47 protein-coding genes, 1 pseudogene and 1 riboswitch (2 of these 49 cut by a window edge) are annotated in these 56893 nt (G+C 73.5%); of the genes and pseudogenes, 30 read left to right on the top strand and 18 right to left on the bottom strand.

The genetic code is table 11. The features are described 5' to 3' along the window. From ACFVVX_RS04260 to ACFVVX_RS04225, 8 genes are all read right to left on the bottom strand, one after another. A protein-coding gene (locus tag ACFVVX_RS04260; RefSeq protein ID WP_387941198.1) for an NAD-dependent epimerase/dehydratase family protein crosses the window boundary here: on the bottom strand, positions 1–432 show its 5' end (the start). The gene continues 582 nt to the left of window position 1, outside the view; 432 of the gene's 1014 nt are visible here — the first part of the coding sequence; its start codon is at positions 430–432; its stop codon lies off the left edge, out of view. Beyond that, the gene (locus ACFVVX_RS04255; RefSeq protein WP_387941196.1) at positions 429–1478 is read right to left on the bottom strand and encodes a cytochrome P450; all 1050 of its coding nucleotides are present in this window, start codon (positions 1476–1478) and stop codon (positions 429–431) included. The genes ACFVVX_RS04260 and ACFVVX_RS04255 overlap by 4 nt, the downstream gene beginning before the upstream one ends. After that, the gene (locus tag ACFVVX_RS04250; protein ID WP_387941194.1) at positions 1475–2959 is read right to left on the bottom strand and encodes an AMP-binding protein; all 1485 of its coding nucleotides are present in this window, start codon (positions 2957–2959) and stop codon (positions 1475–1477) included. Before ACFVVX_RS04250 ends, ACFVVX_RS04255 begins: the two co-directional genes overlap by 4 nt. Before the next feature lie 74 nt (positions 2960–3033). Further along, positions 3034–3774 (bottom strand): glycosyltransferase family A protein, encoded by a 741-nt coding sequence (locus ACFVVX_RS04245; protein WP_387941192.1) that lies wholly within the window; start codon positions 3772–3774, stop codon positions 3034–3036. Continuing rightward, complete coding sequence (locus ACFVVX_RS04240; protein WP_387941190.1) at positions 3771–4784, bottom strand: 3-oxoacyl-ACP synthase III family protein; 1014 nt, start codon at positions 4782–4784, stop codon at positions 3771–3773. The genes ACFVVX_RS04245 and ACFVVX_RS04240 overlap by 4 nt, the downstream gene beginning before the upstream one ends. 99 nt (positions 4785–4883) lie before the next feature. Further along, positions 4884–7655 (bottom strand): PKD domain-containing protein, encoded by a 2772-nt coding sequence (locus tag ACFVVX_RS04235; protein ID WP_387941188.1) that lies wholly within the window; start codon positions 7653–7655, stop codon positions 4884–4886. A gap of 222 nt (positions 7656–7877) precedes the next feature. Continuing rightward, entirely contained in the window at positions 7878–9359 is a 1482-nt protein-coding gene (locus ACFVVX_RS04230; protein ID WP_387941186.1) for an SPFH domain-containing protein, read from the bottom strand. 212 nt (positions 9360–9571) lie between these two features. Then, positions 9572–9778 (bottom strand): hypothetical protein, encoded by a 207-nt coding sequence (locus ACFVVX_RS04225; RefSeq protein WP_387941184.1) that lies wholly within the window; start codon positions 9776–9778, stop codon positions 9572–9574. Between the two features lie 96 nt (positions 9779–9874). Continuing rightward, positions 9875–10009: riboswitch (TPP riboswitch) on the top strand. Here ACFVVX_RS04225 and thiC point away from each other — a divergent pair. Continuing rightward, the gene (thiC, locus tag ACFVVX_RS04220) at positions 10005–11858 is read left to right on the top strand and encodes a phosphomethylpyrimidine synthase ThiC (RefSeq protein WP_387941182.1); all 1854 of its coding nucleotides are present in this window, start codon (positions 10005–10007) and stop codon (positions 11856–11858) included. (Overlaps the previous riboswitch by 5 nt.) Positions 11859–12002: 144 nt before the next feature. Continuing rightward, positions 12003–12548 carry a Uma2 family endonuclease gene (locus tag ACFVVX_RS04215; protein WP_387941180.1) on the top strand — a complete coding sequence of 182 codons (546 nt, stop codon included), beginning with the start codon at positions 12003–12005 and terminating at the stop codon, positions 12546–12548. A 46-nt stretch (positions 12549–12594) separates the two neighbouring features. Here ACFVVX_RS04215 and ACFVVX_RS04210 read toward each other — a convergent pair whose 3' ends face one another. Beyond that, positions 12595–12990, bottom strand: a complete 396-nt coding sequence (locus ACFVVX_RS04210; protein ID WP_387941178.1) for a VOC family protein — start codon at positions 12988–12990, stop codon at positions 12595–12597. Between the two features lie 123 nt (positions 12991–13113). Between ACFVVX_RS04210 and ACFVVX_RS04205 the strand changes: the two genes are divergently transcribed. Next, a complete protein-coding gene (locus ACFVVX_RS04205) occupies positions 13114–14022 on the top strand; it encodes a LysR family transcriptional regulator (RefSeq protein ID WP_387941176.1) in 909 nt (302 codons plus the stop codon). A gap of 86 nt (positions 14023–14108) precedes the next feature. Next, positions 14109–14405, top strand: a complete 297-nt coding sequence (locus tag ACFVVX_RS04200; protein WP_387941174.1) for a putative quinol monooxygenase — start codon at positions 14109–14111, stop codon at positions 14403–14405. A gap of 106 nt (positions 14406–14511) precedes the next feature. Here the strand turns inward: ACFVVX_RS04200 and ACFVVX_RS04195 are convergent, their stop codons facing one another. The 3 genes from ACFVVX_RS04195 to ACFVVX_RS04185 all read right to left on the bottom strand — a co-directional run bounded on the left by ACFVVX_RS04195 (position 14512) and on the right by ACFVVX_RS04185 (position 18172). After that, positions 14512–15393, bottom strand: a complete 882-nt coding sequence (locus ACFVVX_RS04195; RefSeq protein WP_387941172.1) for a hypothetical protein — start codon at positions 15391–15393, stop codon at positions 14512–14514. Between the two features lie 319 nt (positions 15394–15712). Beyond that, positions 15713–16888 (bottom strand): metallophosphoesterase, encoded by a 1176-nt coding sequence (locus tag ACFVVX_RS04190; RefSeq protein WP_387941170.1) that lies wholly within the window; start codon positions 16886–16888, stop codon positions 15713–15715. 126 nt (positions 16889–17014) lie between these two features. Further along, entirely contained in the window at positions 17015–18172 is a 1158-nt protein-coding gene (locus tag ACFVVX_RS04185) for a LacI family DNA-binding transcriptional regulator (RefSeq protein ID WP_387941168.1), read from the bottom strand. 353 nt (positions 18173–18525) lie between these two features. Here ACFVVX_RS04185 and hisC point away from each other — a divergent pair, with 353 nt between their 5' ends. Continuing rightward, a complete protein-coding gene (hisC, locus tag ACFVVX_RS04180; protein ID WP_387941166.1) occupies positions 18526–19602 on the top strand; it encodes a histidinol-phosphate transaminase in 1077 nt (358 codons plus the stop codon). Between the two features lie 179 nt (positions 19603–19781). On the opposite strand, the gene ACFVVX_RS04175 is transcribed toward hisC, so the two are convergent. Further along, positions 19782–21185, bottom strand: a complete 1404-nt coding sequence (locus ACFVVX_RS04175) for an MFS transporter (protein ID WP_387941164.1) — start codon at positions 21183–21185, stop codon at positions 19782–19784. A gap of 139 nt (positions 21186–21324) precedes the next feature. Between ACFVVX_RS04175 and ACFVVX_RS04170 the strand changes: the two genes are divergently transcribed. After that, the gene (locus ACFVVX_RS04170; protein WP_387941162.1) at positions 21325–22233 is read left to right on the top strand and encodes a helix-turn-helix domain-containing protein; all 909 of its coding nucleotides are present in this window, start codon (positions 21325–21327) and stop codon (positions 22231–22233) included. Between the two features lie 76 nt (positions 22234–22309). On the opposite strand, the gene ACFVVX_RS04165 is transcribed toward ACFVVX_RS04170, so the two are convergent. Further along, a complete protein-coding gene (locus ACFVVX_RS04165) occupies positions 22310–23260 on the bottom strand; it encodes a hypothetical protein (RefSeq protein WP_387941160.1) in 951 nt (316 codons plus the stop codon). Positions 23261–23713: 453 nt separating this feature from the next. On the opposite strand from ACFVVX_RS04165, the gene ACFVVX_RS04160 reads away from it, so the two are divergent. The 7 genes from ACFVVX_RS04160 (at position 23714) to ACFVVX_RS04130 (ending at position 31172) form a co-directional block, all read left to right on the top strand. After that, positions 23714–25144 carry an efflux RND transporter periplasmic adaptor subunit gene (locus tag ACFVVX_RS04160; RefSeq protein ID WP_387941158.1) on the top strand — a complete coding sequence of 477 codons (1431 nt, stop codon included), beginning with the start codon at positions 23714–23716 and terminating at the stop codon, positions 25142–25144. Beyond that, positions 25144–25959, top strand: coding sequence for an ABC transporter ATP-binding protein (locus ACFVVX_RS04155; protein ID WP_387941156.1), 816 nt, complete (start codon positions 25144–25146; stop codon positions 25957–25959). Before ACFVVX_RS04160 ends, ACFVVX_RS04155 begins: the two co-directional genes overlap by 1 nt. After that, the gene (locus ACFVVX_RS04150) at positions 25956–27167 is read left to right on the top strand and encodes an ABC transporter permease (protein ID WP_387941155.1); all 1212 of its coding nucleotides are present in this window, start codon (positions 25956–25958) and stop codon (positions 27165–27167) included. The genes ACFVVX_RS04155 and ACFVVX_RS04150 overlap by 4 nt, the downstream gene beginning before the upstream one ends. A 17-nt stretch (positions 27168–27184) precedes the next feature. Beyond that, on the top strand, positions 27185–27841 hold the full coding sequence (locus ACFVVX_RS04145; protein ID WP_387941154.1) for a hypothetical protein: 657 nt from the start codon (positions 27185–27187) through the stop codon (positions 27839–27841). Between the two features lie 290 nt (positions 27842–28131). Next, a complete protein-coding gene (locus tag ACFVVX_RS04140; protein ID WP_387941153.1) occupies positions 28132–28884 on the top strand; it encodes a response regulator transcription factor in 753 nt (250 codons plus the stop codon). Positions 28885–28895: 11 nt separating this feature from the next. After that, on the top strand, positions 28896–30428 hold the full coding sequence (locus ACFVVX_RS04135; protein ID WP_387941151.1) for a sensor histidine kinase: 1533 nt from the start codon (positions 28896–28898) through the stop codon (positions 30426–30428). Positions 30429–30554: 126 nt separating this feature from the next. After that, positions 30555–31172, top strand: a complete 618-nt coding sequence (locus tag ACFVVX_RS04130; protein WP_387941149.1) for a Uma2 family endonuclease — start codon at positions 30555–30557, stop codon at positions 31170–31172. Positions 31173–31188: 16 nt separating this feature from the next. Here ACFVVX_RS04130 and ACFVVX_RS04125 read toward each other — a convergent pair whose 3' ends face one another. Further along, on the bottom strand, positions 31189–31866 hold the full coding sequence (locus ACFVVX_RS04125) for a DNA-binding response regulator (RefSeq protein WP_387941147.1): 678 nt from the start codon (positions 31864–31866) through the stop codon (positions 31189–31191). Positions 31867–31994: 128 nt separating this feature from the next. After that, positions 31995–32144: pseudogene (locus tag ACFVVX_RS04120) on the bottom strand (nucleotidyltransferase domain-containing protein); the annotation flags it as partial. 91 nt (positions 32145–32235) lie between these two features. On the opposite strand from ACFVVX_RS04120, the gene ACFVVX_RS04115 reads away from it, so the two are divergent. The 17 genes from ACFVVX_RS04115 (at position 32236) to ACFVVX_RS04035 (ending at position 55627) form a co-directional block, all read left to right on the top strand. Next, a complete protein-coding gene (locus ACFVVX_RS04115; RefSeq protein WP_387941145.1) occupies positions 32236–32889 on the top strand; it encodes an MOSC domain-containing protein in 654 nt (217 codons plus the stop codon). Positions 32890–32976: 87 nt separating this feature from the next. Then, the gene (locus ACFVVX_RS04110) at positions 32977–33360 is read left to right on the top strand and encodes a VOC family protein (protein WP_387941143.1); all 384 of its coding nucleotides are present in this window, start codon (positions 32977–32979) and stop codon (positions 33358–33360) included. A gap of 387 nt (positions 33361–33747) precedes the next feature. Further along, positions 33748–35292 (top strand): cytochrome ubiquinol oxidase subunit I, encoded by a 1545-nt coding sequence (locus tag ACFVVX_RS04105; RefSeq protein ID WP_387941141.1) that lies wholly within the window; start codon positions 33748–33750, stop codon positions 35290–35292. Between the two features lie 22 nt (positions 35293–35314). Further along, positions 35315–36340 carry a cytochrome d ubiquinol oxidase subunit II gene (gene cydB / locus ACFVVX_RS04100; RefSeq protein ID WP_387941139.1) on the top strand — a complete coding sequence of 342 codons (1026 nt, stop codon included), beginning with the start codon at positions 35315–35317 and terminating at the stop codon, positions 36338–36340. Positions 36341–36347: 7 nt separating this feature from the next. Further along, positions 36348–39860, top strand: coding sequence for a thiol reductant ABC exporter subunit CydD (cydD, locus tag ACFVVX_RS04095; RefSeq protein ID WP_387941137.1), 3513 nt, complete (start codon positions 36348–36350; stop codon positions 39858–39860). A 118-nt stretch (positions 39861–39978) separates the two neighbouring features. Further along, on the top strand, positions 39979–41787 hold the full coding sequence (locus tag ACFVVX_RS04090) for a GAF domain-containing protein (RefSeq protein WP_387941135.1): 1809 nt from the start codon (positions 39979–39981) through the stop codon (positions 41785–41787). A gap of 411 nt (positions 41788–42198) precedes the next feature. After that, positions 42199–42495 (top strand): hypothetical protein, encoded by a 297-nt coding sequence (locus ACFVVX_RS04085; protein ID WP_387941133.1) that lies wholly within the window; start codon positions 42199–42201, stop codon positions 42493–42495. After that, a complete protein-coding gene (locus tag ACFVVX_RS04080; RefSeq protein ID WP_387941131.1) occupies positions 42485–42889 on the top strand; it encodes a hypothetical protein in 405 nt (134 codons plus the stop codon). The genes ACFVVX_RS04085 and ACFVVX_RS04080 overlap by 11 nt, the downstream gene beginning before the upstream one ends. Before the next feature lie 499 nt (positions 42890–43388). Beyond that, entirely contained in the window at positions 43389–44426 is a 1038-nt protein-coding gene (locus tag ACFVVX_RS04075) for a PstS family phosphate ABC transporter substrate-binding protein (RefSeq protein WP_387941129.1), read from the top strand. Between the two features lie 166 nt (positions 44427–44592). Next, complete coding sequence (locus ACFVVX_RS04070; protein ID WP_387941127.1) at positions 44593–45612, top strand: substrate-binding domain-containing protein; 1020 nt, start codon at positions 44593–44595, stop codon at positions 45610–45612. Positions 45613–45750: 138 nt separating this feature from the next. Further along, the gene (locus ACFVVX_RS04065; protein ID WP_387941125.1) at positions 45751–46344 is read left to right on the top strand and encodes a hypothetical protein; all 594 of its coding nucleotides are present in this window, start codon (positions 45751–45753) and stop codon (positions 46342–46344) included. A gap of 290 nt (positions 46345–46634) precedes the next feature. Beyond that, positions 46635–49313, top strand: a complete 2679-nt coding sequence (locus ACFVVX_RS04060; RefSeq protein ID WP_387941123.1) for a hypothetical protein — start codon at positions 46635–46637, stop codon at positions 49311–49313. A 229-nt stretch (positions 49314–49542) separates the two neighbouring features. After that, positions 49543–50457, top strand: a complete 915-nt coding sequence (pstC, locus tag ACFVVX_RS04055) for a phosphate ABC transporter permease subunit PstC (protein WP_387941121.1) — start codon at positions 49543–49545, stop codon at positions 50455–50457. Positions 50458–50515: 58 nt separating this feature from the next. Continuing rightward, on the top strand, positions 50516–51832 hold the full coding sequence (pstA, locus tag ACFVVX_RS04050; protein WP_387941119.1) for a phosphate ABC transporter permease PstA: 1317 nt from the start codon (positions 50516–50518) through the stop codon (positions 51830–51832). 38 nt (positions 51833–51870) lie between these two features. Continuing rightward, positions 51871–53772 (top strand): substrate-binding domain-containing protein, encoded by a 1902-nt coding sequence (locus tag ACFVVX_RS04045; RefSeq protein ID WP_387941117.1) that lies wholly within the window; start codon positions 51871–51873, stop codon positions 53770–53772. Next, positions 53769–54701: a class E sortase gene (locus ACFVVX_RS04040; protein WP_387941115.1), complete on the top strand. Its 933-nt coding sequence runs from the start codon at positions 53769–53771 to the stop codon at positions 54699–54701. Before ACFVVX_RS04045 ends, ACFVVX_RS04040 begins: the two co-directional genes overlap by 4 nt. A 38-nt stretch (positions 54702–54739) precedes the next feature. Beyond that, positions 54740–55627, top strand: coding sequence for a phosphate ABC transporter ATP-binding protein (locus ACFVVX_RS04035; protein WP_387941113.1), 888 nt, complete (start codon positions 54740–54742; stop codon positions 55625–55627). 63 nt (positions 55628–55690) lie between these two features. Here ACFVVX_RS04035 and ACFVVX_RS04030 read toward each other — a convergent pair whose 3' ends face one another. Together ACFVVX_RS04030 and ACFVVX_RS04025 are read right to left on the bottom strand one after the other, a co-directional pair. After that, positions 55691–56524: an HAD family hydrolase gene (locus ACFVVX_RS04030; RefSeq protein WP_387941111.1), complete on the bottom strand. Its 834-nt coding sequence runs from the start codon at positions 56522–56524 to the stop codon at positions 55691–55693. Positions 56525–56588: 64 nt separating this feature from the next. Continuing rightward, on the bottom strand, positions 56589–56893 hold the 3' portion of the coding sequence (locus ACFVVX_RS04025; RefSeq protein ID WP_387941109.1) for a hypothetical protein. Its footprint extends 634 nt past the window's final position; 305 of the gene's 939 nt are visible here — the last part of the coding sequence; its start codon lies off the right edge, out of view; the stop codon is at positions 56589–56591.

Below are 56893 nucleotides of genomic sequence, written 5' to 3'. Positions count from 1 at the left end.
GATCCGTTCGCCGGCCGCCTTGGTGCGCCCGTACGCGTTGAGGTGGCCGCCGCGGGTGGGGTGGTCCTCGGTGACGGAGACCCGGGTGGTCCGGGGGTCGTAGACGCTGGCGCTGCTCACCCAGACGACCGGGCGGCCGAGGGCGGCGCGCATCAGGCGTTCGGTGCCGGTGACGTTGACGGCGTACTGCCGGGCCTCGCCGGGCGAGCCCGGGGGCAGGTCGGCGACGGCGGCCGCGCAGTGCACCACCACGTCGGCGGCGCCGAGGTCCGGATCCCCGGTGGTGGCGTCCCAGTGGACGTGCCGGCCGACCGGGCCGGGGGTGCGGCCGTGGCAGTCCACGTCGAGGCCGAGCGCGGCGGCGGCGCGGGCGACGTGCGAGCCGCAGAAGCCGCCGGCGCCGGTGACGGCGATCCGCAGGGGCGCGCTCACCGGGCCCGCCCGGCGCGGAGGGTGAGTTCGGCGTAGCCGGGCAGGGCCGCGCGGCGGTCCACCCGGGCCCGCCGGACCACCGGGCGGTGCGGGGCCAACGCGAGCAGCAGGTCGGCGAGTTGGACGCGGGCCAGGCCAGCGCCCGGGCAGGCGTGCGGGCCGGCGCCGAACACGGCCTGGGTGGCGGCCGGGCCGGTGGCGGGCCCGGGGCGGTGGGCCCCGGCGGCGTGGCGGGCGACCAGGACCAGCCGGTCGCCGGGCGCGATCGGGCAGCCGGCGACGGTGGCGCCGGCCGCGGCGACCCGCGGCAGGATCGGCGACGGCGCGGTCAACCTCAGCAGTTCGGCGGCGAGTTCGGGCGCCGTCGCGGCGGTGGGCCAGAGTCCGGCGGCGGCGCACCAGGCGGCGGCCCGGGGGAGGGCGGCGACGGTGGTGTTCACCGCGGCGACGGCGAGCATCGCGTCGAGCGGATCGGGCAGCAGGGCGGTGAGCGCCGCGGCGGCGTCGGCCCGGGGGCGTCGGCGCGGGCCGGGCAGGTGGTCGCGGACGGCGGCCGAGGCGGCGTCGGCGGCGGCCCGGACGAGGAGCTCCGGCCGGTGCCCGGAGCCGGTCAGGGAGGCGACCGTGACTCCGGCCAACTCCCTGGCGAGGCCGACGAGTTCCAGCTCCCCTTCGGTCAGGGCGGGGACCCGGGCGGCCAGGACGGCCTGCCAGTGCGGGCGGATCCGGTCCAGCGCGCCGGTGGTGAGCTCGGCGGCCAGCGCCCGGCGGGCGGCCCGGTGTTCGCTCCCGTCCTGGTCGAACAGCAGCCCGCCGTCGGTGAGCCGGGCGGCCGCGCCGCCGGTGGTGCCGGGCGCGGTGCGGTCCAGCGGGACCTTGGTGAGCACCTCGCGGTAGGCGTCGGTGCCGTGCACCAGCACGGTGCGGCCGAGCCGGACCACCGGGCGGCGGCGGGTGGCGCAGAGCAGCGCGAACAGCACGGGGTGGCTGCGCAGGTAGACCCGCCGGTCGAGGCGGCGGGCGGTCCGGGAGGCGGCGGGCGTCATCCGGCCAGCTCCCGGGCGCAGTACGCGGCGGCGGCCCGCCGGTCGGGCTTGCGGGACCGGCCGGCCAGCGGGATCTCACCGAACAGGACGGCGTCCGGGCGGGCGGAGCCCATCCGGTCCAACGGGCCCTGCAGGGCGGTCCGCAGGCGGTGCGGGTCGGTGCCGGGCCGGGGCTGGACGAGGGCGACCAGGAGTTCGTCCCCCGGTTCGCCGCTGCGCGGGACGCCCACCAGGACGGCGAGTTCGACGTCGGGCAGGTGCAGCGCGGGCTCGTACAGGCCGGGGTAGATGTTCTCGGCCCGCCGCAGCACCATGTCCTTGAGCCGGCCGGCCAGTACGATCCGGCCGTCCGGGGTCAGGTCGGCGCGGTCGCCGGTGCGGATCCAGGGCTCGGGCTCCTCGCCGAGGTGGCGGTGGCGGGCGCCGGGGCCGGTGAGCAGCAGCTCGCCCTCCCCGGTGAGATCGGTGCGCACGCCCGGCAGGGGTGCGCCGACCAGGTCGCCGGGGGCGGTGTGGGCGCTCTTCTCGACCTCCTCGACGGCGGCCGCCGGGAACAGTTCGGTGAGCGCGTACACGCCCCAGGCCTGGTCGGCGCCGGCCTGTTTGACCCGGCGCAGCAGGGCGGCGTCAGCGGGGGCGGAGCCGGTCCAGACCCGGCCGGTGAAGCGGGCGCCGGCGGCGAGCGCGGTGCGCAGTTGCGGGGGCGTGAGGTAGGTCTGGGCCGGTGCGAGGCGGGTGAGTTGGCGGGCCAGGGCGCGCGGGGCGCGGGCCGGGAGGGCGACGGCGGCGCCGGCGGCGAGGGCGGGGAGCAGGACGAAGAAGGTGCCGCCGAGGACGGTGCTGCCGGGGCGCGGGTCGACCAGCTCGGTGACGGTGCGCAGACCGGCCGCCAGGCCGTCGCGGGTGTGCACCACGGCGCGCGGCCGGGCGGTGGTGCCGGAGGTGAAGACGATCACGGCGTCGCCGTCGCCGCCCGGGCCGCCGGTCCGGGGCGGGGGCGCGGTCCGGCCGGCCGGGCCGAGGGCCGGGGCGCAGCCGGGCCAGCGGCGGCCGAGGGTGGCGACCGGTCCGAGGGCGGTGAGCGGGGGCAGGGCGAGGTCGGCGCGGCGGGCGAGCGGGCGGGCCCAGCCGGCCACCGCCTGGGCGGCGGCGTCGGCGAGCACCAGGTCGGGCCGGGCCAGGGTGAGCCGGGCGGCGAGGACGTCCGGGCCGGCGGTCGGGTCGAGGACGGCGATCCGCACCCCGAGGCGGTGGGCGGCGAGCAGGACGGCGAGGGCCCGGGGGCCGGGGCGGACGGCGACTCCCAGGGTGGCGCCGGGGGCGAGGCCGCGGGCGTGCAGGGCGGCGGCGTAGCCGTCGGCGAGGTCGGCGAGGTCGCCGCGCCGGATCCGGACCCCGGCGGCGCCGGTCCGGGTGTGCCGCAGGACGGCGGGGCGGTCGGGGTGGTCGGTGCGCAGCGCGTGGTGGAGCCGGTCGAGCATGGTCGGGTCTCCTGGTGCGTCGGTCCTCGGGGTGCCGGTCGCGGGCTGCTGCGGATCATGGGCCGCAGCGGGTCTCAGCGGACGTCGGCGGAGCGCGGTCCGGCGCCGCGCTCCAGGTACCAGCGGGCGGTGCCGACCACGCCGTAGGCGCGGATCCGCCGGGTGGAGTTCTGCACCACCATGTCGCGGCGGTGGACGATCGCGGTGGTGTGCCGGCGGACCCGGTTGATGAACATCCGGTCGGTGGGGGAGGGACGGCGCGGCATGCCGCCGACGGCCTGGTACAGCTCGGCGGTGATCGCCATGTTGTTGCCCGCGTGCATCCGGTACGGGGTGAGGTAGCCGTGCCGGCGGTGGTGCGCGGGCCGGATCCGGCCGAAGAACGCGCCGAGCGCGACGAGCAGGCGGAACACCGCGCGCCCGGTCGGCCCGTGCTCGTCGCGGCGGGCGGTGACGCGCCCGCAGACCAGCCCGCCGCAGGCGTCCAGGCCGGCCCGGGCGGCGGCCGTCCAGCCGGGTTCGGGCAGGCAGTCGGCGTCGGTGCGGGCCAGCAGGGCGGCGCCGTGCGCGATGGCGTACCGGAAGCCGGTGTCGATCGCCGAGCCGACGCCCTTCTCGGGCTCGACCAGTACCTCGACCGGGAACGGCGCCCGCTCGGCGAAGGCCCGGACCTTGGCCGCGGTGGCGTCGGTGGAGCCGTTGTCGACCACGAGGAGGGTGAAGGCGCCGTCCCGCTGGTCGGCCAGCGCCTGCAGGGCCCCCTCGATCCTGGCCTCCTCCTGGTAGGCCGGGACGACCACCCACAGCCGGGTCACGACGCCTCCCAGACCATCGTCATCAGGCTGACGCCGCCGCCCAGGCCGATCATCAGGACCTTGTCGCCAGGATTCAACTCGTGTTTGATCCGGTCGAGTTGGATGCCGAGCGTGGCGCTGGCGACGTTGCCGAGTTCGGGCACGGTGAGGACCAGCCGGTCCCGGGGCACGCCGGTGAGCTCGACGAACCGCTCCAGGTACGGGACGGTCACCTGGTGCACCAGCACGCGCGCGTAGTCGTCCCAGCCGAGGCCGGTGCGGTCGGCCACCCGGGTCAGGATGGCGCCGCCGATCCGCTCGAAGACGCCGCGCAACTCCTTGCCGCCGCCCCGGAAGTAGCTGTACTCGTCGCCGCGCGGGTGGCGTGAGCCGCCGCCGGGGATGCCGCCGGCCTCCCAGTGCTCGGAGGCGGTCTCGGTCTCGATGTCCAGGATGCCGCCGCGTTCGACGGCCTCGACCAGTACGGCCGCGCCGGCGTCGCCGAAGGTGTAGCCGGCGAAGCCGTCCCGGAAGTCGCCCGGGCCGGAGGGGTCGCGGCGCATCGCCCGGCTGGGCGTCTCGCCGGTGACGACCAGGGCGCGTGCGGCCCGCCCGGCCAGGATCATCGCGCGGGCCAGGTCGATCCCGTTCAGGAAGCTGTTGCAGGCGTTGGAGACGTCCAGCGCGTGGGCCCGGGAGCCGAGTTCGGCCTGGACGAGGTGGGCGGTGGCGGGCTCGCAGATGTCCCGGGTGGCGGAGGCGTACAGCAGCAGGTCGAGGTCGAGCGGGTCCAGCCCGCGGGCGTCCAGGGCGCGCCGGGCGGCGGCTGTCGCCAGGGTGGAGGCGTACTCTCCGTCGGCCGCGAAGTGCCGGGTGGCGATGCCGGTCGCCTTCTCGAACATCCGCTCCGGCAACCGCAGTCGCCCGCCCGCGGCCACCTCGTCCTGGAGCTGTTGCGAGGTGAGGCGGCGGGCGGGCAGGTGGGATCCGACGGCGGTGATGCCGATCCGTGCGGTGGCTGCTGGGTGCATGCCTCCATGCTCCGGCGGACACGCCCGCGCCCGCGTGAGTACGGGTACTCACGCGGGCGCGGGCGGCTACCCAATGAGCGGGTGGCCGGGGGTTCCTGACTACTGGTTGCGGTAGTAGCCGAAGAGGTCGGCGATCACGTGCGTGGAGCCGGAGTTGTTGGCGATGTCGAAGCGGCCCTGGGCGTCGACGGGGATGGTGGTGTGGTTGGGGACGTCCAGCCCGGCGGTGGCGTTGAGGTTGCTGGTGCCGGGCTTGGCGCTGCCGGTGGCCCAGGCCGTGAGGTGGGTGTCCTCGGTGGTCTGGGTGGCGGTGAGGTTGACGGCCGCGGCGGTGGCGCCGGCCGGGACGCCGCCGACGGTGCGCACCGCGCCGCCGCCGAGCGGGGCGCCGCTGCGCGAGTCCAGCAGACGGGCCGGGGTGACCGGGGTGAACAGGCCCTTGCCGTCCGGGCTGTAGTAGCCGAAGACGTCCACGATGGCGTGCGAGCTGCCGTTGTGGTTGTAGATGTCGATCGAGCCGTCGGCGCCGAGCGGGACGACCACCTGGTTGGGGACGTTCCGGCCGGGCACGGTGTTCAGGTTGGAGCCGGCGGAGGGGCGCGCGGTCCCGGCCGGGAAGACGGTGAAGAAGCTGACGGCGCTGGACTCGGTGGCCGTCACGTTGAGGACGACCGAGGTGGCGTTGGCCGGCACGCCGCCGGAGCCGGCGACCTTCAGCCGGCGGGTGCCGGCCTCGCCGATCGCGCCGCCGCCGGCGGAGCGGGTGTCCAGCAGCCGGGCCGGGGCCAGCGAGGTGAACTTGTCGGCGGCGTCGGCCTTGTAGTAGCCGAGGACGTCGGCGATGGTGTGCACCTGGCCGGCGTTGTTGCGGATCACGACCTTGCCGTCCGGGCCGATCGGCACGGTGACCAGGTTGGAGACGTCCTGGCCGGGGACGAAGTTCACGTTCGAGGTGATCGGGCGCTCGCCGCCCGCCGGGTACACGTCCAGGTGGCTGTTGGCGGTGCCCTGGGTGGCGGTCAGGTTGAGCACGACGGCGGTCGCGCCCGGCGGGACCACGTCGGTGGCGCCCCAGGTGCGGCCGCGGACGTACAGCTCCATGGTGTCGCCGCCGCCGAGCCGCGGGTAGCGGCTGCCGACCGCGCGGGTGTCGAGGATCCGGGTGGGCGCGATCGCGGTGAAGCCCGCCGGGGTGTACGCGACGGTGACCTGCTGGGTGCTGGTCGCGGTGGCGCCGTTGTCGTCGGTCACGCTGACCTTGACGGTGTAGGTGCCGGGCTTGGCGTACACGTGGCGCTCGGACTGGTAGCCCTCGTTCGGCTTGGCCGGGCCGTCGCCGAAGTCGAAGGTGTAGCTCGCGATCCGGTACGGGCCGGTGGTGGCGACGGTGGCGTTCACGGCGAGCGGGTCGCGGCCGGCGTCCTGGGTCACCGTCAGGGCGGCGCCGAGCGGCTTGTCCTCGCCGGCCTGCACCGGCTGGCTGTAGGTGGTGGTCACCGAGCCGCCGCGGCCGTCGGTGACGGTCACCTTCGGGTGGTAGTCGCCGACCGCGGTGTAGGTGTGCCGGACGGTCTTCGCGGGACCGGTCACCGGGGCGGTGCCGTCGCCGAAGTCGAAGGTGTAGGTGAGCGTGGTGCCCCACCGGTTGACGGCGTCGGCGGTGAGGTCGACCGTCAGCGGGGCCGGGCCGGCCGGGAACTCGTGGGCGGTGCCGACCACGGTGAGGGTGACGGAGCTCAGGCCGCGGACCTCGTAGGCGCCGCGGTCGCGGAACGTCCCGTTCGGGCCGGTGTTCGCGACGGAGGGGTGGTCGACCGGGGCGTTGCCGAGCAGGTCCTCGGCGAGGATGCCGGGGGCCTGCGGGTCGGCGGAGTCGACGGCGGCCGTGCTGCTCTCGGCGGGCACGGTGAGCGGGAGGAGGGCGGTGTCGAAGGCCACGGCGGTGTCGACGTCGTGGGCGCCCTGGCCGGTCGCGGCCAGCAGCTCGCCGGGGGTGCGGTAGCCCGCCCCGGCCCAGCTGTAGGCGGGCAGCCCGGAGACCGGGTGCACGATGTTGTAGTCGAGCCTGGTGCCGGCGGCGGAGTCCGCGGAGACCGTCACGGTCGACCCGTTGACGATGTTGTTGTAGACCGCGGAGCCCGTCGAGGCGCCGTTCAGCGCGAGGCCGGAGGTGATGCCGTCGGTGAGGGTGTTGTTGGTGACGATCGTCCCGGTGGCGTCGGTGGCGCCGATGGCCGTCCCGGCCGACCTGCTGAACTGGTTGCCGACGACGGTGGTCTGCTTCGCACCGGCGCCGACCGACACGCCGAGGCCGCCGTAGAAGACCGACTGGGCGACGGTGACCTGCTCGCTGGCGCCCGAGACACGCAGGGCGGGGGCGGTGACGGGCGTGACCGAGGCGGGGCTCTCGAACCAGCTCCGGGAGATCTGCACCCGGGCGGAGTCGGCGACCTCCGCGGTCGACAGCTCCAGGCCGGTGAGGACGACGTCGTGGACGCCGGAGAGCCGGACCGGCTTGCCCGAGGAGGGCTTGGCCGCGGGCATGGAGTAGCTGCCCAGGTCGGTCATCGGGGCGCCGCGGAAGGTGATCGGCTTGCCGGGCTGGCCCGAGCGCGTGATGGCGAGGTCGCCGGAGTACTCGGTGTTGGGGGCGATCTGGACGGTCTGTCCCGGCTGCGCCACGTCGGCCGCGGCCTGGATGCTGCAGTACGGCTTGGCGGCGGTGCCGGTGCCGTGGTCGTCGCAGGTGGCGTTCCACCCGTTGTCCACGTACAGGACCGGGGCGGGCGTGGCGGCGACGGCCGGAAGTGGCAGTCCGACGACGGCGGAGACGACGGCGGCGCTGAGGCCGGCGACATGACGAAGGCGCACGGTGTGCTTCCCCCTGAGCGTGATGAATGTCGGTGCTGCTCGACGCGGCGGCGCCCGTCCACGGGACGGTGGGGGCAGCCTGCGGAGCAGTTGTGAGCATTATGGGGCCAGAGGCGATCACCTGTGGCGTCAGGGTGCCGTTGTCTGACTCGTTCCGGCAGGAAGATGCCCGCCCGTGCGGAGCAGCGGACGGGCACCTTCGGAGGTACGCGGACGAAACGGTCAGCCCTCGACGGGGATCTGCTGGACCGGCACCGCCGGGGCGGTGCCGGCCGGGGTGGCGGCGGCCTTGGCGGCCTGGTCCGCCGGGGCGGTGGCCTGCATGGTGGCGAGCAGCTGGCGGGCCACGCCGAGGCCGGTGCCGCCCATGGTGAGCGCCTTGGCGAACATGTCCCCCATGCCCTCGGCGCCGTTCAGCAGCACCATGTGCTCGACGTTGCCGAACGCCTCGGCGCCGGCCCGGACGATCTCGGGCCACTTCTCGGCGAGCTGCTGGGCGACGACGGCCTCCTGGTTCTCGGCCAGGGCGGCGGCCCGGGCCTTGATCGCCTCGGCCTCCGCCAGACCCAGCGCGCGGGTGGCCTCGGCGGTGGCCAGGCCCTTGGCCTCGGCCGCGGCGGCCTCGGCCTGGCCGGTCGCCCGGGTGGCCTCGGCGGAGGCCAGACCGCGGGCCTTGGTGGCCTCCGCCTCGGCGGACGCGGCGACCTTCACCCGGTTCGCCTCGGCGGCGGCCTTGAGCTCGGTCTCCTTGGCCTGCGCCTGCGCGGCCGAGATCCGGGCGTCGCGGTCGGCCTCGGCCTTGGTGCGGGTCTCGTACGCGCGGGCGTCGGCCGGCTTGCGGACGTCCGCCTGGAGCTGCTGCTCCTTGCGGTGCGCCTCCAGCTCGGCGACCTTGGTCTCCTGGACCACCACCTCCTGCCGGGAGGCGGCCTGGGCCAGCGGTCCGGCCTGCATGGCGCGGGCGGTCGCGGTCTCCAGCTCGGCCTGGTAACCGGCCTGCTGGATACCGCTGTTGCGGGTCGCCTCGGCCTTGCGGGCGAAGGCCTCCTGCTCGGCCTCGGTGGCCTGGCGGTCCGCCTCGGCCTGGGCGATGCGGGCGTCGCGCATGACGGCGGCGGCGTGCGGGGCGGCGAGGTTCTGGATGTACCCCGTCGGGTCGATGATCTCCTGGATCTGCAGCGAGTCGATGATCAGGCCGAGCTTCTCCATCTCGGAGCCCGACGCGGCACGGGTCTCCCCGGTCAGCCGCTCGCGGTCGCGGATCATGTCCTCGACCGTCAACCCGCCGACGATGGACCGCAGATGACCGGCGAAGACGTTGTGGACCCGGTGGCCCATCATCTGCTGCTGGTCGAGGAAGCGGCGGGCCGCGTTGGCGATCGACACGGTGTCGTCGCCCACCTTGAAGATCACAACTCCCTTGACGTGCACCGGGATCCCCTGCGACGTCACGCACTCGACGTCCAGGTCCGCCTCGTTCAGGTCGAGGGAGAGCTTGCGCACCACCTGCACGCCCGGGGTGACGAGCGTGCCCCGGCCGGTGACGACCCGGAAGCCCAGGCCCTCGCCGACCCCCTCGGCGCGGTGCCGGGAGCCGGAGATGATCAGGGCCTCGTTGGGTTCGGCGACCCGCCACATGAGTTTGAAGAGAACGATCAGGATGACGATGGAGGCGACGACCGCCCCCGCGATGCCGATCAGCATCGGCGAATTCCCCCTTCAGGGCACACCGGTTCCGTGGCTGCGCTCTGTTGCAGGATGGCGCGGAACGCGGTGGCAGCAGGATTCTGCGCCTGTTGTGGATCAGTGGGAAGGACTTTTCGTCCCGACTTCGCTCCAGGACCGTCAAGACCGCGTCAAGGCTGCGTCAGGAGACCGGCAGGAGGGTGGCGGACGGCTGGTGACAGGACACGGTGTCAGCCCAGCGCGTGGGCGACGTAGACCGTGCGCGGCGGCTGGTACTCCACCACGACCACCGGGGTGCCGAGCGGCAGCACCTCGCCGGGCACGGCCGGGTACGCGAGGAACGCCTCCGTGCCCTGCCGCTCGCGGACGTGCACCAGCACCTCGCCGACCAGACCCGGACCGATCCTTCCGGTCACCCGACCGGTAGCCCCCACCATGCCGCCAGTGTGTCAGCCCTTCCCACTGGCTGGAACCCGTCTGGACCAGCGGCGATCCGCTCGCTACGGTGTTGGACGTCATGCGCAGGCAACACCGCCTGCGGACACGGGAGCTCGGAGCACCGGGCTGAGAGGGCGCTGAACGGCACGTCGGTGTACGTGCCAACCGCTGCGTCGACCGCAGGAACCTGACCGGGTAATGCCGGCGTAGGGAGTAGTAGGTCTGATGACCGCTTTTGAAGGACAGCCGCAGTCTGCCCGGACGTCCGCCGTCGGCAGCACCGCCAACAGCACCGCCGGCAGCAATGCCAGCAGCACCGCCACCGGCTACCCGACCCCGGCCTGGCGCAAGGCCTACCGCGAGGGGTCCCGCCCCGACCTCGCCGTCCCGTACCGCGAGGTCGTGCTCACCAACGGCCGGACCGTCCCCCTGTACGACACCTCCGGGCCCTACACCGACCCGGCGTACGAACCCGACGTGCGGCGCGGCCTGCCCGCGCTGCGCGACGCCTGGATCCGCCAGCGCGGCGACGTCGAGGAGTACGACGGCCGCGAGGCCCGCCCCGAGGACGACGGGATCAAGCACACCTCGCCGCGCGGGGGGAACCTGAGGAACCTGGACGCGGTCTTCCCCGGCCGGCCGCGCCGCCCGCTGCGGGGGCGCGGCGGCGCGGCCGTCACCCAGCTCGCGTACGCCAAGCGCGGGACCGTGACGCCGGAGATGGAGTTCGTGGCCCTGCGCGAGGGCCTGGCCCCGGAGTTCGTCCGCGCCGAGGTGGCCCGCGGCCGGGCCGTCATCCCGGTCAACGTGAACCACCCCGAGGTGGAGCCGGCCATCATCGGCACCAACTTCCTGGTGAAGATCAACGCCAACATCGGCAACTCCGCCGTCACCTCCTCGATCGAGGAGGAGGTGGAGAAGATGACCTGGGCCACCCGCTGGGGTGCCGACACCGTCATGGACCTCTCCACCGGCCGCAACATCCACACCACCCGCGAGTGGATCCTGCGCAACTCCCCCGTGCCGATCGGCACCGTGCCGCTCTACCAGGCACTGGAGAAGGTCGACGGCCGGGCCGAGGACCTGAGCTGGGAGGTCTACCGCGACACCGTCATCGAGCAGTGCGAGCAGGGCGTCGACTACATGACCGTCCACGCCGGCGTGCTGCTGCGCTACGTGCCGCTGACCGCCCGCCGCAAGACCGGCATCGTCTCACGGGGCGGCTCGATCATGGCCGCCTGGTGCCTGGCGCACCACCAGGAGAACTTCCTCTACACCAACTTCGAGGAGCTCTGCGACATCCTCGCCGCCTACGACGTCACCTTCTCGCTCGGTGACGGCCTGCGGCCCGGCTCCATCGCCGACGCCAACGACGAGGCGCAGTTCGCCGAGCTGCAGACTCTGGGCGAGCTGGGCCGGATCGCCCGCGAGCGCGACGTCCAGGTGATGATCGAGGGCCCGGGTCACGTCCCGATGCACAAGATCAAGGAGAACATGGATCTCCAGAAGGAGATCTGCGACGAGGCGCCGTTCTACACGCTCGGCCCGCTCACCACGGACGTCGCCCCCGGCTACGACCACATCACCTCGGGCATCGGCGCCGCGATGATCGCCTGGTGGGGCACCGCGATGCTCTGCTACGTCACGCCCAAGGAGCACCTGGGGCTGCCCAACCGGGACGACGTGAAGACCGGCGTCATCACCTACAAGATCGCCGCGCACGCCGCCGACCTGGCCAAGGGCCACCCCGGCGCCCAGGAGTGGGACGACGCTCTCTCCGACGCCCGCTTCGAGTTCCGCTGGGAGGACCAGTTCAACCTGGCCCTCGACCCGGAGACCGCGCGCTCCTTCCACGACGAGACCCTCCCCGCGGAGCCCGCCAAGACGGCCCACTTCTGCTCGATGTGCGGCCCGAAGTTCTGCTCGATGAAGATCTCCCAGCAGATCCGCGACGAGCACGGCGACGGCTCCAGCGCGGTCGCCTCCGGCTTCGACGCCGAGGCGCTGGCCGGCATGCAGGCCAAGTCCGAGGAGTTCGCCGCCCAGGGCAACCGGGTCTACCTCCCGCTGGCCGACTGACCTCGCACCGCAGACCGCGCCGCACCGGGAAGCGGAGGGGGCTTCCCGGCGCGGCGCTGCGGGCGCCCGCAGCGCCGCGCGGGTGCCGCTGTGCGTTGGCCGTCAACCGGTAGCGTGGTGGAGGGCCGCACTCCTGGAGGACAGATGAACCCTGACCATCTCGCCCTGATCGAGGAATTCCGCAGGTCCGCCCCGTCCAATTTCAAGATCGAATTCTCCGGTGACGTCATCATCATGCAGGCGTCGCCGTCGGCCATCCATGAGCGGAACCTCTCCGTCGTCCGTCGGCAGTTCGAGGTCCACGCTCCGGCCGGCTACCTCTCCACGGGGAACATGGACCTCGCATCTCCTCAGGTCGCGAAACTGCGGAACCCGGACCTCACGTACCTTCCGGACGATGCCATGGCCACGACGGCGAATTCCGTTCCGGCCGAGCTTGCCCTCATCGCCGTTGAGATCGTCTCGCCGTCGAATCCGGAGAACGACTGGGTCGGCAAGCTCCGCGACTACCCGCTGATGCAGATCCCGCTGTACCTCCTGGTGGACGCCTCGCAGAAGACCGTCACACTCTTCAGTGAGCACGAGGCCGGCCGTTACCGGATGAGGGAGGATGCCGCCTTCGGCGAGACCGTTCACATCCCCGAGCCCTTCGGCTTCACGCTCGACACCGGGGTCCTGCTTCCGTACTGAGGGCCGGTGCTGCCCGGTGCGGCGGCGGAGCTGCCGGCCTGAGCGGCTACCGGGTGGCGTCCTGCGGGTACCAGCGGAGCTCGACGGTGTTGCCGTCCGGGTCCTGGACGTAGACGGAGGTGGCGCTGCCGCGTGCGCCGTACCGCTGCACCGGTCCTTCGAGGACGGTGAAGACGCCGGTCGCGATGACCTCGTCCCAGTCCAGCGGCTCGACCGTGAGGCAGATGTGGTCGACGTTGGACTCGCCCCGGCTGCGGCTGACCAGGTCGATGATGGTCTCCTCGGAGATCCGCGCCGAGGGGAAGGAGACGCGGCCGGCCCGCCATTCGTCGACCCGCACCGGTGCCAGGCCGAGCAGTCCGACGTAGAAGTCCAGCGAGCGCTCGACGTCCCGGACGTTGAGGACGAGGTGGTCGAAGGCCTTGACGCGGACGGCGGCCATGGTGGGCTCCCGGGGTGGTGGAGGGTCGTGGTGACGGGTTCTACGATCCGCTGTCCGGCCGACGGCATCAACGCCCACCTGCACTACGATCGTTGAGTCAGATTCAACGATCGGACGGGTGGCATGTGGGAACGGCATGAGATCGAGGCCTTCCTGACGCTCGCGCGGGAGCTGCACTTCGGCCGCACCGCCGAGGCCCTCGGTGTCACCACCGGGCGGATCAGCCAGGTGATCGGGAAGCTGGAGCGCCGCATCGGCGCCCGGCTGTTCGAGCGGACCAGCCGCACCGTTCGGCTCACCGCGATCGGGCGGCGGCTGGCGGACGACCTGGTGCCGCTGGTCGCCGGGATCGAGGAGTCGGTGCGCCGGGCCGTCGACGCCGGTCGCGGTGTGACCGGGGAGCTGCGGGTCGCGTTCCTCGGCGAGTGGACGGCGACGGTGCTGCTCCGGGCCGTGAACCTGTTCACCGAGCGGCACCCCGGGTGCCGGGTGGATGTCCGCGAGGTGCAGCTCTTCAACTCCCGGGCGAGCCTGCTGGACGGCTCCGTGGATCTCCTCATCGCGGCCTTCCCCTTCGACGGGATGGCCCGCGGACCGGCCCTGATCTCCGAGCGGCGGGTCCTGGCGGTGCCCGCCGGGCACCCGCTGGCGGGGGCGGAGGCGGTGTCGGTGGAGGTCCTCGCCGAGCATCCGGTGGTGCAGTACCCGGCGGTCACCTCCGCGGAGTTCAAGCGGGACCGGACGCCCGACCGGACCCCGTCCGGTCGCCCGGTGCCGAAGGGGCCGGTGGGCAACACCTTCTCCGAGATGCTCTCGCTGGTCGCGATGGGCCGCGGCGTCCTACCGGTGGGCGAGCACTCCCGGCACTACTACCCCCGCCCGGACGTGGCGTACGTGCCGATCCACGACGCCCCGCCGATCGACCGCGGGCTGGTCTGGTTGGAGAGCAACACCACCGAGCGGGTCCGCGAGTTCGTCCGCGCGGCGACGGACGCCGCCGGGGACCCGGCCGGGCCGGCGTCACGTACCTGACCCGGCGTCACGGCCCGGGCCTGGCAGGGCCGGGGAAGATCGTCGGGCCGTCCGGTGTTCGGGTGGGAGACGAAAGGGGAGTGACGATGTCGCAGCGGATCACCGCGGTCGCGGTCCTGCGGGCCAAGGCCGGCCGGGAGGCCGAGATGCGGGAGCAGGCCCGGTCGATGATCGAGCCGAGCCTGGCCGAGCCGGGGTGCCTCTCGTACCGGAACTACGTGGACCCGGACGATCCGCGGGCCTGGGTGGTGCTGGAGGAGTGGGAGTCGCGGGAGGCCTTCGAGGCGCATCTGGCCAGCCCTCATCTGGCCCGGTCACTGGAGCGCACGGCGGAGCTGCTGGACGGCCCGCCCGAGCTGCGGGTGCTGACCGGCGCGGGGTGAGGCCGGTCCGCCGTCGCGGTGTCCCCGCAGGTCCGCGCTCGCGGCTCCCGCCGCTCCGCCGCCCGCGGTGACCGGCTGCCCGGGCACCGCGGGCGGCGGAGCCCGGTCAGACCTCGTCCGGGCCGGTGAAGGCCGGCGGGGTGTAGCCGGGCCCGGTGAAGTCCGGACCGGTGAACGCGGCGGTGCGCGGCTCCCGGCCCTCGGGGTCGGTCAGCCCCTCGGAGCCGGGGCTGGTGAAACCGGGCCGGCTGTAGCGGCCACTGCTGTAGCCGGGGCTGGTGAAGTCCGCGGGCGGTGCCCCGCCCGGGGACGGGACGACGGGCGGCAGCGCCGGCTCCGAGTGCAGATGGGCGTGCAGGTACGGCAGCAGGGCCCGCCGGCTCAGGGCGTGCTGCCAGTCCCGCCGGGCGTCGGCGAGCTCGGCCGTGAGGTCCGGGTCGCCGCCGCCGGGGGCGGTGGCACCGTCGCGCAGTGCGGTGAGGATCAGCCCGACTATGCCGACGACCATCGCGAGGGCGCCCGCCGCGAGCGCCACCCAGCCCGCCGTGAGCACCGAACGGGCCAGGGCCAGAGCAGGGTCGGCGGCGCGTAGCGCGTACCCGAGGAGCAGCAGGACGAGGGCGGCGGCCCAGGCGAGGATCGGGGTGAGCACGGTGAGCACCGGGAACAGTCCGGCGCCGCCGTTGCCCGAGCGCAGCTGGGTGAGCAGTCCGGGTGCGGTCGGCTCGCCGCTCTGGCCCGGCGGGGGCGCGCCGCGCAGGCCCGCGCGCAGCCGGGTGTAGTGCTCGTACTCGGCACCGGCCGCGGCCGCGACGGTGTCGGCGGCGAGCAGCGCCTTGGTGCGCAGCTGTTCGGCGGTGAGGGCGCCGGGCGTCTGCAGGGCGGTGAGGATCGTGCCGTCACGCAGTGCTTCGTCGAGGAGGCGCTCGAACTCCGGGCGGTCCTCGGTGAGCAGGTGCGGGGCGTTGTTCATGGGGACCCCGTTCATGCGAACCCCGTGCGCCTCCGTTCCGCGGAGGCTTTCGGACACGGGGGTCCCGGGCACCTGGGCCCCGCGGGCACGGAGACGGGCCGCCACACGAGCGGCCGGGTGTGGTGTGCCTCGATGGTAGGGGCGGGTGCGGTCGCGCTGACAGTCGGTTTCCGGAATTTCGCTCCGGGCGCCGCCCCGGCCCACGAAGGACGCAGGCCAGGGGCGGTTGCGAACACCTGTTCAGTCGACGGGCCGGTGGGTCGCGCGGGGCCGCGACCCGGGTCGGCCGGTCGCTCGACCCCTCCGAAGCGCGCCGGGCCGACCGGTCAACCCGTCAGATCGGCAGCCGCGCGACCAGCAGCCGGCCCTCCATGGTGACGCCGCCGTCCATGGCGACGGCGAGGTCGTCCGCGTAGATGTACGGGCCGGGGATGTGCGGGGGCGCGCCGTCGTCCGCGTGCACCGTGCCGGTGAGGTACGGGATGGGGCTGTGCCCGTGCACGACGCGCGAGCCGCCGTAGGCGTCGAGCAGCTCGTGGACGGCCTGCGGGCCGGCGTCGCCGCGGAAGGCGAAGCGCTTGGTGAAGCGGCGGAAGCAGTCCCACCACTCGTCCACGCCCTCGTCCGCGAGCAGGTCGTGGACGGCGTCGTTGACCTCGGGGATGGACTCGCCGTACTCCAGGTACGCGGTGGTGTCGGAGTGCAGCAGCAGGTGGCCGTCCTCCAGCGCGATGGCGGGCAGCCGGGAGAGCCAGCTGATGTGGTGCGCCTCCAGGCGGTCCAGGTCGTGCTGCTGGCCGCCGTTGAGCCGCCAGGCGGCGAGGAAGGAGGCGGTGCCGGCGGTGGACTGGACGGGTTCGTCGCCGTACCGCGCGGCGCCGAGGAAGAGCAGTTCGTGATTGCCCATCAGGGCCCGGCAGTACCCGCCGGCGGCGGCGGCCTCGGCGGCGAGCTGCATGACCAGGTCGATCACGCCGATGCCGTCCGGGCCGCGGTCGGTGAAGTCGCCGAGGAACCAGATCCGGGAGCGGCCGGCGGCCCAGTGGCCGTCGGCGTCGATCAGGCCCTGGTGGCGCAGCTCGGCGCGGAGCTCCTCCAGGTAGCCGTGCACGTCGCCGACCACGTAGAGCGGGCCGACCGGCTCGCCGGGGGCGGGTGCGGGGTACGGGTAGGCCGGGACGGGCTCGGCGAGCGGCGGGCCGAGCTCGATGGTCGGCGGGTCGTCGCTCTGGTGGACGGGCGAGGGCCGGTCGGGCAGGGTCGGCTCGTAGCCGGGGTGCGCGGCCTGCGGGGCGTGGACGTTGTGTGCCTGCCCGGTGGCCGGCCAGTGCTGTTCGAGGTAGCGCGCGCCGCCGTAGCCGCTGTACGTCTCCGACTCGTACGCGGCCTCGGCGTACCCGGCGGGCTCCGGTTCGTAGTAGGTGCCGTAGGGCAGCACGTCGAGGTCCGGCTGGTGACGTGGGCCTGAGTCCGGGTGTTCAGGCCCGGGGAAGCGGTCCTCGGGTGTCATTCGCCCATCATAGGAAGACCACTCTCCCGGCGTCGTCACCTGGTGGGTATCCAATCCTCCGGAGCGTCAGCCGGGCAGTCCGTCAGGTCCGTTTTGTCCCGGCTGGGGATGGTCTGGTGGCGCCATCTACACCTCGCCCGGCGGGCGGGGCGGGGAGACCGTGGTGCGCGGGCTCCGGCGCTGGGAGGACGCGCGGACGATCAGCTCGGTGGGCATCAGGGTGCCGGGCGGCGGGCCGGTGCCGGCGGTGCGGAAGCGGGGCGGGAAGAGCCGGGCGATGTCGACGCCCGTCCCGGAGTCCACTCCCTCGATGGCGTCGATGAGCAGGTTGACGACGGTGGTGCCGATTCGCCGGGGCTTGAGCGACAGGGTGGTGATCGGCGGCTCGGTGGCCGCGTAGACGTCGCTCTCGCTGCAGCAGACCAGCAGCAGGTCGTCGGGGACCCGAAGGCCGTACCGGCGGGCGGCGGCGAGCAGGTCGGTGCCGTTCGGGTCGAAGAGGCCGTAGACGGCGTCGGGGCGGTCGGGGCGGGCGAGCAGTCGGTCGGCGGCGACGGCGCCGGCGGCCGGGTCGTGGGCGGGGTAGGCCTCGTACACCGGCTCCTGCCCGACCTTGGCGCACCAGCCGAGGTAGGCCTCGGTGGAGAGCCGGGTGTAGGTGTCGGTGCTGGTCCCGGTGAGCAGGCCGATCCGGCGGGCGCCGGCCTCGGAGAGGTGGTCGAGGATGCCGAGCACGGCCGCCTCGTGGTCGTTGTCGACCCAGGCGGTGACCGGGCAGTTGCCCGGCTTGCCGTCGCTGACCACCGGGACGCCGGACCGGTACAGCTCGCCGACCAGCGGGTCCTGGTCGGGCGGGTCGATCACGACGGTGCCGTCCAGGGCGATGTTGCCCCAGACGTCGTGCCGCGAGGAGGCCGGCAGCACCACCAGGGCGTAGCCGCGGCCGAGGGCGGCGCTGGTGGCCGCCCGGGCCATCTCGGCGAAGTAGGCGAACTCGGTGAAGGTGAACGGCTCTTCGCCGTAGGTGGTGACGGTCAGGCCGATCAGGCCGGACCGCCCGGTGCGCAGGGTGCGGGCGGCGGCCGAGGGGCGGTAGCCGAGGCGTTCGGCGACCTCGCGGACCCGGCTTCTGGTCTCGTCGGGCAGGCGGCCCTTACCGTTCAGCGCGTCGGAGACGGTGGTGATCGACACTCCGGCGGCTGCTGCCACATCCCGGATGCCGGCCCGCTCCAGACGCCGTGAGGTGGTGGGCCGCCGACCGCTCTGGTTGGCTGCTGCTGTCATGGCGGACCGATCGTATGGCTCCTGACAAGGGTCTGTGACCGGCGCATCGGGAGCCCGAAAGGGGCCCGAGGAGATACGTTTCTCCATGAGTGAGACGGCGTGCGCTCCTTCGATACCCGCTCGAAACCGGCCGTCTTACCTCTGACATGTGCCAAAGGAACCCTGCAGAATGGCTGATCTGCGCCCGTATCCCGGCCGGGCATCTCACCCCTACGGGTGAGTGCGGTCGGTATCGTTCAGGGCACCCGACCGGGGTGGTCCGGGTGCGTTCCGACAATTCCGGGCACGGCGGCGATCCCGTGGCGTGGCGGGAGCGAACGCAGCGGAACTGCAGAAGAAGAAGGAGAAGGACCGTGAGCGGTACGGCAGCGCAGGGCCCCCGTCTGAGGCCGACCCTGGACGGCATCCCCACCTACAAGCCCGGCAAGCCGGCCGGCGCCGACGCCTACAAGCTGTCCTCGAACGAGAACCCGTACGCGCCGCTGCCCGGCGTGCTGGAGGCGGCGGTCGCGGCGGCGGGCTCGCTCAACCGGTACCCGGACATGGCGGTCACCGAGCTGACGGCCGAGCTGGCCCGGCACTTCGACGTCCCCGCCGAGCACATCGCCACCGGCACCGGCTCGGTCGGCGTCGCCCAGTCGCTGATCCTCGCCACGGCGGGCCCCGGCGACGAGGTGATCTTCGCCTGGCGCTCCTTCGAGGCCTACCCGATCATCGTCCAGGTCGCCGGCGCGACCCCCGTCCCGGTGGCGCTCACCGAGACCGGGGACCACGACCTGGACGCGATGCTCGCGGCGATCACCCCGAACACCCGGCTGGTGTTCGTCTGCAACCCCAACAACCCGACCGGCAACGTGATCCACCGCGCCGAGCTGGAGCGCTTCCTGGACGCGGTGCCCGGGGACGTCCTGGTGGTGATCGACGAGGCGTACATCGAGTTCATCCGCGACCCCGAGGTCCCCAACGGCATCGACCTCTACCGCGACCGCCCGAACGTCTGCGTGCTGCGCACCTTCTCCAAGGCCTACGGCCTGGCCGGGATGCGGGTGGGCTTCGCGATCGCGCACGAGCGGGTGGCCACCGCGCTGCGCAAGACCGCCGTCCCGTTCGGCGTCACCCAGCTCGCCCAGGACGCCGCCGTCGCCTCGCTGCGGGCCGAGGAGGCCCTGATGGTCCGGGTCGACGCGCTGGTCGAGGAGCGTGCGCGGGTGGTCGCCGGGCTGCGCGACCAGGGCTGGACCATCCCGGACTCGCAGGCCAACTTCGTCTGGCTGGCGCTCGGCGAGCGCTCCCAGGAGTTCGCCGCGGCCTGCGCCGAGGCCGGCGTGATCGTCCGGCCGTTCCCGGAGGGCGTCCGGATCTCGATCGGCGAGGTCGAGGGCAACTCGATCTTCCTGTCGGTGGCCGAGGCCTTCCGCAAGGAGCTCTGAGCCGGTCCGGGGCCATGTGCCCTGACCCGGTCCGGGGCTTTCCGCGAGGAGCCCTGACCCGGTCCGGGGCCATCCGCGAGGAGCCCTGACCCGGTCCGGGGCCATCGCGCCCTGAGCCCGCAGACGACGGAGTGGGAAGTCGGCCCGGCCGACTTCCCACTCCGCGGTGTTTCCAGGGCTCACCTGCGGCGCAGCAGGAGCGCCGAGGCGGCGAGGCCCAGCAGCACCAGGGCGGTGTTGGCGGCGATCGCCCAGCCGACCCCGGTCAGGACGGCGGAGCCGGCGGTGGCGGTGGCGACCGCGCTCATCACCGGGGTGCCCAGGGTGATGCCCACCTGCTGGGTCATCGTGGCGACACCGGTGGCCAGCCCCTGCTCGTCGTCCGGCAGGCCCGAGGTGGCCGTCACCATGAAGCCGACGATCGCCAGCATGTTGCCCACCCCGCCGACGAAGGTCGCCGCCAGCAGCAGCCCCAGCCAGGCCCGGCCCTCACCGAGCAGGACCAGCGAGCCGGTCGCGACCGCCTGCACCAGGAAGCCGGCCAGCAGGGCCCTGCGGGTGCCGAGGCGGCCGATCAGCCGGGGCGCGAGGATCCCGCCCACCACCGTGCCCGCACCCAGCACGCCGAAGGCGAGACCGGTGGCCAGCGCGGAGAAGCCCAGTACCTGCTGCAGGTAGAGGGTCAGCAGGAACACCAGCGAGGTCTCGGTGGCGAAGGCCAGCAGCCCGGCCAGGTTGCCCCCGACCACACTGCGCCGCCGCAGCACCCGCACCGGCACCAGCGGGGAGGCGCCGGCCCGCTCGACGAACCAGAACACCACCAGGAGCACCGCGCCCAGCCCCAGCGCCCACAGCGCCACCGGGTCGCCCCAGCCGTGCTCGCCCGCCGCCGTCAGCCCGTAGACCAGGGAGAGCAGGCCGCCGGTGACGCTCACCGCGCCGGGCAGGTCCAGCCGGGGGCGCTCGGCGGGCCGGCTCTCCGCGATCAGCCGGGGCGCGACCAGCAGGACGGCCAGGGCCACCGGCACGTTGACGAAGAACGCCCAGCGCCAGCTGAGCAGGTCGGTGAGCAGCCCGCCGAGGATCGCCCCCGAGGTGAAGCCCGCCGACATCAGCGCGCCGTTCAGTCCGAGCGCCCGCTCGCGCAGCGGCCCCTCGGGGAAGGAGGTGGTCAGCAGCGCGAGCCCGGCCGGGGTGACGGCGGCGGTGGCCAGGCCCTGGGCGACCCGGGCGGCCAGCAGCAGCTCCGGCGTGGTGGCCAGCCCGCCGACCAGCGAGGAGGCGCCGAGGACCGCCAGGCCGACCAGGAAGACCCGGCGCCGCCCGAACAGGTCCGCGACCCTGCCGAGCAGCAGGGTGAAGCCGGCCGCGGTCAGCGCGAAGGCGGTGACGATCCACTGCAGGTCGGCCGGCGAGAAGCCGAGGCCCCGGCCGATCACCGGCAGGGCCACGTTCAGGATCGAGAAGTCCACGGCCAGCATGAACTGGGCGGCCAGCAGGACGACCAGGACGAGTCGTTGGCGTCCGGTCATACCGGTGGCGGCCTTGGTGGGCGGTGCGTCGTCGAGCAGGGCGGTGGTCATCGGCTCGCTGCCTCTCGGGAGGGGTTCCACGGGGTACGGCAGCAGCCTGTGCCGCGCGGCCGGGCCGACCCAGGCCCCTGCGGAGGGTGGTACTGACAGGGGCAGGCTCGGCGGCACGCCCCGGGTGTTCACTGGGGACATGACCGCAACGGAGACACCGACCGACCTGGGCGAGTTCCTGCGCACCCGGCGGGCCCGGCTGCAACCCGAGGACGTCGGCCTGGTCGCGTACGGCACCCGGCGCCGGGTGCCCGGGCTGCGTCGCGAGGAGCTGGCCCAGCTGGCGGGCGTCAGCATCACCTACTACACGCGGCTGGAGCAGGGGCAGAGCCGCAACGCCTCCGACGAGGTGCTGGACGCCCTGGCCCGGGCACTGCGGCTGAGCGCCGACGAGCACGCCCACCTGCGCAACCTGGCCCGCCCGGGCCGGGCGAAGCCGCGGGCGGCGGAGCGCTTCGAGCGGGCCCGCCCCGCGATGCGGCAGCTGATCGGGGCGATGACGGACGTCCCCGCCGTGGTCGTCGGGCGGCGCAACGAGGTGCTGGCCTGGAACCCGCTCGGCCACGCCCTGCTCGCCGGGCAGCTCGACGCGCAGGCGCCGGACCGCCCGGACGACCGGCCGAACCTCTCCCGACTGCTCTTCCTCGACCCGCACACCCGGGAGCTGTACCCGCGTTGGGAGACGGAGGCGCGGGCCCAGGTGGCCTTTCTGCGGCTGGCCGCCGGGCGCCACCAGGAGGACCGCCAACTGGCGGAGCTGATCGGTGAGCTGTCGATGAAGAGCGCGCAGTTCGCGACGCTCTGGTCCGGGCACCCGGTGCACGACTGCCTGTACGGGCGCAAGGAGTTCCACCACCCGGTGGTCGGGAGGCTGGAGTTGGACTTCGAGGCACTGCCGCTGCCGGAGGCCTCCGGGCACCGGATGCTGCTCTTCAGCGCGCCGCCCGGCTCGCCGGCCGAGGCGGCGCTACGGCTGCTGGGCAGTGCCGTGGCGGGCGCCTCCGGGGACGCCTTGGCGGACCGGGGGTCCGCGGTGGCCTCCGGCTGACCGGAAACGGATGAGGGGCCCTGTCCTCCGCACCGCCGTGCGGAGGACAGGGCCCCTCGTTTTCTCCGTGGGCCGGTCAGCGCTGGGGACGCATGCGGCGGACGGCGATCAGGGCGCCGGCGCCGAGGGCGAGGAGGGCGGCGGCGGTGGCGGCGAGGAGGGTGTTGGGGGTGTGGGCGCCGGTCTGGGCGAGCTCGGGGGTGCCGGCGGGGGCGGTGGTGGCGGGGGCGGCGCTCGGGGTGGTGGCGGTGGCCTTGGGGGCTTCGGCGGGCTTGGGGGCGGCGGTGGTCTGGTCGGCGGCCGGCTTGGGCGCGGCGGGCTTCGCGGCCTCGGCGGGCTTGGCGGGGGTGGTGGGCTTGGCGGTGGGCTTGGTGGTCTCGGCGGGCTTCGGGGTGGTGGTCTGGGTGTGGGTGAGCTTGACGGTCTTGAGGTCGGTGGCGCCGGTTCCTGCGGCGCCCTGGCGCCAGGCGTCGGTGATGAGGTCGATGGTGTTGACGTTCTTGGGGCTGGTGGCGGCGATGGAGTAGCGGAACTTGAGGGTGACGGTGCTGTTGTTGTCGATGCGCTGGCGCTGCTCGTAGCCGGCGTCGACGGTGCGCAGGCAGCCGGCGAGGGAGGGCACGTTCTTCCAGGTGCCGTTCTCCTGGACCTGGATGCGGACGTCCTGGGTGCGCAGGGAGGCGCCGGTGCCGGGGGTGTGGATGCTGAAGCTGGTCTGGACGCCGTGGGCGTCGGCGCCGGTCTTGTTGGTGACCTTGACCGCGACCTCGTTCCAGGTGCCGTCGGCGGTGGCGGTGGACTTGGCGGGGAGGACCGCGGCGTCGGGGGCGAGCTCCTCCACGGAGGTGCCGGCCGCGGCGGGGTGGGGGCCGTCGACGCGGTAGTCGCCGCAGGCCCAGGAGGAGTCGGCGGTGATGAGCTGGACGCCGCCGGCGAGGAGGGCGGTGGCGGCGATGGTGGCGAGGCGGCGGCGGCCGGAGAGCGAGCGGGCGTTCTTCGCAAAAGCGGTGATAACGGACGTGCGCATGATGTGACTCCCCAGGGTCCTGACTCTGACGGTGTGTGAAGGTGACCGGCCGGCTCCTGCTGAGCGGTAGCGCCCCCCGGCCTTGCCGGTCTCGCTCTCCGTGCCCTTCATCCGTAAAGACGTGCATCCCCACGGGAGGTTGCAGGCGGGTTCAAAACTTTTTCCGGGAATCTTTCGAGCGGTCTGCGGGCGGCCTGTGGAGCGCTCTGTGGGCGGCCTGCGGGGGCGGCCGCGGGCCGGGCCTCCCGGGCCGCGGGAGCCGTCCGCGCCGCCTCCCGGATGGCTGGGGGTGGCTGGGAGGCTGCTGGGAGTTCTGCCAACGGATGGGATGGGTGCGGGCAAGGCGAGGGCCCGGCGCGGGCGGTGGATGGGCAAATGCCCGGATTCGGACGGTCAGGGTGCTCCCAGCCAGGGCTCAGGACTCCGCAAGAGCGCCCGGCGAAGCTGTCCGCCATGAAGGTGCTCCCGCGACGGCGTGGTGCCGTCCTCGTCAATTCCGCCCTGGGCGTGGCCCTGGTGGGCGCAGCCGCCCTGGCGTACACCACGTTGGACAGCGGTGCCGAGAAGACGGCCGGCAAGGCCCAGGTCCGAACGGCGACCGTGGCCAAGGGCACGGTCCTGGCCACCGTGTCCGGAACCGGCACGCTGGCCTCACCCACCGATGCGGCCCAGGACTTCACCACCGGCGGGAAGCTGACCGCCGTCAAGGTGGCGGTCGGGGACGCGGTGACCAAGGGGCAGGTGCTGGCCACCGTCGACACCACGGCCGCCCAGCAGCAGGTGGACTCGGCCCAGGCGGCGCTGACCACGGCCAACGCCAACCTCACCAAGGCCCAGGCGGGTGTCACCACCACGACCACCCAGCAGATCCCGGGCACCGCGAAGCCGGCCGGGACCGGGACCGGGGGCGGCGCCGGAGCCGGAGCCGGAGCCAGCCCCAGTGCCGGTGCCGGTGACGGCGACCGCGGAGCGGGCGTGAGCAGCACGCCCGCTCCGCAGACCACCACGATCACCACCACCAAGGTGGACGAGGCGGCGGTCGCCCAGGCCCAGCAGCAGGTCGCCACCGCGCAGACCAACCTGGCCAACGCCCAGGCGGCGCTGGCCGGGACGACGCTCACCGCCTCGGTGGACGGCACGGTCGCGTCCGTCACCGGCAAGGTCGGCGACACCCTCGGCGGAGGTGCCGGGAGCACCTCGGGTACCGGCAAGTCCACCGGGACCAGCACGAGTTCCAGCACCCCCAGCGGTTTCATCGTGCTGACCAACCCGACCGGCATGCAGGTGACCGCGAACTTCTCCGAGCTGGACTCGCTGAAGCTGAAGAAGGGCGAGGCGGCCACCGTCACCCTGAACGCGCAGTCCGACACCAAGCTCAACGCCAGTGTGCTGTCGGTCAGTTCGCTGCCAGCGGGCAGCGGCGGCACCGGCGGCGCGGCCGCCGTCCAGTACGCGGCGACGCTCCAGATCACCGGCGACACCAGCAAGTTGCGCACCGGACTGAGCGCGACCGTCTCGGTGGTCACCGGCGAGGCGGACAACGCGCTGTCGCTGCCCACCGCCGCGCTGGCGGGTACCGGCGCCAGCCGGACGGCCACCCTGGTGCAGCCGGACGGCTCGACCGAGCGGGTCAGCGTCGAGGTGGGCGTCGAGGGCGACACCACCGTGCAGGTGGTCTCCGGGCTGAAGGAGGGCGACAAGGTCGAGCTCGCCACCACCAGCGGCGGCAGCGGCTTCCCGAACGGCTCCTTCCCGGGCCTGAACGGGGGCCAGGGCGGCCGCGGCGGCGCGGGCACGGGCGTGGCCGGTGTCGGCGCGGCCGGCGGTGGCGCGGCCGGTGGCGGCGCGGCCGGTGGCGGGGCCGGTCGGGGCGGTACGCGCTGATGGCACGCCAGACCACCCGCACCGACGGCGGCCCGACGCCACCGGTCATCCAGATCCGCAGCGTCACCAAGTCCTACGGCCACGGCGACGCCACCGTGCACGCGCTGCGCGGCCCCTCCGACCCGGTCACCGGCGAGCCGCTGGGTGTCGCGCTGGACATCGACCAGGGCGACTTCGTGGCGGTGATGGGCAGTTCGGGCTCCGGCAAGTCCACCCTGATGAACATCCTCGGCTGCCTGGACGTGCCCACCGGCGGGCGCTACCTGCTGGACGGCATCGACGTCGGCCACCTGGACGAGCGGCAGCTCTCGCTGGTGCGCAACCGCAAGATCGGCTTCATCTTCCAGTCCTTCAACCTGGTGCCCCGCACCACCGCCCTCGCCCAGGTCGAGCTCCCGCTCGCCTACGCGGGGGTGCGGGCCGCCGAGCGGCGCCGACGGGCCCTGGCAGCGCTCTCGCTGGTCGGCCTCGCGGAGCGGTCCGGGCACCGGCCCAACGAGCTCTCCGGCGGCCAGCAGCAGCGCGTGGCGGTGGCCCGCGCCCTGGTCACCGCCCCCGCGATGCTGCTCGCCGACGAGCCCACCGGCAACCTGGACAGCCGCTCCACCGAGGAGGTGCTGGCCATCATCGACGGCCTCAACGCGACCGGCCGCACGGTGGTGCTGATCACCCACGAGGACGAGGTCGCCCGGCACGCCAAGCGGGTGATCCGGCTGGTCGACGGCGCGATCACCAGCGACGTCCGGCAGGCCCCGGTGGCCGGGCCGCCGCCCGCCCTGCACGCGGCCGCCGGGCTCCAGGGGGTGCTCGCGTGATCCTCTGGCAGATGCTCCGCTTCGCCGTCGGCGGCCTGGCCGCCAACAAGGTGCGCTCCGCCCTCACCATGCTCGGCGTGCTGATCGGTGTCGCCTCGGTGATCCTGCTGCTCGCGGTCGGCAACGGCTCCTCGGTCGCGGTCAAGGAGTCGATCACCTCGCTCGGCACCAACTCGCTGACGGTCAGCTCGGGTTCGTCCTTCGGCGGCTCGCGCACCGCCTCCGCTGCGAAGAAGCTCACGGTCGCCGACGCCAGGGCGCTGGCGAGCGACGCCGACACGGCCGCGATCAAGTCCGTCGCGCCGGTGGTCACCGCCGGCGGCACCGCGCTGTACGGGGACATCTCGTACAGCCCCGGCTCGATCGTCGGCACCTACCCGGCGTACTTCGAGACCGCCAACCAGAAGATCGGGCACGGCGACTACTTCACCGCCGACGACGTGCTGAACTCCCGCAAGGTCGCGGTGCTCGGCGCCACCACCGCCAGGCAGCTGTTCGACACCGCCGACCCGGTCGGCAAGCGGATCACCGTCGGGGGTACCCCGCTCACCGTGGTCGGCGTGCTCCAGGCCAAGGGCGGGACGGGCTTCACCGACCCGGACGACGTGGTGATCGCGCCGCTGCCGACGGTGCAGAACGCCTTCACCGGCTTCGGCTCGGTCAACCAGATCCTGGTCCAGGCGACCTCGGCCGAGACCACGGCCGCCGCGCAGAGCGAGATCACCCGGGTGCTGCTCGGCACCCACGCGATCGCCGATCCGAGCAAGGCGGACTTCCGGATCAGCAACCAGGCCTCCCTGCTCACCGCCCGGGAGAGCACCACCAAGACCTTCACCGTGCTGCTCGGCGCGGTGGCGGCGATCTCGCTGCTGGTCGGCGGGATCGGGATCACCAATATCATGCTGGTCACCGTCACCGAGCGGACCAGGGAGATCGGTATCCGCAAGGCCCTCGGCGCCCCGCGCGGGGTGATCCTCGGGCAGTTCCTCGCCGAGTCGACGCTGCTGTCGGTGCTCGGCGCCGGACTCGGGGTGGCGGTCGGCATCGCGGGTTCGCACTTCAGCGTCGTCGGCATCAAGCCGGTGGTGATCCCCGAGTCGGTGCTCGGCGCCTTCGGGATCGCGGTCGCCATCGGGCTGTTCTTCGGCAGCTACCCCGCCAACCGGGCCGCCTCCCTGCGCCCGATCGACGCCCTCCGCCACGAGTGACCAAGGACGTGCAGACCATGAGCAACGAGATCGAGCCCCGTACCCCCGCCGAGCAGGTCGTCCTGCTCGCCACCCCGCCGGACGCCCGGGACGTCACCGCCGAGCTGGCCGCGCCGCCGCGGCGCAAGCTGCCCTGGCTGAGCCTCGCCCTTGCGGGCGGGGTGATCGCCACGGCGGCGTTCGCGGGCGGTGTCTGGTACCAGCAGGACAACGGCTCCGGCGGCGGGCGGACGGTCGCGGCGGGCGGCGGGCAGCAGCCGCGCGCCGGTGCGACCGGTGGGACGAACGGCACCCGCCGGGGCGCCGGCCAGGGGCAGGGCGGTCAGGGGCAGGGCCAGGGCGGTCAGGGTCAAGGCGGTCAGGGCCAAGGTGGCCAAGGCGGCCAGGGCGGCGGCGGTTTCGCCCGCGGCACGGTCAAGGCCGTGGACGGCACCACCGTCTACCTCACCGACGCCAACGGCAACACCGTCAAGGTGACCACCGGCGACGCCACCAAGGTGCAGATCAACAAGGAGGGCAAGGTCGCCGACCTGCAGCCCGGCCAGAGCGTGACCGTGGTCGGCACCCCCGCCGAGGGCGGTGGCTACAACGCCACCCAGCTGATCGAGGGCGCCGCCGCCGGGGGCTTCGGCGCCGGCGGCTTCGGCGGCTCCCGGACCCCCTCCGGGGGCTGATCCCCCAGCCCGCCCGGGGCCGGCCCAGCAGCCCCGGGCGTACGCGCGGCCCGGCCGAATCCCTCCGGCGGCCGGGCCGCGCGGCCCCCTGCGCGGGGCCGCGCGCCGTGCGCACACCATCCAGCCCGCCCCTGTGGGCTCGTTCGCCCAAATCCGCCCGATAAGGTGTTAATCCAACATTCATCGATGGCGCTTAGCCTCCCCGGGCTAGCCTCAACCTGAACGCCATCGTCCGACCGGGAGGCGGAACCCCCGTGCAAGGCACTGTGTCCACACCAGGTACCGCCGCAGTGGCCGGCGTCCCGGGCGAGGCCTTCCTCCTCGTCGTCGACGACGAACCCAACATCCGCGAGCTGCTCTCGGCCTCCCTGCGCTTCTCCGGATTCCGGGTCGCCTCCGCCGCCACCGGCACCGAGGCCCTCGAACTCGTCGCCGTCGAACGCCCCGACCTCATCGTCCTCGACGTGATGCTCCCCGACCTCGACGGCTTCACCGTCGTCGAGCGGCTGCGCGAGCAGACCAGCCGCGGCCAGATCGCCGGCCCGCCGCACGGCCACGCCGGCGACCACCTGCCGGTGCTCTTCCTCACGGCGAAGGACGGCGTCGGCGACAAGGTCCAGGGCCTGGCCGTCGGCGCGGACGACTACGTGACCAAGCCGTTCAGCCTGGAGGAGCTGATCGCCCGGATCCGGGCCATCCTGCGCCGGGCCGGCGGTCCCGCCGAGGACGGCCGGCTCGTGGTGGCCGACCTCGCCCTCGACCCGGTCGCCCACGAGGTCACCCGCGGCGGCACCCCCGTCGCGCTCTCCCCCACCGAGTTCAAGCTGCTGCACTACCTGATGGCCAACGTCGGCCGGGTGGTCTCCAAGGCGCAGATCCTCGATCACGTGTGGGCCTACGACTTCGGCGGCGACCTCTCCATCGTCGAGTCGTACATCTCCTACCTGCGCCGCAAGCTCGACTCCGGACCGGCCCACGGCCCCAAGCTGATCCACACCGTGCGCGGGATCGGCTACGCCCTGCGCCGCCCGCCGCAGAACTGACCGGCGCCCCGATGCCCACCCGGCTGCCGCTGCGCGCCCGGCTGTCGCCGCTCTCCCGGCTCTCGCTGCGCGCCCGGCTGCTCGTGCTCGTGCTCGCCCTGGTCACCACCGGGCTCGCGGTGAGCGACACCGTGGTGCTCGGCACCGTCCGGGTGCAGCTGGTCCAGCGGCTGGACGACCAGCTGCAGCGCTTCGGCGAACCGCTCTCCTACCGCGCCCCGAACCGGCAGAGCTGGGCCGACTCCCGGCAGCCCGCGGTCAACGGCGGCCGGCGCGGCGGCCCCAACTACCTGGCGGCCCTGCCCAGCCAGTACCTGGTCCAGTACCTCTCGGCGGACGGCAAGGTCCAGCAGGTCGTCCGCCAGCCGGTCTCCGAGAACGACCCGGCGCCGGAGCTGGGCGGCCTCGACCCCGCCGCCACCGCCCCCGACACCCCCTTCGACCTCCCCGACCGGCGCGGCCAGCGCAGCTGGCGGGCCCTGCTCCTGCCGCTGCAGCGCCAGCCGGCCCCCGCCAGCCCCTTCGCCGCACCCGCGCCCACCCCCTCGTACCTGATGGTCGCGGTGTCGCGGGAGGACATCGACGCCACCGTGGCCCGGCTGCGGACCGCCTTCCTGGCCATCGGCGGCGCGGTGCTGGTACTGATCGGCGCGCTCGGCTTCTTCGCCGTCCGGGCCGGACTGCGGCCGCTGCGCCGGATCGAGGAGGGCGCCGAGCTGATCGCCTCCGGCGAGCTCTCGCACCGGATGCCGGCGCTGCCCGCGCGCACCGAGGTCGGCCGGCTCTCCATCGCGCTCAACGGCATGCTGACCCAGATCGAGGCCGCCTTCGCCGCCCGCGCCGAGTCGGAGGCCCGGATGCGGCGCTTCGTCGCCGACGCCTCGCACGAGCTGCGCACCCCGCTGGCCGGCATCCGGGGCTTCGCCGAGCTGTACCGGATGGGGGCGCTGCCCACCGAGGCCGACGTCACCCGCACCATGACCCGGATCGAGAGCGAGGCCGTCCGGATGGGCACCCTGGTCGAGGACCTGCTGGTGCTCGCCCGCCTCGACGAGGAGCGCCCGCTCGACCTCGCCCCGATGGACCTGCGCACCCTCGCCGCCGACGCGCTGCACGACCTCACCGCACTCGACCCCAGCCGCCCGGTCGCGCTGACCGGCCCGGCCGGCACCGGTTCGCCGGGTGCCGCGCCCGTCCTCGGCGACGAGGCGAGGCTGCGCCAGGTGGTCACCAACCTGGTCGGCAACGCCGTCAAGCACACCCCGCCCGGCACCCCGGTGCGGATCGGCGTCGGGACGGCCGACGGGCTCTGCCTGCTGGAGGTCGCCGACACCGGACCCGGCCTGACCGAGGAGCAGGCCGTCCGGGTCTTCCACCGCTTCTACCGGGTCGACGCCTCCCGCAGCCGCCACGACGGCGGCGGCGCCGGCCTGGGCCTCGCCATCGCCACCGCCCTCACCCACGCCCACGGCGGCACGCTGACCCTCCACACCACCCCCGGCACCGGCGCCACCTTCCGCGTGGAGCTCCCCCACCAGCGCTGAAACCCCCCGATCTGGTGAGGTACGGCCGATCATCCTCCCGCCGCACCGGTCGAGTGCGACTGTACGGCTGCAGCTTGTGCGGCGTTGTACGGGCTGACCACACTGGACAGGAGGAAGGTGTCCGATATGACCGTGCTCGTAACCGAGGAGACCGTCGTGGACCTGGACCAGGCGCTGTGGCAGGTGTGGAAGGAGATGGAGGTCCCAGCGGGCTTCCGGGCAGAGATCATTGAGGGGGCCATCGAGATGTCGCCCACTGGCGGGACCTGCCACATGACGATCAATCGGCGCTTCATGCGCGCGCTTCACGACCACCTACGGGGCACGGGATGGGGACCGGGAAACGACGGCAACGTCATCCATGGCCTCAGGGTGGTGATCCCCGACGTCTACGTCGCACCCGACGATCTGGAGGAGATCGAGCACCCTGACGGCCTGGGCATTCTCGCTTCGGGCGTTGCCATGGTGGTCGAGACCGTCTCGCCCGGCAGCAAGAGCCGCCGTCGTGATCTCGTCCTCAAGCACCGCGCCTACGCGGCCGCCGGCATCCCGGTGTACGTGATCGTCGACGACCACGACGACGGCGGTGCCATCACCGTCCTCACCGGTCCCGACACCGAGCGCGGGGCCTACGCCTCCTCGGTCCGCACGCCGTACGGCGAGGAGGCGGTCATCCCCGAAGGGCCGGCGAAGGGGTTCGTGATCGGGCCGGAGATCACCGGGGGCCGTCTGCCGCGGAGCTGAGCCGGTGGCGGTCCGGTCACGGCTCCGCCGGGGCGGCGGGCTGGCGGAGGGCGGCGTCTCGGGCCAGCAGCCCGGCCTGGAAGCGGGAGGTGGCGCCGAGCTCGGTCATCAGCTCGGCGACCCGGCGGCGGTAGGTGCGCAGCGAGAGGCCGAGCAGCCGGGCGGCCGTCTCGTCGGTGTGGCCGGCCGCGAGCGCGTGCAGGATCTGGCTGGTCCGGTCGGTGAGGTGCGGCGGGCGGGCGCAGTCGGCGAGGTCGGTGGCGCTCTCCCAGTTGGCCCGGAACAGCGAGCGCACGCCGTCGACGACCTCCGGCGTCTGCACCACGGTGTACGTCCGGACGCCGCGCACCGGGGCGCCGGCCAGGATCGCGGTGCGCCGGTCGATGATGATCGCCTCGCGGGCGAGCGGCCCGTCGCAGAGCCGGACCTCGATGCCGGAGGCGGCGATCCGCAGCAGCCGCCGCTCCTGGTCGGGGTCGGCCAGCGCGCGCCGGGTGTAGAGCTTGCGCATGACGAGGCCCGGGATCCTGTGCGGCCGCTTGCCCTCGGCGAAGGCGGCGTTGACGCCGGGGGAGAAGGTGGCCAGGTCGGCGGCCGCGACCAGGAACTCCTCGCGCGAGCCGACGAAGAGGTGGCCCGCCTGCCGGACGAGGTCCCGCTCGCCGTGCAGAGTGATGATCCGGTCGGTGCTCATGCCAGCAACCTGCCAGACCGACCGGGGCTCGGGCCAGCGGCAAAGTTCTGGGCGGACGCCGCGAGCGCCGCGCGGGTGTCCTCGACGAGCCGTTCGGCCTCGGCGACGGTGGCCGCCAGCTCCGGCCCGGCGAGCGCCCGCAGTGCGTCGAGGTCGAGCGGCCCCCGGTAGTAGACGCCGAGATCCCAGTCCGACTCCGGCCGGTGCTCCCCGCGGGCCCGGCTGCCGCCGAGCAGGACGCCCACCACACCCGGCACCTCGGCCAGCTTCCCGGCCATCGACTCGATGATCATTCGCACGGCGAGGGAGTCTGGCACGCCGCGGAAGCGGAGTCGACCGGATTGTCATCCCGGTCGTACTGTCAGCCCTATGAACGTGCTCTCGGTGAATCTCGGCATACCCCGCTCCAACCCGTGGAAGAACGGCTCCGGCCGGACGGGGATCGACAAGCGGCCGGTGGCCGGCCGGGTCGCGGTCGCGGCCCCCGGGCCGAAGGGGACGGGCGCGGTCGGGCTCGCGGGGGACGAGGTGTTCGACGTCAAGCACCACGGCGGCGACGACCAGGCGGTCTACGCCTACGCCCGTGAGGACCTCGACGGCTGGGAGCGCGAGTTGGGCCGTCCGCTCGCCAACGGCTCCTTCGGCGAGAACCTCACCACCGCCGGTCTGGACGTCAACGGCGCGCTGATCGGCGAGCGTTGGCGGATCGGGCCGGACGTGGTGCTGGAGGTCTCCTGCCCGCGGATCCCCTGCGGCACCTTCCAGGGCTGGCTGGAACGGGACGGCTGGATCAAGCAGTTCACCCGGGCCGGGCTGCCGGGCGCCTACCTGCGGGTGGTCGAGCCCGGGGAGCTCGGCGCGGGCGACGGGGTGGAGGTCCTGTACCGCCCCGCGCACGAGGTGACGATCGCCCTCGCCTTCCGTGCCCTGACCCTCGAACCCGCCCTGCTGCCCGACCTGTTGGCCGCCGATGCGCTCCCCGAGGAGACCAGGGCACTGGTCCGCAGGCGAAGCGCTGTCTAGGATGTCGCCCACGGCATCGCGTGTCGGTCACCGGCTGGGTGAGGCATGGAGGTAGCCCGTGAGTGCCTTGTAGGAGGCATTCTGCACATGGCAGTTGAGCTGAACCACACCATCGTCCACGCCCGGGACAGCCGGGAGTCCGCCGAGTTCCTGGCGGGGATCCTCGGCCTGGAGGTCGGGGCGCCCTGGGGCCCGTTCATCCCGGTGGCCACCGGGAACGGCGTCACCCTCGACTTCGCGTCGATCCCGGCCGAGTCGATCGTCATGCAGCACTACGCGTTCCTCCTCCCGGACGAGGAGTTCGACGCGGCCCTGGCCCGGATCGAGGCGGGCGGCATCGTGTACTACGCCGACCCGCAGATGAAGCAGCCCGGTGAGATCAACCGCCACCACGGTGGCCGGGGGCTGTACTTCCTCGATCCGGCCGGCCACGGCATGGAGATCATCACCAGGCCGTACAGCAGTCACTGACCGTCGAGCCCGGCGCCGCCGCCTGCCCCGGCAGGCGGCGGCGCCTCGGCATGTCCGCCGGAGGCCGGCCGGTCCGGCCGGTCCGGCCGGTCCGGCCGGTCCGGCCGGTCCGGGCGGCTGTCAAGCGCCGGATCGTCCAAGATCATCCCGGCACCCGCCCCGCCGCTCGTTGTGGCCGCCGGGGGCCGGTCCGCAGACTGTGCGCACGGCATCGCCGGTCAACCCCACCCCGCCTGTGGATCACTCGTAAGCATGATGGATACTGCTCCTTGTGAACGTGTTCACGTTCACAAGCGGACAAGCTTGCGCGGTTAAGCAGCGGTCTACGGATATAGATGAAGTTTGTCCGAACATGCCCTGGAAAGGGCCGGTTGGAGAGAGGGCGACGTGGAACTGGCAATCGCTCACGAGACCATCGCGCGATGGCAATTCGGCATCACCACCGTCTACCACTTCCTCTTCGTCCCGCTCACCATCAGCCTGGCCGCCATCGTGGCCGGACTGGAGACCGCCTGGGTGCGGACGGACAAGGAGAAGTACTTCCACGCCACCAAGTTCTGGGGGAAGCTCTTCCTGATCAACATCGCGATGGGCGTGGTCACCGGCATCGTCCAGGAGTTCCAGTTCGGGATGAACTGGTCCGACTACTCCCGCTTCGTCGGTGACGTGTTCGGCGCCCCGCTCGCGATGGAGGCGCTGATCGCCTTCTTCTTCGAGTCCACCTTCATCGGGCTCTGGATCTTCGGCTGGGACAAGCTGCCGAGGAAGCTGCACTGCGCCTGCATGTGGATGGTCTCGCTCGGCACCGTCCTCTCCGCCTACTTCATCCTGGCCGCCAACTCCTGGATGCAGCACCCGGTCGGCTACACGATCGACCCGGTCACCGGAAAGGCGCAGCTCACCGACATCGTGCGGGTGCTGTTCCAGGACACCACCGTGACCGTGGTGCTGCACACCCTGACCGCCGCCTTCCTGACCGGCGCGGCCTTCATGGTCGGCATCGCCTCCTTCCACCTCTGGAAGGCCAAGCGCAGGCCCGAGGCGGCCGACCCCAAGCGGGTCGCCGTGATGCGGACCTCGCTGCGCCTCGGCCTGGTCCTCGCCGTGGTCTTCGGCCTGGGCACCGCACTCAGCGGCGACTCGCTCGCCAAGGTGATGTTCCGCCAGCAGCCGATGAAGATGGCCGCCGCCGAGGCCCTCTGGGACAGCCAGGCGCCGGCGCCGTTCTCGGTCTTCGCGGTCGGCGACGTCGGCAAGGGCCACAACTCGGTGGAGCTGGAGATCCCCGGGATACTGTCCTTCCTCGCCAACAGCGACTTCAGCTCCTCCGTCCCCGGCATCAACGACACCGCCAACGCCGAGGCGGCCAAGTACGGCGGCGACCCCAAGGACTACATCCCGAGCATCTTCGTGACGTACTGGGGCTTCCGCCTCATGATCGGCTTCGGGATGACCTCCTTCGTGGCCGGCCTGGTCGGACTCTGGACCACCCGCAGGAAGTTCCTGCTGGCCCCGGAGCTGCGCACCGGCGACACCGAGGTGCCCAGACTGATGCTCACCCCGAAGCGCGAGCTCGGCCCGTTCCTCACCAAGTGGAGCTGGCGGATCGGCATCCTCACCATGGGGTTCCCGCTGATCGCCAACAGCTTCGGCTGGATCTTCACCGAGATGGGCCGTCAGCCGTGGGCCGTCTTCGGGCTGATGACCACCGCGAGCGCCGTCTCGCCGAACGTCGGCATCGGCACCCAGATCGGCGCGCTGACCACCTTCACCCTGCTGTACGCGATCCTCGCCGTCATCGAGGTGCGGCTGCTGGTCAAGTACGCCAAGGCCGGGCCGGTGACCTCCGAGCAACCGCCCACCGAGGACCCGTCGCTGCGCGGCCCGTCCTCGGACGAGGACGCCGACAAGCCCCTCGCGTTCGCCTACTGAGGACCGATAGGACCGATAGCGCATGCAACTCCACGACGTCTGGTTCATCCTCATCGCCGTCCTGTGGATCGGCTACTTCTTCCTCGAGGGCTTCGACTTCGGCATCGGCATCCTCACCAAGCCGCTCGCCCGCTCCACCGCCGAGCGGCGGGTGCTGATCAACACCATCGGCCCGGTCTGGGACGGCAACGAGGTCTGGCTGCTCACCGCGGGCGGTGCCACCTTCGCGGCCTTCCCCGACTGGTACGCGACGCTGTTCAGCGGCTTCTACATCCCGCTGCTGGCCATCCTGGTCTGCCTGATCGTTCGGGGCGTCGCCTTCGAGTACCGCGCCAAGCGGTCGGAGGCGCGCTGGCAGCGCAACTGGGAGGAGGCCATCTTCTGGACCTCGCTGCTCCCGGCCTTCCTCTGGGGCGTCGCCTTCGCCAACATCGTGCGCGGCGTGGCCATCGACGGGCAGAAGAACTACATCGGCGGCTTCTGGGAGCTGCTCAACCCGTACGCCCTGCTCGGCGGTCTGGTCACCCTGTCGCTGTTCACCTTCCACGGCGCGGTGTTCGCCGCACTCAAGACGGTCGGCGACATCCGCGACCGGGCGCGGCGGATGGCGCTGCAACTCGGTGTGGTCGCCGCCGTGCTGGCCGTGGTCTTCCTGGTCTGGACCCAGGCCGACAGCGGCAACGGCTGGAGCCTGGTCGCCCTGACGATCGCCGTGGCGGCCCTGCTCGGCGCCCTGGTCGCCAACCAACTGGGCCGCGAGGGCTGGGCGTTCATCCTCTCGGGCGCGACCATCGTGGCGGCCGTCGCGATGCTCTTCCTGTCGCTGTTCCCGGACGTGATGCCGTCCACCCTCAACCCGGAGTGGAGCCTGACCGTCTCCAACGCCGCCTCCTCGCCCTACACGCTGAAGCTGATGACCATCGTCGCGGCGGTCTTCACCCCGCTCGTGCTGCTCTACCAGGGCTGGACGTACTGGGTGTTCCGCAAGCGCATCGGCGTCCAGCACATCCCCGGCCACGACCCGGCCGCCGCCCTCGACCAGCACTGACACCGTGATGAAGCCAGTCGACCCCCGACTCCTCGGGTACGCCCGCACCACCCGCGCCTTCCTCGCCGGATCCGTGCTCCTCGGCGGTGCGGGCGCGGCCCTGGTGGTCGCCCAGGCGAGCCTGATCGCCGAGATCGTCGTCCGCGCCTTCCAGCAGCGGGCGACCCCGGACGAGCTGACCACCCCGCTGGTGCTGCTCGCGCTCACCGCGGTCGGCCGCGGGCTGGTCGCCTGGCTCACCGAACTCACCGCCCACCGCTCCGTCGCCCGGGTGAAGTCCACCCTGCGGCGCCGGTTGCTCGACCACGCCACCGCGCTCGGCCCGGCCTACCTGGCGGGCCGGCGCACCGGCGAGCTCACCACCCTCGCCACCCGCGGCATCGACGCGCTCGACGACTACTTCGCCCGCTACCTGCCGCAGCTGGCGCTGGCCGTGGTCGTCCCGGTGATCGTGCTGCTGCGGATCGTCGGCGCCGACGTCACCTCCGCCGCGATCATCGCCGGGACGCTCCCGCTGATCCCGCTGTTCATGGCGCTGATCGGGATGGCCACCCAGTCCCGGATGGACCGGCAGTGGGACACCCTGGCCCGGCTCTCCCACCACTTCCTCGACGTGGTCGCCGGCCTGCCCACCCTCAAGGTGTTCAACCGGGCCCGGGCCCAGGCCGCCACCATCGCCAGGATCACCGCCGACTACCGGCGGGCCACGCTGCGGACGCTGCGGATCGCCTTCATCTCCTCCTTCGCCCTGGAGCTGCTGTCCACGCTCTCGGTCGCCCTGGTCGCGGTCTCGATCGGCTTCCGGCTGGTGGACGGCACGCTCGACCTGGAGACCGGGCTGCTGATCCTGGTCCTCGCGCCCGAGGTCTACTTCCCGATCCGCCAGGTCGGCGCGCTCTACCACTCCAGCGTGGAGGGGCTGACCGCGGCGGACGAGATCTTCCAGGTGCTGGAGACCGAGCTGCCGGCGGCGGGCACGGTGGCCGCGCCCGCGCTGGCGGGTGCCACCATCGCGCTGTCGGGGGTGCGGGTCACCCACCCCGGCCGGACCGAACCCGCCCTCGACGGCGCCGCGCTGACCCTGCGCCCCGGCGGGACCACCGCCCTCACCGGCCCGAGCGGAGCCGGCAAGAGCACCCTGCTCGCCGTCCTGCTCGGCCTCACCGCGCCGGACACCGGCACCGTGCGGATCACCGCCGCCGACGGGCGCGGGTACGACCTGGCGGAGCTGGAGCCGGACGGCTGGCGGCGGCAGATCGCCTGGGTGCCGCAGCACCCCCACCTGTTCGCCGGGAGCATCGCCGACAACCTGCGGCTCTACCGGGCCCGGGCGGGCGAGGCCGAGCTGCGCGAGGCCCTGCGGGCCGCACACGCGCTGGAGTTCGTGGAGCGGCTGCCCGAGGGGCTCGCCACCGTGCTCGGCGAGGACGGCGCCGGGCTCTCGGCCGGGCAGCGGCAGCGGCTGGCACTGGCCCGGGTGCTGCTCGCCGAGGACCGGCCGCTCGTCCTGCTGGACGAGCCGACCGCCAATCTGGACGGCGAGTCGGAGGCGGCCGTCGTGGACGCCGTCCGGACGCTGGCCGCCGACCCGGCGCGCACCGTGCTGCTCGTCGCGCACCGGCCGGCGCTGCTGGCGGCGGCCGACGAGCGGGTCCGGCTGGCCGGTCCCCCCGTCCCGGCGGGCACCCCGGCGCCCCGGCTCGCGCACAGCGGCCGACCGGTCCCGGCCCCCGAGGCCCCCGACACCGCCGAGGACGGCGTGGAGCCCGACGGCGGCGACACGGCCCGGGCCCCGCGCCTCGGGCTCGCCGTCCTGCTCGGCAGCCTCGCCCTCGGCTGCGCGGTCGCGCTGATGGCCACCTCCGGGTACCTCATCTCCTACGCGTCCGAGATGCCGCCCGTGCTCTACCTGATGATGGCCGTCACCGCCGTCCGCGCCTTCGGCATCGGCCGGAGCGTCCTGCGGTACGCCGAGCGGCTGGTCTCGCACGACGCCGTGCTGCGCACCCTCGGCACCCTGCGGGCCGCCGTCTACCGGCGGCTCACCGATCTCGCCCCGGCCGGGCTGCCGGCCTTCCGGCGCGGGGACCTGCTGTCCCGGCTGGTCGCGGACGTGGACGCGGTCCAGGACCACTACCTGCGCTGGCGGGTACCGGCGGCCGTGGCGGGAGTGGTGTCGCTGGCCGCCACCGTTGCGATGGGGGCCTTCCTGCCGTCCGCCGGGCTGGTGCTCGGCCTGGGGCTGCTGCTCGCCGGGGCGGTCGTGCCCGCGCTGGCCGCCCGCTGGTCGGCCGGCGCCGAGCGGCGGCAGGCGCCGGCCCGCGGCCGGCTGGCCACCGCGGTGGTCGACACCTTCACCGGCACGGCCGAACTCACCGTCGCCGGGGCGCTGCCCGGCCGACTGGCCGCCGCCCGCGCCGCCGACGCCGCGCTGACCGGGCTGGCCGCCCGGTCGGCCGCCACCACGGCGCTCGGCACCGGCCTGGTCGCGCTGCTCACCGGGCTGACGGTGGCCGCCGCCGCGGCCGTCGGCATCCGGGGCGTGCAGGACGGCGCGCTGGCGCCGGTCTGCCTGGCCGTCGTGGTGCTGACCCCCCTGGCCGCCTTCGAGGCGGTCACCGGGATGCCGCTCGCCGTCCAGGCCCGGCAGCGCAGCCGGGCCGCCTCGGCGCGGCTGGCCGAGGTGCTGGAGGCGCCCGCGGCCGTCGCCGAGCCCGCCGCCCCGGCCGCCCTGCCCGGGCAGCCGCTGCCGATCGCCGTCCGCGGTCTGACCGCCCGGCACCCCGGCCGGACGGTGGACGCGCTGGCCGGCCTGGACCTCGACCTCGCCCCCGGGCGGCGGATCGCCGTGGTCGGTCCTTCCGGCTCCGGCAAGACCACCCTGGCCCAGGCGCTGCTCCGGTTCCTGGAGCCGACGGCGGGCGGTGTCACCCTCGCCGCCGGCTGTCCACAGGCTGTGGACAGCCGCTCGCTCGCCGGGGACGACGTCCGCCGGGTGATCGGGCTCTGCGCGCAGGACGCCCACGTGTTCGACAGCTCGCTGCGGGAGAACCTGCGGCTGGCCCGGCCCGCGGCGGGCGAGGAGGACCTGCGGGCCGCCCTGGCCGCGGCCCGGCTGCTGGACTGGACCGACACCCTGCCGGCCGGCCTGGACACCATGGTCGGCGAGCACGGCGCCCGCCTCTCCGGCGGCCAGCGCCAGCGCCTCGCGCTGGCCCGGGCACTGCTCGCCGACTTCCCCGTGCTGGTGCTGGACGAGCCCGCCGAGCACCTCGACCTGCCCACCGCGGACGCGCTGACCGCCGACCTGCTGGCCGCGACGGAGGGCCGGACGACCGTCCTGATCACCCACCGGGTGGCCGGGCTGGACGACCGGACGGTGGACGAGGTGATCGTCCTGGACGGCGGCCGGGTGGCCGAGCGCGGGACGTGGTCCGAGCTGGTGGCGGACGAGGGCGGCCGGCTGCGGGCGATGCGGGACCGCGAGCGGGAGGCGGACGGGCTGCTGCTCGCCACCTGAGCCGGGCGCGCCCGCGGCCGCCCGGCCGCCCGTGTCCGCCCGGCCGCGGCCGTCCGGAGGGGACCCGCCCGGCCGTGCCACCCTTCGGCAGAAAACCGTACAAACTACGCTCGGATCCATGGACCCCTCGCCCGACCGCCCGGCCGACGCCGCACCCGACCAGACCCCGCACCGGGTGCCCGAGATCTCCTCGCTCGGGCTGGACACCCTGGTGACCGAGGTGGCGGAGCGCCTGCAGTCGGCGGCGGCCGTCACCGACCGGATGCAGCGGCTGCTGGAGGCGGTGGTCTCGGTCGGCGCCGGGCTGGACCTGCACGCCACCCTCCAGCGGATCGCCACCGGCGCCGCCGAGCTGGTCGACGCCCGCTACGCCGCGCTCGGCGTGATCGCCCCGGGCGGCAACGGGCTCGCGGACTTCATCCACGTCGGGGTGGACGACGAGACGGCCGAGCGGATCGGCGAGCTGCCGGTCGGCCGGGGCATCCTCGGCGCGCTGATCGACCGCCCCGAGCCGCTGCGGCTCGGCGACCTCTCCGCCGACCCGCGGTCCTACGGGTTCCCGGCGGACCACCCGGCGATGCGGACCTTCCTCGGCGAGCCGATCCGGGTCCGCGAGGAGGTGTTCGGGAACCTCTACCTGACCGAGAAGAAGGGCGGCGGCGCCTTCACCCCCGAGGACGAGCAGGTGGTGCACGCGCTCGCCGCGGCGGCCGGCGTCGCGATCGAGAACTCCCGGCTGTACGAGGAGGGCCGGCGCCGCGAGCGCTGGATCGCGGGCGCGGCGGCCGTCACCACGGCGCTGCTCTCCACCGACGAGGCACAGGTCGCGCTGACCGTGGCGGCCGAGCAGGTCCGGGAACTGGCGGACGCGGCGCTCGGCATGATCCTGCTGCCGACGGTGGACGGCGACGGCGGCGGCCAGATGCGGGTGGCCCACGCGTCCGGGGAGGCGGCCGAGTTCGTCCGGGGCGAGCTGCTGCCACCGGACAGCTTCGCCGCGCGGCTGCTGCGGGGCGAGAGCGTCTACCTGGACGACATGTCGAGCGACCCGACCGTGGTGATCCGCCTGGCGCGCAGCTTCGGCCCCTCGATGGCGGTGCCGATGGTCGCGGCGGGCCGGGTGCTGGGCGGGCTGTGCGTCTGGCGCTCCCGCGGCGCGCTGCCGTTCACCGACACCGAGAAGCAGCTCGCCGAGACCTTCGCCTCGCAGGCGGCGCTGGCCCTGCGGCTGGCCGAGGGGCAGCGCGACCAGCAGCGGCTGGCGGTGTTCCAGGACCGCGACCGGATCGCCCGCGACCTCCACGACCTGGTGATCCAGCGGCTGTTCGCCACCGGGATGATGCTGGAGGGCGCGGCGCGGCGGGCGATGGTGCCCGAGGTGAAGGTCGGCATCGGCAAGGCCGTGGACGAGTTGGACGCCACCATCCAGGAGGTCCGCACCACCATCTACGCCCTGCAGCACGACGACCACGGCGATGCGCCGGACACCCTGCGCACCCGGGTGCTGCGGGAGGGCAGCCAGGCCGCGGCGGCGCTCGGGTTCAAGCCCTCGGTGACCTTCACCGGCCCGGTGGAGAGCCTGGTGGGGGAGAAGACCGGCCGTCAACTGCTCGCCGCACTACGGGAGATGCTGTCCAACACGGCCCGGCACGCACGGGCCTCCCGGGTGGGGGTGGAGGTCGACGCGACCGTCCACCTGGACGACGGGGGCCGCCCGGTCGGCGGCGACCCGGAGTCGCTGGACCGGGCCGGGCGCCCGGGGGTGCTGCTCACCGTGACGGACGACGGCATCGGCATCCCGCCCGGGGGCCGGCGCAGCGGTCTGAGCAACCTCACCCGGCGGGCGGAGGCGCTCGGCGGGGACGCCTGGCACGAGCCCGGGCCGTACGGGAAGGGGACGCTGGTCCGCTGGACGGCCCGGCTCTGAGCGACGGCCCGGCCCTGGGGGCGACGGCCCGGCCCTGAGCGGCGGAGCGGCGCCGCGCGGGGCGGTTCCGGGCCGCCCGGAGCGGTTCCGAGCGGCCGGGGTGATCGGGGGCCTTCGAACGGCCTGTGCGCGTAAAGGGAGGGCGGCGTTCAGTTGGTGTGCGCTTGGTGAAAGTTTAACGAGAGAGAACTTCCCGGCCAACGGAGCAAGTTGTGCATTTCCCACCCTTCCGGCGTGCTTGTGTGCACACATAGCTTTACTCCCGTCTCGGAGAGGTACCGGACTGGGGGAGCAGTGGACGCGTCGGGCCGCGGTCACACCGCAGCAGGGGCAAGTCGAGGGGGATTCCGGGCCGAACGGGCGCCGGACGGGCGCTACCGATGGCAGCTGAAGGCGCCCAACGGCCGGGTGGTGGCGATCACCCCGGCCGCGTACAAGAGCGCCGGCGAGGCCGAACGCGGCTTCGACGGCTTACGGATGGGTGCGGACGCCCTGGTCGCCCGGATCACCCATGTCCGGGACGGCATCGGGTGGATCTGGGTCGTCCCCGGCTCCCGCACCCTGCCCGAGGTGCGTTCCAGCCGCGCGTACGAGCGGTACGCGACCTGTCAGAACGCCTTCCGCCGGTTCGTGGTGCTGCTGGCCAAACAGCCGGCCCTCGAACTACCCGACCCCGGGAGACCGTTGAGACCCTCCGATGCCCGCTGAGGGGCGCGGTCCGAGACTCCTGACCCTCCCCGCGGCCGACCGGTGCCTCTGCTGGGCGCTGCGCGCCGCCAACGGGCGGCAGCTGGGGGTCGGCGTGCGCGCCTACCGCAGCGAGGCCGAACTCGCGGAGGCGGTAAGAGAACTGATCATTGAACGGGCGGCCCTGCGCTGCACCGTCGGTCAGTCGGAGGGCCGGCTCTGGGTCTGGACGGCGTACCTGCCGGTGCGCAGCACCCGCCGGGGTGCGGGCGAGGCGGTGCCGGTCGCCCGCAGCGCGCGCGGCTATCTGCGGCGCGACCAGTGCCAGGCCGGGGTGGAGGGCTTCCTGGCCGGACTCCAGTGGATCGGCCAGGAGTTGCGCCGCAGCGGCCGCGACGGCCACTGGCCCTGGTGACCGGTCGCCGGTCCCGCTGAACGGCCGCCCCGCCGAACGAGCGCCCCCGCCGAGCGACCGCCTCGCTGAACGACCCTCATGGCGAACGGCCGTCCTGGTGAACGGCCGTCGGGCCGTGCCGATCGACCGGCCCCGGCGATCAGCAGCCGACCTCGGCGATCCGCCGACGAGCCGGGTGACCAGCCCCCGGCTCCCCCTCGATCCGGTGAAGCGCAGGTTTCCGGCAACCCCCCGAGCCGCCACCTGGAGAAGAACGTATCCGGCCCCCGACCTGCGCGTTTTCGCCCCACGGCGGCCGCGCTGACCAGTCACTAAACCTGTCTGAACCGATGAGTCGACAATCTCCGCCCGCCCTGGACCGCCCTTCCGGCGGAACCGGCCCGGCCGACAGGATCAGGTCTGCCGGAGCGGCCGCCGCGGACGCGGCCAACCGGCCCCGGAACCCCAACCAGGGACCGGGTAAAGCGATGCACGTCTCTCCCACCGGAGGAACAGGACCATGCGCAAGACCGCTGCCAAGCTGCTCGCCGTTGCCGCCATCGCCACCTCGCTCGCCACCGTCGCCGCCGGCACCGCCAGCGCCGACCCGGGCGTCACCCCGGCCGCCCAGGACATCGTGAGCGCGGGCTCCGACACCACGCAGGCCGTGTCGACCAAGTTCTCGACCGACTACAACGCCTACCTGACCAGCATCGGCGACACCACCTCGCCGCGCTACTACAGCTGGGACGCGACGGGCTCGACGAACATCACGCTGAAGTCGGGTGGCTCCTCCATCGTCCGCCCGAACGGCTCCGGCGCCGGCATCACCGAGCTGAACACCGCGGGCTCCAAGCTCGACGTCGCCCGCTCCTCGCGTGCCCCGAAGCCGACCGACCCGGCCTCGGACATCTTCGTCGCCTTCGCCAAGGACGCGGTGACCTGGTCCGCCAACTCCGGCGGCCACGCCCCGGCGAGCCTGACCGCCGCCCAGCTCAAGGGCATCTACGACTGCTCCATCACCAACTGGACGCAGATCAGCGCCACGCTGCCGAACGCCACGATCAAGCCCTGGCTGCCGCAGGCCAGCTCCGGCACCCGCTCCTTCTTCCTGACCGCGATCGGCAACCCGGTCGTCGGCGGCTGCGTCCAGGACGGCCCGGAGGAGAACGAGGGCGTCGACACCCGCCTCGCCGGTGACGACACCGTCTTCCCGTACTCGGTCGCCCAGTACCTGAGCCAGACCGTCGGCGGCCACGCCACCCCCACCTCGGCCCCGGGCAACCTGACCCTGCGCAACGTCGGCACCCTGGTGCCGGTCAACACCACCACCAACACCATCAACGCCCCGTTCGCGGCCTCCGCCTTCGGCCGCGTGGTCTACAACGTCGTCCGCGACGCCGAGTGGACCGCCACCGACGCCCACGGCACCGCGCTGCGCAACATCTTCGGCAACGGCGGCTGGATCTGCACCAACACCACCGCCATCAACGACATCAAGAGCTACGGCTTCCTGCCCCTCCCGGCGGCGGCCTGCGGCAGCACCACCCACAGCTGATCACCCGCTGATCACACCCGTACCACCCGGCGGCCACGGGCTTCGGCCCGTGGCCGCCGGCCACGCACGCCACGCACGCCACGCACGCCACGCACGCCACGCACGCCACGCACGCCACGCACGCCACCGCCCATGCCGGACCCGCGACACCTCCGGGAGACGCCTCATGCGCAGAACGCTCGCCAAGCTGCTCGCCGTGACCACTGTGGCTCTCGGCACCGTGTTCGCCGGGACGGCCGTGGCCGACCCGCCCGTGCTGCCCGGTCCCACCGACATCGTCGGGGTCGGCGCGCAGGCCACCGGGGCGCTGATGAACCAGCTCTCCGCCGACTACAACGCCTATCTGACGGGTCTCGGCGACACCACCTCGCCCCGGCTCTACAGCTTCGACTCGACCGGGCCCTCGCCGATCACGCCCAGGTCGGGCGCCGCGGCCATCACCCGGCCGGCGAACGCCGGCGACGGGCTGATCGCCCTCACCGCGCCGGGCAGCGCACTCGACTTCGACCGGATGGACCAGACGCGACTGCCCTCCACCCCGCCCGGTCTCACCTTCGTCGCGCTGGCGAAGGACGCGGTCTCCTGGGCGGCGAAGACCGGGGGCAACGCGCCCGCCAACCTGACGGTGGCGCAGCTGAAGGGCATCTACCAGTGCACCGTCACCAACTGGACGCAGATCAGCCCGACGCTGCCGAACGCGGCCATCAAGCCGTACCTGCCGCAGACGAACTCCGCGACCCGGTCCTTCTTCCTGACGGCGATCGGGAGCCCGGTGCTCGGCCCCTGCGTGACCAGCGGTCCGGGTGAGAACCAGGGCGTCGATCTGGTGCTGAACGACCCGGACGTGGTCATCCCCTACTCGGTCGGCCACTTCCTCGGCCAGACCGTGGGCGGTCACGGCACCCCGGCGGACTCGGCGGGCGTGCTGAGCGTGCGCGGCATCAACGGCATCGCCGCGATCAACCCCACGACCAACACGATCAACGCGCCGTTCGCGGCGAGCGTGTTCGGCCGCTTCGTCTGGAACCTGGTGCGCCAGGCCGACTGGCAGAGCACCGGGGTGAAGGGCAAGGCGCTGCACGGGATCTTCGGCCCCGCCGGGTGGATCTGCGCCTACGGCGTCCCCGCGATCAGGAGTCACGGCTTCCTGCAGCTGCCCGGCGCGGCCTGCGGTTCGACGGCCTGACCCGGTCGCGCACCCATCGACTTCGGCATCCTCCTCCCGCCGGGCAGTGCGGCAGGGGGCGGCCGTCGGGGCGGTCGAACCGACCGCTCGCACCACCAGCACCACGCACAACCTCTCACCTCTCCCAAGGAGTTCAGCATGACCCGTACCCGCGCCCGCCTTGCCGCCACCGGTGCCGCAGTCGTCCTCGCCGTGACCGGTATGAGCGGTGCGGCCGTTGCCGACGCCGCGCCGGCGGCCCCGACCGGCAGCGCGGTGGTGCACGAGAACACCGCCTTCCTGAAGGACTCCGCCCTGAACGGCCTGGTGGTCATCCCGCTGCCCACGGCCACCCCGTCCTACGACTCCACCTCGGGCTTCTCCACGTCCTTCCCGGTGACCGGCGGCGAGGTCAACCTCCAGGGCTACTACGGCAACGTCCAGTTGGGCGGGAGCCTGCTCTTCGTCAACCTGTTCACCGGCAAGAGCGCGGTCTTCAAGCAGCTCGCGTTCAGCGCCGACAGCTGGGCGATCACCGGCGTCCCGGTGGGCGGCACCGACCCGGTGGCGCTGCTCGACCCGGCCGGCACGACCGACATCAGCCGGACCGGCACCACCCAGAAGGTCACCTCCTCCGACCTGCGGGTCGACGCCGAGGGCGCGCAGTACGTGGACGCCAAGCTGAACACCAACTTCTTCAAGGGCGGCCAGTCGGTCGGCAACTTCTCGCTGACCTTCACCGCCGGCAGCTGACACCTGCCGACTGCCCGGCACCTCGGCGGGCCCGTGCGTACGCGCGGGCCCGCTTTTTCTTGCGGAGTTCCCAACTCCGCTACAGAGTCGTCACGTTGGGGTCTCGTACATCGGTACGACCGGATCCGGCCATGTAGGGCTGGCCGAATGGATGCGAACCGGAACCGCCGGCCTGCTCGCCGCCTGATCCACTCTCGCGCCGCGTCACGGCGGTGCGCGTTCGCACGGAGGTGCCCGTCATGAGACTCCGACTACTAGCCGATTCGAGACGCGGGAGGTGGCGCCGGACGTTGCCGGCGGTCGCACTCGTCTGGTCGGTGGTGGTGGCGCTCGGCGTGGCCCCCATCGGCCTCGGCGCGCTCACGCAGGCGCAGGCGGCCACGTCCTCCGCCGTGACGGTGCCCGGACCCAAGCTGTGGGACCCGAGCACCTGGGAGGAGGGGCCCTCGCGGGGCAGCGTGACGGTCGGTCAGACCAAGGACCTGTCCAACCAGGTGCTGCAGGTCTCCTGGAGCGGCTTCACGCCGACGGCCAACCCCGCGGGCGAGCCGGTGACCGTCGTCACCAAGGGTGACAAGACCGTGTTCTACGCGGTCCGGGTGTACCAGTGCCGCGGCCTCGACCCGAAGATCACGGACTGCTACGGCAGCAAGCTGTACAACGCGGATCCGAGCCGGGGGTTCAACCAGAAGGCCCCGGCCGAGGGCACCACGACGCCGGACTTCCCCTCCAACATGGCGATCGCGCCCACCGGCCCCGACGGATCGGGGGCGACGAGCATCGAGGTGTGGACCGCCACCCAGAGCCCCTCGCTGGGCTGCGACGCGACCCACCCGTGCTCCCTGGTGATCGAGCCGAACTACGGCGGCGACACCCAGGACCCGAACATGGCGCGGGCCGGAGCCGTCGACTGCACCGACCACAGCGCCGACGTGGACGGCTTCTTCAACACCGCGAGCGACGGCGGGCTGGAGGCGTACGGCAGCTCGTGGGCCGGCAACCAGTTCGCCGGGCTCCAGATCGGCGAGCAGTGCGCCTGGGAGAAGCGGACCGTCGTCCCGCTGTCCTTCTCGCCCACCGCCGCCGACTGCGACAGCCGGGCCGCGCAGTTCAAGGCGGCCGGCCTGGAGATGGCCAACCGCGCCGTCCAGCTGTGGCGCACCGGCCTCTGCCTGGCCGACTCCCCGCTCGCCTTCCAGTACACCTCCTCCGGCGGTGAGCCGCAGGCCCGGGCGGCGTTCCTGGGAGGCTCCGCAGGAGTGGACGTCGCGCTGACCGCGCGCCCCGACACCGCGACGCCGGCCCGGCCGTACGTCTACGCGCCGCTGGCGACCACCGGGATCTCGGTGGTGTTCCTCGTCGACGACCCGGACACCGGGCGCCAGCTCCGGGACATGAAGCTGACCCCCCGTCTGATGGCCAAGCTGCTCACCCAGTCGTACTCGCCGCTCGGAAGCGACGTCGCCTCGGTGAAGGGCAACCCCAGCTGCATCTTCCAGGACCCGGACTTCCTGCAGTGGAACCAGTTCCCGGCGAGCAGCGGCATGAAGTGGCCGAGGTCCTGCACGCCCGCGAGCTTCGAGCCGACCATCGTCGGTGGCACCACCGACCTGATCTACCAGCTGACCTCGTGGATCGCCGGCGACCCGGACGCCGTCCGCTTCCTGGACGGCGAGGCGGACGGCTGGGGCATGCGGGTGAACACCTTCTACCAGCGGGGTGCCTACCCCGGTTTCCCGGTGGACAGCATCCAGCCCCAGGACTTCACCGGCCCGACGAACGTCAGCGAAGCCGCCAAGCGGATGCGCCAGTTCGAGTGGAACCCCGTCCTCGGCGGTCTCGGCCAGGTCCTGCGCACCATTCTGGAGAACCGGTCCACCTGCCAGCTCTGGCTGGCGGACCCGGCCACCGGCAACCACCTGAAGTGCGACCCGATGGCCCCCGGTGACCGCAAGCTGTTCGCGATCATGGACACCGCCCAGGCCAGGGCGTTCTCCCTCCCGGAGGCGGTCCTGCGCAACCCGGCGGGTGGCTTCGTGGCACCGAGCACCAACGGCTTCCAGTCCGCGGTCGGCGACATGCCGACCGACGCCGCTACCGGCACGCAGCAACTCCCCTACGGCGTGGCCGACACGGCCTTCTCCCGGGACACCCAGGCCTACCCGCTGACCACCGTCCAGTACGCGATGGTGCCCACCAGCGGGGTGGCGACGGACAAGGCGGCCGCGATCACGCGCTTCCTCACCACCGTCGTCAACGGCGGCCAGGTCTACGGCATCGAGCCGGGCAAGCTCGCCCCGGGCTTCCTCAGCCTCACCGGGGCCCAGCGCCAGCAGGCGCTCGACGCGGCCAAGCACGTGGAGAGCCAGGACGCCAAGTGGCCGGGCAACCAGGTGCCCCCGCCGCCGCCGACCACGCCGAACGGCGGTGAGAACGGCGGGACGACCGGCGGGACCACCACGGGTACCGGTACCGGCGGCGAGTCGACCACCACCGGCGGCACGACCACCCCGGTGACCGACGGCACCGCCTCCGCCGGCGGCATCATCGGCGACGGCACGTCGTCCGGGGGCACCGGCACGGGTGGCACCAGCGGCACGGGTACCGGTGGCACCACGGGTAGCACGGGAACCGGCGGTATCAGCGGAACCGGCGGCACCACCGGTACGGGCGGCGCCGCCGCGACCACCGGTGGCGCCGGCGCCCCGGCGGCCGGTAACCCGGCGGCCAAGCCCACCGCCACGCCGAGCGCCTCCGCCGGCCCGCTCGCGGCCGCCCCCGTGGCGGCCGGAGTCCCGGCCGCCGACCGGGCGGGCACCGCCCGTCTGCTGCTGCCGGTCGCGGTCTTCGCGGGCCTGGTGCTGCTGATCGGCGGCCCGGCGGCGCTCTTCCTCGGCGGGACTCCCGCCGGCGGACGCGTCGTGGGCGCCTGGTGCCGGACCTGGGCACGGGTGCGCCGCCGGCCCTGACCCGCAGTGGCACCAACCCGGCGGGGCCGCCGTCTCGGCCCCGCCGGGTCCCCGCCCCGGGCGCGACCGCCCGGGGCGTCCCCGTACCGAGTACTTCCGTACCGAGCGCGCCGGAGAGCAGACCATGACAGCCGCCGCCGAGCCCGCGGCACCGTACGCCGGGGCTCCACGTCCACCAGAACCCGATGTCCCCCGTGTCATCACCGCCCCAGCCACGCCCGGAGACCGGGTGTTCCGGGGGACGCTCCGGGCGGCGGGCCTCTCGGTCTTCGCGATCATGGGGCTGATCGCCTTCTTCCTGCTGCTGCGCGGCGCGGCCGCGCTGCGCGAGGTGGGCTGGTCCTTCCTCACCGAGCAGAAGTGGCAGACCCAGGCCCACAACTTCGGGATCGCCGCCGTCCTTCCGAACGGGCTGCTGATCGCGGTGATCGCGCTGGTGATCGCCGTGCCGGTGGCACTCACCACGGCGGTCTTCATCTCCGAGTACGCGCCGGTCAGGCTGCGGGCGACGCTGGTCTCGCTGGTCGACCTGATGGCGGCCATCCCCAGCATCGTCTACGGCCTCTGGGGGCTGTTCTTCCTCCAGCCGCGGATCATCGGCTTCGTCCGCTGGCTGACCAACCACCTCGGTGACGCGATCCCCTTCCTCAAGGTGCGCACCGGCGACATCGGGACCTCGTACACCTCCTCGACCTTCATCGCGGGGGTGGTCGTCTCGCTGATGATCATCCCGATCGTGGCCTCGCTCAGCCGGGAGGTGTTCTCGCAGGCCCCGCAGGGCGAGCGCGAGGGCGCGTACGCGCTGGGGTCGACCCGCTGGGGGATGGTCCGCACGGTGGTGCTGCCGTTCGGCAAGGGCGGCGTGATCGGGGCGGTGATGCTCGGCTTCGGGCGGGCGATGGGCGAGACGATCGCCGTCGCGCTGATCATCTCCCCGAACTTCAAGGCCATCACCCACGTCCTGGAGAACGGCGCCAACTCGATCTCGGCGCTGATCGCGCTGCGGTTCGGCGAGTCGGACGAGCTCTCGCTCTCCGCGCTGATGGCGGCAGGCCTGGTGCTCTTCGCACTCACCCTGCTGGTCAACCTGGGAGCCGGCTTCGTGATCAACCGGTCCCGCTCCGGCGCGTCGACGGCGGACTGACCATGGCCCTCCGCGCCACCCGCCGCCCGCTGCCGCTCCGCCGTGAAGGGACGTCCCGATGACCACACTCGACAAGCCGCCGGTCGCCGCGCCCGCGCCGGCCGACCCACCCGCGGAGGCCGTGCCGTCCGCGGACGCCGCCCCGCCCCGCCCCGAGAAGCGGGTGCGGCTCGGCGGTGTCACCCGCGAGGACGTGCTGACCCTGACCGGTTCGCTGGTCGGTTCGCTGGCCCTGAACTGGATGCTCTACGAGCGGATCCTGCCGTTCAGCGGCGCCCAGGGCTTCCTGGTCTGCTGGTACGGCCTCTTCCTGGTGGGCTACTTCCTCATCGGCCGGCTCCAGTGGCACCCGCTGATGGTCCGCGAACGCCTGGTCTCGGTGGTCGTCTGGAGCTCCGGCCTGCTGGTGGTCGGCCTGATCGCCGACCAGATCGGCTACGTCCTGGTGCGCGGGCTGGACGCCGCCCGGCACCTCAACTTCTTCACCCAGTCGATGGACCACACCGCCCCGCTCTCCCCGATCACCTCGGGCGGCGCGCTCAACGCGGTGGTCGGATCGCTCGAACAGCTGGGCCTGGCCACGCTGTTCGCCGTCCCGCTGGGCATCGCGGCGGCGGTCTTCATGTCCGAGGTCGGCGGCCGGATGGCCCGGCCGCTGCGGACCCTGATCGAGGCGATGACCGCGCTGCCGTCGATCGTCGCCGGCCTGTTCATCCTCGGCATCGTGATCATCACCCTCGGCTTCGAGAAGAGCGGGTTCGCGGCCTCGCTGGCCCTCACCGTGATGATGATGCCGATCGTCACCAGGGCCGCCGAGGTGGTCATCAGGCTGGTGCCCGGCACGCTGCGGGAGGCCTCGTACGCGCTCGGCGGCAGCCAGTGGCGCACGGTGTGGAACGTCGTGCTGCCCACCGCCCGGCCCGGCCTGGTGACGGCCGTGGTGCTCGGCATGGCGCGCGGGGTCGGCGAGACCTCCCCCGTGCTGCTGACCTCGGGGTTCACCTCGCAGTTCAACGGCAGCCCGTTCAGCGAACACCAGGTCTCGCTGCCGCTGTACATCTGGAACTACGTCAAGCAGCCCTACCCCGAGATGATCGCGCGGGCCTTCGCCGCGGCACTGACCCTGATGGTCATCGTGCTCGTCCTGTTCGTCACCGCGCGCGTCTTCGGCGGCCGCCAGCCGGGCAAGTTGACGAGGCGTCAGAGGCGCCGGATCGACCGGGCCGCCCGCGTCGCCGAGGGCACCGCCCGCTCCCGTCCCCGTCCGGCGTCCCGTCCGGCTGCGGCCACCGCCCGCACCGCCACCGCCCGCACCTCCGGAGCCCGCACCGCGGGCGCGCCGGGCACCGTGGCCACCGCCTTCGGGGAGCACTGATGTCCCACTCAACCACCCTCAGTACCAGAGGAGTTCCCATGTCGTGGGAGGCCGCAAGCCGCCCCGTGGCACGCACGCTCGCCGTGCTGCTGTCCCTGATCCTCGCCGCGGGCTCCCTGCTCCTGGGGCAGAGCACCCCCGCCTTCGCGGCCACCGCGCTCAACGCCGACGGCTCCAGCTGGGCCGGTCCGGCCATCGACCAGTGGCGCCAGGACGTCGCCCCGCAGGGCATCCAGATCAACTTCAACCCGATCGGTTCGGCGGCCGGCCGCAACCAGTGGGCCATCGGCCAGGACGACTTCACCGCCTCCGACGTCCCGTTCCGCTCGAAGGCGGACACCGGGCTCGGCCAGGCCGGCCAGGCCGGCGGCTCCGGCAAGGCCGAGAACCCCCGGTACGGCTTCTCCTACGTGCCGATCACCGCCGGCGGGACGACCTTCATGTACAACCTGGTCGTCGGCGGCAAGCAGGTCCGCGACCTGCGGCTCTCCCCGCAGACCGTGGTCGACATCTTCACCAACAAGATCACCAACTGGAACGACCCGCGGATCACCGCGGACTACGGCAAGCCCCTGCCGAGCCTGCAGATCACCCCGGTGGTCCGGTCCGACGGCTCGGGTGCGACCGCCCAGTTCACCCGGTGGATGAGCCACACCCACCAGGCGCAGTGGGACGAGTACTGCAAGGCCGTCAACGGCGTCACCTGCGGCGAGTACACCGAGTTCTTCCCGCCGTCCGGCCGGATGACCGCGCAGAACGGCTCCGACGTCGTCGCCGGCTACATCAAGGCGCCGGCCGGCCTCGGCACCATCGGCTACGACGAGTACGCCTTCGCCAAGCGCAGCAACTGGCCGGTCGTGAAGGTGCTCAACCCGGCCGGCTACTACACGCTGCCGACCGCCTCCAACGTCGCCGTCGCGCTCACCGCCGCCAGGATCCGCGGGGTGGACGACACCACCGCGGCCGACGACCCGGACTACCTGCAGCAGAACCTCGACGGCGTCTACTCGATGAACGACCCGAGGTCGTACCCGCTCTCCAGCTACAGCTACCTGATCGTGCCGCGCGCCGGAGCGGCGCTGCCGCCGCCGCCGCGCTTCACCAACGACAAGGGCAGCGCCCTCAGCCGCTTCCTGGCCTACGTGCTCTGCGAGGGCCAGGGCGAGGCCGACGGCCTCGGCTACTCCCCGATCCCGCGCAACCTGGTCCGCGGCGGTCTGCTGCAGACCCAGCACATCCCCGGCAACGCCAGCCCGGTCGACGCCAACACCCTGGCCAACTGCAACAACCCGACCTTCAACGCGGCCGGTCGGCTGACCGTGCTCGACAACGCCCCGCAGCCCAGCCCGTGTGACGCGAAGGGCACCCCGCTGGACTGCGTCGTGCAGGAGGGCAAGGCGGTCAAGTCCGGTTCGGGTTCGGGCTCCGGTGCGGCTTCGGGTTCGGGCTCCGGCTCGGGCGGCGCCGCCACCGGCGGTACGGGCGGTGCCGGTGGTGGTACCGGCGGAGCGGCCGGCGGCACCGGGGGCGGCAAGTCGCCCTCGGGAACCGGCGGCGGCGGTGCGACGGGCGGGAGCGGTTCCGCCGGCGGCACCGGTGCCGCGGGCGGCGCGGCCGGCTCGGGCGGCGCTGCCGCGGGCGGTACCGGCGCCGCGGACGGCCAGCCCGCCGCGGGCGGCGACCCGGCCGCCGGAGCGGGCGCCGAGGGCGATCCGGCGGCCGAGGACGTCGTCGACCCGCAGACCGGCCAGGTGGTCGCGCGCGGCCGCGGCGGCGCCGGCGTCGGGGAGGTCCCGGCCAACGTGGTCGCCGTCGAGGGGCGCCCGGAGGACTGGATGCTGTCCACCCTCACCGCGCTCGAACTGCTCGCCGTCGTCCTCGTTCCGCCGCTGCTCGGCCGCCGCCTGCTGCGGCGCCGCAACTCCGGCGGCCGGTCGTGACCGCCCCGGCGCTGGAGAAGCCGGCGACCCGCGCCCCGGAGCCCCCGGCCGACCGGGGGCCGGCGTCGCCCGCCGCGGAGCCGAAGGCGGCCGGGGCGGGCCCCGGCGCCACCACGCCGTCCCGGCGCCGGTTCCTCCAGGGGGCCTGGGCGGTCAGCCTGCTGGCGGCGCTCACGATGGGGTTCGTCGGGTACCTCTTCACGCTCTCGCACATCCAGGAGCGGCACTACCAGTCCACCGCGTACAAGACCTTCCGGGACCAGCTGGCCCGGGCGGTCGCCCCGACCGGCGCGGCCGCGGACGGGGACCCGGTCGCGATCCTCGACATCCCGGCGATCGGCCTGCACCAGGCCGTCGTGGTCGAGGGCACCACCGGCCGGGACCTGATGCGCGGTCCCGGCCACCGCCGGGACACCGCGCTGCCGGGCCAGTCCGGCGTGGCCGTGGTGTTCGGGCGCGGGGCGACCTTCGGGGCGCCGTTCGCCGAACTGTCCAGGCTCCGGGTCGGCGACCGGATCGAGGCGACCACCGGGCAGGGCAAGTTCACCTACACCGTCAACGTGTACGGGGACGGCGACCACCCGATCAGCGACCCGGTCCGCAACCGGCTGGTGCTGGTCACCGGGGACTCCGACTGGATCGCCGGCTCGACGGTGCTGATCGGCGCCCGGCTGGAGGGCGCCCCGGAGGCCAACCCCGGGGGCCGGCCCGCCACCGTCCCGTACGACAAGGCACTGGCCGCCGACAAGGGCGCGCTGGCCACGCTGCAGCTGTGGACGCTCGGGCTGCTCGGCGCGGTGGTCGCCGCCGTCGTGCTGGCCCGGTTCTGGCACCGCTCGGCCGCCTACCTGAGCCTCGCACCGGTGATCGGCGCGACGCTCTGGGCGGTGTACGAGAACGCCGCCGCCCTGCTGCCCAACCTCTACTGAAGCGCGCCCGGAGGACCGTACCGATGACGGATGTACCGATGACCGACGCACCCCTGCTCGACACGTTCGGCCCGCACGACCAGTTCGGTTCCGCGGCCGAGACCACGCTGACGCTGCCGCCCGTGCCCCCGGTGGACCCGTCCGGCGCCCCGCTGGCCGGGCTGGAGACCCGCGACGTCTCCGCCTGGTTCGGCTCGCACAAGGTGCTGGAGCGGGTCTCGCTCGGCATGCCCGCAGGGGAGGTGACCGCGCTGATCGGCCCGTCCGGCTGCGGCAAGTCGACCTACCTGCGGATCCTCAACCGGATGCACGAGATGGTGCGCGGCGCCGCGCTCGCCGGCGAGGTGCTGCTGGACGGCGACGACGTGTACCGGCCCGGGCGGCGGCCCGCCGAGGTCCGGCGCCGGATCGGCATGGTGTTCCAGCGGCCGAACCCGTTCCCGGCGATGTCCATCCAGGACAACGTCTCCAGCGGGCTGAAGCTGGCCGGCATCAAGGTCTCCAAGGAGGAGCGCGAGCACCTGGTGGAGTCCAGCCTGCGCCGGGCCGGGCTCTGGGACGAGGTGGCCACCCGGCTGCACACCCCCGGTGGCGCGCTCTCCGGTGGCCAGCAGCAACGGCTGTGCATCGCACGGTCGTTGGCGGTCTCGCCGGACATCCTGCTGATGGACGAGCCGTGTTCGGCGCTCGACCCGACCTCCACCCGGCGGGTCGAGGAGACCATCGCCGAGCTGCGCGGCCGGCTGACGATCGTCATCGTCACCCACAACATGCAGCAGGCGCAGCGGGTCTCGCAGTCCTGCGCGTTCTTCCTGGCCACCCACGACACCCCGGGCCGGATCATCGAGGCCGGGCCGACCGCGCAGCTGTTCGGCAGCCCGCGCGACCAGCGGACCTCGGACTACGTCAACGGCCACTTCGGCTAGTGCGGCCCTAGGTCAGGGCGCCCTTTCGGGGCCCTGGGGCCGCAGGGCCCCGGGGCTCTGCGGCTACCGCGCCAGCAGGGTCTCCAGCACCGCCGCGACGCCGTCCTGCTCGTTGCTCACCGTGTGCAGCGGCACCGCCGCCAGCACCTGCGGGTGGGCGTTGGCGACGGCGTACGCGGTGCCGGCCCAGGCCAGCATCTCCAGGTCGTTCGGCATGTCGCCGAAGGCCACCACCTCGCTCCGGTCGATCCCGCGCCCGGCGCACCAGCGGGCCAGCGTGCTGGCCTTGGTGACGCCGGGCGCGCTGATCTCCAGCAGCGGGACGGGCGCGGACCGGGTGATCTCGACCAGGTGTCCGGCCGCCTCCCGGGCCTCGCCCAGCAGCTTGTCCGGGTCGAGGTCCGGGTGCTTCGCGAGCAGCTTGAACAGCCCCCGCACCGGGCCGCCGGGGCCCAGCAGCTCCTCGGCCGGGCCGATCGGGTGGTCCTCGTCCGAGCCCCACATCCGCAGCTCGTAGCCGGGCTCGCGGGCGAACCCGGCGGGGTACTCGAAGGCGAACGAGGTGCCGGGCAGCTTGGCCCGCAGCAGCCCGGCCACGGTGAGCGCGGTGTCGGCCGCCAGCGGGAAGGACTCCAGCAGCTCGCCGCGCCGCACGTCGACCACCGCACCGCCGTTGGAGCAGATCGCCACGCCGTGGCCGCCGATGTGCGCGCTGACCTGCTGCATCCAGCGCGGCGGCCGCCCGGTGACGAACACCACCTGGACACCGGCGTCCTCGGCGGCGGCCAGGGCCGCCGCGGTGCGTTCGCTGACGACGCCACCCGCGCACAGCAGCGTGCCGTCCAGGTCGGTGGCGATCAGACGGGTGGGGCGGGGCGGTACGGGCTGGCTGGTCACCGGTCCATCTTCGCCTACCGCCGCCGGGAGGTCACCGTCGCGGCGGCCTCCCGGCGGCCGGGGCTCAGCCGACCCGGAGGGTCAGCCCGACGGTGTGCAGGGTGCCGCCGGTCTGGAACTGCAGGAACAGCCGCCAGTCCCCGGCCGACGGCAGCTCGGCGTGGAACGGCAGGGTCGGGCCGCCGGTGCCGCCCGCCTCGGCCTTCGCCTCGGGGTGCAGGTGCGCGAAGGCCTGGTCACCGGCGTGGAAGGCGGTCAGGTGCGCGTAGGTCTCCAGGTAGGGCTGGAGGTCGGTGACCGGCCTGCCGCCCCTGCTGACGGTGACCTTCAGCTCGCCCGCCCGGCCGGCGACCGGGGCGCCCTCGACGG

Origin of the sequence: Kitasatospora sp. NPDC058170, assembly GCF_042883905.1 — a bacterium.
GTDB lineage: Bacteria > Actinomycetota > Actinomycetes > Streptomycetales > Streptomycetaceae > Kitasatospora.
This window is presented reverse-complemented; position numbering and strand designations above follow the sequence as displayed.

What these genes read in the sequence shown, in the direction of transcription:
- ACFVVX_RS04110 (WP_387941143.1), top strand. Translation starts at nt 32,977, where the DNA reads ATGGCAGTTGAGCTGAACCACACCATCGTCCACGCCCGGGACAGCCGG.
- ACFVVX_RS04190 (WP_387941170.1), bottom strand. Translation starts at nt 16,888, where the DNA reads ATGACACCCGAGGACCGCTTCCCCGGGCCTGAACACCCGGACTCAGGC.
- ACFVVX_RS04090 (WP_387941135.1), top strand. Translation starts at nt 39,979, where the DNA reads ATGGACCCCTCGCCCGACCGCCCGGCCGACGCCGCACCCGACCAGACC.
- ACFVVX_RS04130 (WP_387941149.1), top strand. Translation starts at nt 30,555, where the DNA reads ATGACCGTGCTCGTAACCGAGGAGACCGTCGTGGACCTGGACCAGGCG.
- ACFVVX_RS04210 (WP_387941178.1), bottom strand. Translation starts at nt 12,990, where the DNA reads ATGGCCGCCGTCCGCGTCAAGGCCTTCGACCACCTCGTCCTCAACGTC.
- ACFVVX_RS04075 (WP_387941129.1), top strand. Translation starts at nt 43,389, where the DNA reads ATGCGCAAGACCGCTGCCAAGCTGCTCGCCGTTGCCGCCATCGCCACC.
- ACFVVX_RS04065 (WP_387941125.1), top strand. Translation starts at nt 45,751, where the DNA reads ATGACCCGTACCCGCGCCCGCCTTGCCGCCACCGGTGCCGCAGTCGTC.
- ACFVVX_RS04255 (WP_387941196.1), bottom strand. Translation starts at nt 1,478, where the DNA reads ATGACGCCCGCCGCCTCCCGGACCGCCCGCCGCCTCGACCGGCGGGTC.
- ACFVVX_RS04185 (WP_387941168.1), bottom strand. Translation starts at nt 18,172, where the DNA reads ATGACAGCAGCAGCCAACCAGAGCGGTCGGCGGCCCACCACCTCACGG.
- ACFVVX_RS04225 (WP_387941184.1), bottom strand. Translation starts at nt 9,778, where the DNA reads ATGGTGGGGGCTACCGGTCGGGTGACCGGAAGGATCGGTCCGGGTCTG.
- ACFVVX_RS04115 (WP_387941145.1), top strand. Translation starts at nt 32,236, where the DNA reads ATGAACGTGCTCTCGGTGAATCTCGGCATACCCCGCTCCAACCCGTGG.
- ACFVVX_RS04035 (WP_387941113.1), top strand. Translation starts at nt 54,740, where the DNA reads ATGACCGACGCACCCCTGCTCGACACGTTCGGCCCGCACGACCAGTTC.
- ACFVVX_RS04215 (WP_387941180.1), top strand. Translation starts at nt 12,003, where the DNA reads ATGAACCCTGACCATCTCGCCCTGATCGAGGAATTCCGCAGGTCCGCC.
- ACFVVX_RS04080 (WP_387941131.1), top strand. Translation starts at nt 42,485, where the DNA reads ATGCCCGCTGAGGGGCGCGGTCCGAGACTCCTGACCCTCCCCGCGGCC.
- ACFVVX_RS04205 (WP_387941176.1), top strand. Translation starts at nt 13,114, where the DNA reads ATGTGGGAACGGCATGAGATCGAGGCCTTCCTGACGCTCGCGCGGGAG.
- ACFVVX_RS04160 (WP_387941158.1), top strand. Translation starts at nt 23,714, where the DNA reads ATGAAGGTGCTCCCGCGACGGCGTGGTGCCGTCCTCGTCAATTCCGCC.
- ACFVVX_RS04250 (WP_387941194.1), bottom strand. Translation starts at nt 2,959, where the DNA reads ATGCTCGACCGGCTCCACCACGCGCTGCGCACCGACCACCCCGACCGC.
- cydB (WP_387941139.1), top strand. Translation starts at nt 35,315, where the DNA reads ATGCAACTCCACGACGTCTGGTTCATCCTCATCGCCGTCCTGTGGATC.
- ACFVVX_RS04135 (WP_387941151.1), top strand. Translation starts at nt 28,896, where the DNA reads ATGCCCACCCGGCTGCCGCTGCGCGCCCGGCTGTCGCCGCTCTCCCGG.
- ACFVVX_RS04240 (WP_387941190.1), bottom strand. Translation starts at nt 4,784, where the DNA reads ATGCACCCAGCAGCCACCGCACGGATCGGCATCACCGCCGTCGGATCC.
- ACFVVX_RS04200 (WP_387941174.1), top strand. Translation starts at nt 14,109, where the DNA reads ATGTCGCAGCGGATCACCGCGGTCGCGGTCCTGCGGGCCAAGGCCGGC.
- ACFVVX_RS04125 (WP_387941147.1), bottom strand. Translation starts at nt 31,866, where the DNA reads ATGAGCACCGACCGGATCATCACTCTGCACGGCGAGCGGGACCTCGTC.
- ACFVVX_RS04155 (WP_387941156.1), top strand. Translation starts at nt 25,144, where the DNA reads ATGGCACGCCAGACCACCCGCACCGACGGCGGCCCGACGCCACCGGTC.
- ACFVVX_RS04145 (WP_387941154.1), top strand. Translation starts at nt 27,185, where the DNA reads ATGAGCAACGAGATCGAGCCCCGTACCCCCGCCGAGCAGGTCGTCCTG.
- thiC (WP_387941182.1), top strand. Translation starts at nt 10,005, where the DNA reads ATGACCGCTTTTGAAGGACAGCCGCAGTCTGCCCGGACGTCCGCCGTC.
- pstA (WP_387941119.1), top strand. Translation starts at nt 50,516, where the DNA reads ATGACCACACTCGACAAGCCGCCGGTCGCCGCGCCCGCGCCGGCCGAC.
- ACFVVX_RS04070 (WP_387941127.1), top strand. Translation starts at nt 44,593, where the DNA reads ATGCGCAGAACGCTCGCCAAGCTGCTCGCCGTGACCACTGTGGCTCTC.
- ACFVVX_RS04230 (WP_387941186.1), bottom strand. Translation starts at nt 9,359, where the DNA reads ATGCTGATCGGCATCGCGGGGGCGGTCGTCGCCTCCATCGTCATCCTG.
- cydD (WP_387941137.1), top strand. Translation starts at nt 36,348, where the DNA reads ATGAAGCCAGTCGACCCCCGACTCCTCGGGTACGCCCGCACCACCCGC.
- ACFVVX_RS04045 (WP_387941117.1), top strand. Translation starts at nt 51,871, where the DNA reads ATGTCGTGGGAGGCCGCAAGCCGCCCCGTGGCACGCACGCTCGCCGTG.
- ACFVVX_RS04175 (WP_387941164.1), bottom strand. Translation starts at nt 21,185, where the DNA reads ATGACCACCGCCCTGCTCGACGACGCACCGCCCACCAAGGCCGCCACC.
- ACFVVX_RS04170 (WP_387941162.1), top strand. Translation starts at nt 21,325, where the DNA reads ATGACCGCAACGGAGACACCGACCGACCTGGGCGAGTTCCTGCGCACC.
- ACFVVX_RS04165 (WP_387941160.1), bottom strand. Translation starts at nt 23,260, where the DNA reads ATGCGCACGTCCGTTATCACCGCTTTTGCGAAGAACGCCCGCTCGCTC.
- ACFVVX_RS04195 (WP_387941172.1), bottom strand. Translation starts at nt 15,393, where the DNA reads ATGAACGGGGTCCCCATGAACAACGCCCCGCACCTGCTCACCGAGGAC.